Annotated in this window: 49 protein-coding genes, 2 tRNA genes and 1 pseudogene (1 of these 52 running past the window's edge); 19 read left to right on the top strand and 33 right to left on the bottom strand. The window is 60.2% G+C overall.

Annotation, left to right across the window (positions count from 1 at the left end):
• The 5 genes from ACH2DG_RS05875 to ACH2DG_RS05855 all read left to right on the top strand — a co-directional run.
• Nucleotides 1-547, top strand: partial view of a hypothetical protein gene (locus tag ACH2DG_RS05875; protein WP_395024778.1) — the 3' portion only. It extends 332 nt beyond the left edge of the window; only the last 547 of its 879 coding nucleotides appear in the window; its start codon lies off the left edge, out of view; its stop codon occupies nt 545-547.
• Nucleotides 548-735: 188 nt separating this feature from the next.
• Nucleotides 736-921: a helix-turn-helix transcriptional regulator gene (locus ACH2DG_RS05870; RefSeq protein ID WP_395024777.1), complete on the top strand. Its 186-nt coding sequence runs from the start codon at nt 736-738 to the stop codon at nt 919-921.
• 82 nt (nt 922-1,003) lie between these two features.
• A complete protein-coding gene (locus ACH2DG_RS05865) occupies nt 1,004-1,843 on the top strand; it encodes a hypothetical protein (RefSeq protein WP_395024776.1) in 840 nt (279 codons plus the stop codon).
• Complete coding sequence (locus tag ACH2DG_RS05860) at nt 1,840-3,420, top strand: YfjI family protein (RefSeq protein ID WP_395024775.1); 1,581 nt, start codon at nt 1,840-1,842, stop codon at nt 3,418-3,420. Before ACH2DG_RS05865 ends, ACH2DG_RS05860 begins: the two co-directional genes overlap by 4 nt.
• The gene (locus ACH2DG_RS05855; protein ID WP_395024774.1) at nt 3,417-3,803 is read left to right on the top strand and encodes a hypothetical protein; all 387 of its coding nucleotides are present in this window, start codon (nt 3,417-3,419) and stop codon (nt 3,801-3,803) included. The genes ACH2DG_RS05860 and ACH2DG_RS05855 overlap by 4 nt, the downstream gene beginning before the upstream one ends.
• Before the next feature lie 187 nt (nt 3,804-3,990).
• Here ACH2DG_RS05855 and ACH2DG_RS05850 read toward each other — a convergent pair whose 3' ends face one another.
• From ACH2DG_RS05850 to ACH2DG_RS05830, 5 genes are all read right to left on the bottom strand, one after another.
• Nucleotides 3,991-4,527: a hypothetical protein gene (locus tag ACH2DG_RS05850; protein ID WP_395024773.1), complete on the bottom strand. Its 537-nt coding sequence runs from the start codon at nt 4,525-4,527 to the stop codon at nt 3,991-3,993.
• The gene (locus tag ACH2DG_RS05845; RefSeq protein WP_395024771.1) at nt 4,524-8,966 is read right to left on the bottom strand and encodes an RHS repeat-associated core domain-containing protein; all 4,443 of its coding nucleotides are present in this window, start codon (nt 8,964-8,966) and stop codon (nt 4,524-4,526) included. The genes ACH2DG_RS05850 and ACH2DG_RS05845 overlap by 4 nt, the downstream gene beginning before the upstream one ends.
• A gap of 51 nt (nt 8,967-9,017) precedes the next feature.
• Nucleotides 9,018-9,692 (bottom strand): hypothetical protein, encoded by a 675-nt coding sequence (locus ACH2DG_RS05840; RefSeq protein WP_395024770.1) that lies wholly within the window; start codon nt 9,690-9,692, stop codon nt 9,018-9,020.
• Nucleotides 9,693-9,940: 248 nt separating this feature from the next.
• A complete protein-coding gene (locus ACH2DG_RS05835; protein ID WP_395024768.1) occupies nt 9,941-10,651 on the bottom strand; it encodes a hypothetical protein in 711 nt (236 codons plus the stop codon).
• 8 nt (nt 10,652-10,659) lie between these two features.
• A complete protein-coding gene (locus tag ACH2DG_RS05830) occupies nt 10,660-11,391 on the bottom strand; it encodes a hypothetical protein (RefSeq protein WP_395024767.1) in 732 nt (243 codons plus the stop codon).
• A gap of 2,057 nt (nt 11,392-13,448) precedes the next feature.
• Between ACH2DG_RS05830 and ACH2DG_RS05825 the strand changes: the two genes are divergently transcribed.
• Complete coding sequence (locus ACH2DG_RS05825) at nt 13,449-13,880, top strand: GNAT family N-acetyltransferase (RefSeq protein WP_395024766.1); 432 nt, start codon at nt 13,449-13,451, stop codon at nt 13,878-13,880.
• A 289-nt stretch (nt 13,881-14,169) separates the two neighbouring features.
• On the opposite strand, the gene ACH2DG_RS05820 is transcribed toward ACH2DG_RS05825, so the two are convergent.
• On the bottom strand, nt 14,170-14,520 hold the full coding sequence (locus ACH2DG_RS05820; RefSeq protein ID WP_395024765.1) for a hypothetical protein: 351 nt from the start codon (nt 14,518-14,520) through the stop codon (nt 14,170-14,172).
• A gap of 353 nt (nt 14,521-14,873) precedes the next feature.
• On the opposite strand from ACH2DG_RS05820, the pseudogene ACH2DG_RS05815 reads away from it, so the two are divergent.
• A pseudogene (locus ACH2DG_RS05815) lies at nt 14,874-15,504 on the top strand (response regulator).
• Between the two features lie 77 nt (nt 15,505-15,581).
• Nucleotides 15,582-15,884, top strand: coding sequence for a VOC family protein (locus ACH2DG_RS05810; RefSeq protein WP_395024764.1), 303 nt, complete (start codon nt 15,582-15,584; stop codon nt 15,882-15,884).
• A 136-nt stretch (nt 15,885-16,020) separates the two neighbouring features.
• Here ACH2DG_RS05810 and ACH2DG_RS05805 read toward each other — a convergent pair whose 3' ends face one another.
• From ACH2DG_RS05805 to ACH2DG_RS05795, 3 genes are read right to left on the bottom strand one after another with little or no spacing between them, the layout of a single operon-like run.
• Nucleotides 16,021-16,566 carry a hypothetical protein gene (locus ACH2DG_RS05805; RefSeq protein ID WP_395024762.1) on the bottom strand — a complete coding sequence of 182 codons (546 nt, stop codon included), beginning with the start codon at nt 16,564-16,566 and terminating at the stop codon, nt 16,021-16,023.
• Nucleotides 16,563-16,931: a lysozyme gene (locus tag ACH2DG_RS05800; RefSeq protein WP_395024760.1), complete on the bottom strand. Its 369-nt coding sequence runs from the start codon at nt 16,929-16,931 to the stop codon at nt 16,563-16,565. The genes ACH2DG_RS05805 and ACH2DG_RS05800 overlap by 4 nt, the downstream gene beginning before the upstream one ends.
• 6 nt (nt 16,932-16,937) lie before the next feature.
• Nucleotides 16,938-18,077: an ABC transporter substrate-binding protein gene (locus ACH2DG_RS05795; protein WP_395024759.1), complete on the bottom strand. Its 1,140-nt coding sequence runs from the start codon at nt 18,075-18,077 to the stop codon at nt 16,938-16,940.
• 313 nt (nt 18,078-18,390) lie between these two features.
• Between ACH2DG_RS05795 and ACH2DG_RS05790 the strand changes: the two genes are divergently transcribed.
• Nucleotides 18,391-18,609, top strand: coding sequence for a hypothetical protein (locus ACH2DG_RS05790; RefSeq protein ID WP_395024758.1), 219 nt, complete (start codon nt 18,391-18,393; stop codon nt 18,607-18,609).
• Between the two features lie 98 nt (nt 18,610-18,707).
• On the opposite strand, the gene arsC is transcribed toward ACH2DG_RS05790, so the two are convergent.
• The 4 genes from arsC to ACH2DG_RS05770 all read right to left on the bottom strand — a co-directional run bounded on the left by arsC (nt 18,708) and on the right by ACH2DG_RS05770 (nt 22,787).
• Nucleotides 18,708-19,064 carry an arsenate reductase (glutaredoxin) gene (gene arsC, locus ACH2DG_RS05785; protein WP_395024756.1) on the bottom strand — a complete coding sequence of 119 codons (357 nt, stop codon included), beginning with the start codon at nt 19,062-19,064 and terminating at the stop codon, nt 18,708-18,710.
• Nucleotides 19,065-19,076: 12 nt separating this feature from the next.
• Nucleotides 19,077-19,505, bottom strand: coding sequence for a hypothetical protein (locus ACH2DG_RS05780; RefSeq protein ID WP_395024755.1), 429 nt, complete (start codon nt 19,503-19,505; stop codon nt 19,077-19,079).
• Between the two features lie 52 nt (nt 19,506-19,557).
• Nucleotides 19,558-20,940 carry an ATP-binding cassette domain-containing protein gene (locus tag ACH2DG_RS05775; protein WP_395024753.1) on the bottom strand — a complete coding sequence of 461 codons (1,383 nt, stop codon included), beginning with the start codon at nt 20,938-20,940 and terminating at the stop codon, nt 19,558-19,560.
• Between the two features lie 212 nt (nt 20,941-21,152).
• Nucleotides 21,153-22,787: an ABC transporter permease gene (locus ACH2DG_RS05770; protein ID WP_395024752.1), complete on the bottom strand. Its 1,635-nt coding sequence runs from the start codon at nt 22,785-22,787 to the stop codon at nt 21,153-21,155.
• Between the two features lie 80 nt (nt 22,788-22,867).
• Between ACH2DG_RS05770 and ACH2DG_RS05765 the strand changes: the two genes are divergently transcribed.
• The gene (locus tag ACH2DG_RS05765; RefSeq protein ID WP_395024751.1) at nt 22,868-23,920 is read left to right on the top strand and encodes an ABC transporter ATP-binding protein; all 1,053 of its coding nucleotides are present in this window, start codon (nt 22,868-22,870) and stop codon (nt 23,918-23,920) included.
• 98 nt (nt 23,921-24,018) lie between these two features.
• Here the strand turns inward: ACH2DG_RS05765 and ACH2DG_RS05760 are convergent, their stop codons facing one another.
• The 8 genes from ACH2DG_RS05760 to ACH2DG_RS05725 all read right to left on the bottom strand — a co-directional run bounded on the left by ACH2DG_RS05760 (nt 24,019) and on the right by ACH2DG_RS05725 (nt 35,710).
• A complete protein-coding gene (locus ACH2DG_RS05760; protein WP_395024749.1) occupies nt 24,019-24,780 on the bottom strand; it encodes a lysophospholipid acyltransferase family protein in 762 nt (253 codons plus the stop codon).
• Between the two features lie 14 nt (nt 24,781-24,794).
• Nucleotides 24,795-25,250 (bottom strand): Holliday junction resolvase RuvX, encoded by a 456-nt coding sequence (gene ruvX / locus ACH2DG_RS05755; protein WP_395024748.1) that lies wholly within the window; start codon nt 25,248-25,250, stop codon nt 24,795-24,797.
• Nucleotides 25,247-25,855, bottom strand: a complete 609-nt coding sequence (locus ACH2DG_RS05750; RefSeq protein ID WP_395024747.1) for a YqgE/AlgH family protein — start codon at nt 25,853-25,855, stop codon at nt 25,247-25,249. The genes ruvX and ACH2DG_RS05750 overlap by 4 nt, the downstream gene beginning before the upstream one ends.
• A 187-nt stretch (nt 25,856-26,042) precedes the next feature.
• On the bottom strand, nt 26,043-32,006 hold the full coding sequence (locus ACH2DG_RS05745; RefSeq protein ID WP_395024746.1) for an Hpt domain-containing protein: 5,964 nt from the start codon (nt 32,004-32,006) through the stop codon (nt 26,043-26,045).
• A 110-nt stretch (nt 32,007-32,116) separates the two neighbouring features.
• Nucleotides 32,117-34,378: a methyl-accepting chemotaxis protein gene (locus ACH2DG_RS05740; RefSeq protein WP_395024745.1), complete on the bottom strand. Its 2,262-nt coding sequence runs from the start codon at nt 34,376-34,378 to the stop codon at nt 32,117-32,119.
• Between the two features lie 39 nt (nt 34,379-34,417).
• Entirely contained in the window at nt 34,418-34,945 is a 528-nt protein-coding gene (locus ACH2DG_RS05735; protein WP_395024744.1) for a chemotaxis protein CheW, read from the bottom strand.
• A gap of 3 nt (nt 34,946-34,948) precedes the next feature.
• Nucleotides 34,949-35,314, bottom strand: a complete 366-nt coding sequence (locus ACH2DG_RS05730) for a PleD family two-component system response regulator (RefSeq protein WP_263434665.1) — start codon at nt 35,312-35,314, stop codon at nt 34,949-34,951.
• Between the two features lie 9 nt (nt 35,315-35,323).
• Nucleotides 35,324-35,710, bottom strand: coding sequence for a PleD family two-component system response regulator (locus ACH2DG_RS05725; protein WP_184706139.1), 387 nt, complete (start codon nt 35,708-35,710; stop codon nt 35,324-35,326).
• Nucleotides 35,711-35,999: 289 nt separating this feature from the next.
• Between ACH2DG_RS05725 and ACH2DG_RS05720 the strand changes: the two genes are divergently transcribed.
• Nucleotides 36,000-36,905, top strand: coding sequence for a hydroxymethylpyrimidine/phosphomethylpyrimidine kinase (locus ACH2DG_RS05720; RefSeq protein WP_395024743.1), 906 nt, complete (start codon nt 36,000-36,002; stop codon nt 36,903-36,905).
• Nucleotides 36,906-37,069: 164 nt separating this feature from the next.
• Entirely contained in the window at nt 37,070-38,368 is a 1,299-nt protein-coding gene (gene hemL, locus ACH2DG_RS05715) for a glutamate-1-semialdehyde 2,1-aminomutase (protein ID WP_395024741.1), read from the top strand.
• 106 nt (nt 38,369-38,474) lie between these two features.
• Here the strand turns inward: hemL and ACH2DG_RS05710 are convergent, their stop codons facing one another.
• The 5 genes from ACH2DG_RS05710 to dusB all read right to left on the bottom strand — a co-directional run bounded on the left by ACH2DG_RS05710 (nt 38,475) and on the right by dusB (nt 42,889).
• Entirely contained in the window at nt 38,475-39,185 is a 711-nt protein-coding gene (locus ACH2DG_RS05710; protein ID WP_395024740.1) for a Bax inhibitor-1 family protein, read from the bottom strand.
• Between the two features lie 191 nt (nt 39,186-39,376).
• Nucleotides 39,377-39,841, bottom strand: a complete 465-nt coding sequence (locus ACH2DG_RS05705) for a c-type cytochrome (protein ID WP_395024738.1) — start codon at nt 39,839-39,841, stop codon at nt 39,377-39,379.
• 76 nt (nt 39,842-39,917) lie between these two features.
• Nucleotides 39,918-41,516, bottom strand: coding sequence for a bifunctional phosphoribosylaminoimidazolecarboxamide formyltransferase/IMP cyclohydrolase (purH, locus tag ACH2DG_RS05700; protein ID WP_395024737.1), 1,599 nt, complete (start codon nt 41,514-41,516; stop codon nt 39,918-39,920).
• A 75-nt stretch (nt 41,517-41,591) separates the two neighbouring features.
• On the bottom strand, nt 41,592-41,825 hold the full coding sequence (locus tag ACH2DG_RS05695) for a Fis family transcriptional regulator (protein ID WP_184706151.1): 234 nt from the start codon (nt 41,823-41,825) through the stop codon (nt 41,592-41,594).
• Entirely contained in the window at nt 41,822-42,889 is a 1,068-nt protein-coding gene (dusB, locus tag ACH2DG_RS05690; protein WP_395024736.1) for a tRNA dihydrouridine synthase DusB, read from the bottom strand. Before dusB ends, ACH2DG_RS05695 begins: the two co-directional genes overlap by 4 nt.
• Nucleotides 42,890-43,105: 216 nt before the next feature.
• Here dusB and ACH2DG_RS05685 point away from each other — a divergent pair, with 216 nt between their 5' ends.
• Nucleotides 43,106-43,645, top strand: coding sequence for a YqaA family protein (locus ACH2DG_RS05685; protein WP_395024735.1), 540 nt, complete (start codon nt 43,106-43,108; stop codon nt 43,643-43,645).
• Here ACH2DG_RS05685 and ACH2DG_RS05680 read toward each other — a convergent pair whose 3' ends face one another.
• The 6 genes from ACH2DG_RS05680 to ACH2DG_RS05655 all read right to left on the bottom strand — a co-directional run bounded on the left by ACH2DG_RS05680 (nt 43,646) and on the right by ACH2DG_RS05655 (nt 50,210).
• A complete protein-coding gene (locus ACH2DG_RS05680) occupies nt 43,646-44,347 on the bottom strand; it encodes a hypothetical protein (RefSeq protein WP_395024734.1) in 702 nt (233 codons plus the stop codon).
• Between the two features lie 301 nt (nt 44,348-44,648).
• The gene (locus ACH2DG_RS05675) at nt 44,649-45,641 is read right to left on the bottom strand and encodes a tripartite tricarboxylate transporter substrate binding protein (protein WP_395024733.1); all 993 of its coding nucleotides are present in this window, start codon (nt 45,639-45,641) and stop codon (nt 44,649-44,651) included.
• Nucleotides 45,642-45,679: 38 nt separating this feature from the next.
• The gene (gene nadC / locus ACH2DG_RS05670) at nt 45,680-46,549 is read right to left on the bottom strand and encodes a carboxylating nicotinate-nucleotide diphosphorylase (RefSeq protein ID WP_395024732.1); all 870 of its coding nucleotides are present in this window, start codon (nt 46,547-46,549) and stop codon (nt 45,680-45,682) included.
• 275 nt (nt 46,550-46,824) lie between these two features.
• Entirely contained in the window at nt 46,825-47,790 is a 966-nt protein-coding gene (locus ACH2DG_RS05665; protein ID WP_395024981.1) for a hypothetical protein, read from the bottom strand.
• A 258-nt stretch (nt 47,791-48,048) separates the two neighbouring features.
• Nucleotides 48,049-49,143: a redox-regulated ATPase YchF gene (ychF, locus tag ACH2DG_RS05660; protein ID WP_395024731.1), complete on the bottom strand. Its 1,095-nt coding sequence runs from the start codon at nt 49,141-49,143 to the stop codon at nt 48,049-48,051.
• A gap of 185 nt (nt 49,144-49,328) precedes the next feature.
• Nucleotides 49,329-50,210, bottom strand: coding sequence for an MOSC domain-containing protein (locus ACH2DG_RS05655; RefSeq protein ID WP_395024729.1), 882 nt, complete (start codon nt 50,208-50,210; stop codon nt 49,329-49,331).
• Nucleotides 50,211-50,294: 84 nt separating this feature from the next.
• On the opposite strand from ACH2DG_RS05655, the gene ACH2DG_RS05650 reads away from it, so the two are divergent.
• From ACH2DG_RS05650 to ACH2DG_RS05635, 4 genes are all read left to right on the top strand, one after another.
• On the top strand, nt 50,295-51,446 hold the full coding sequence (locus tag ACH2DG_RS05650) for an FAD-dependent monooxygenase (RefSeq protein ID WP_377779376.1): 1,152 nt from the start codon (nt 50,295-50,297) through the stop codon (nt 51,444-51,446).
• Between the two features lie 75 nt (nt 51,447-51,521).
• Nucleotides 51,522-52,235 carry a DsbC family protein gene (locus ACH2DG_RS05645; protein WP_395024728.1) on the top strand — a complete coding sequence of 238 codons (714 nt, stop codon included), beginning with the start codon at nt 51,522-51,524 and terminating at the stop codon, nt 52,233-52,235.
• A 174-nt stretch (nt 52,236-52,409) separates the two neighbouring features.
• The gene (locus tag ACH2DG_RS05640; protein ID WP_395024727.1) at nt 52,410-54,272 is read left to right on the top strand and encodes a M61 family metallopeptidase; all 1,863 of its coding nucleotides are present in this window, start codon (nt 52,410-52,412) and stop codon (nt 54,270-54,272) included.
• 147 nt (nt 54,273-54,419) lie between these two features.
• On the top strand, nt 54,420-55,199 hold the full coding sequence (locus ACH2DG_RS05635) for an enoyl-CoA hydratase (RefSeq protein ID WP_395024726.1): 780 nt from the start codon (nt 54,420-54,422) through the stop codon (nt 55,197-55,199).
• 106 nt (nt 55,200-55,305) lie between these two features.
• Here the strand turns inward: ACH2DG_RS05635 and ACH2DG_RS05630 are convergent, their stop codons facing one another.
• On the bottom strand, nt 55,306-56,466 hold the full coding sequence (locus tag ACH2DG_RS05630; RefSeq protein ID WP_395024724.1) for an ABC transporter substrate-binding protein: 1,161 nt from the start codon (nt 56,464-56,466) through the stop codon (nt 55,306-55,308).
• Nucleotides 56,467-56,732: 266 nt separating this feature from the next.
• On the opposite strand from ACH2DG_RS05630, the gene ACH2DG_RS05625 reads away from it, so the two are divergent.
• Both ACH2DG_RS05625 and ACH2DG_RS05620 read left to right on the top strand, forming a co-directional pair.
• A tRNA-Met gene (locus ACH2DG_RS05625) sits at nt 56,733-56,809 on the top strand.
• A gap of 176 nt (nt 56,810-56,985) precedes the next feature.
• Nucleotides 56,986-57,062, top strand: a tRNA-Met gene (locus ACH2DG_RS05620).
• The last annotated feature ends 117 nt before the right edge of the window (nt 57,063-57,179 follow it).

The raw sequence follows: 57,179 nt of genomic DNA, 5'->3' as shown, positions 1-57,179 counted from the left end.
CAATGATTTCACTCGATCAAGATGCACTGCTGAAGGCTACGCTCTCCATGAGGGGTGGTCCTATGCCATTTACAATAAACAAGGGGAGTTGAATCGCCACTTACTTTATCAAGCAATGTCTGAGAGGTATGGGCTAGAAAACAAGCCTTCCGATCACCGAGTCTTGTTGGCATTGGAGTTACATTGGTTGTGGCTGGCAAGTGATCCAAGTCTTGATCGTGATAAATTCCTTGAATACCTGTACGAAGCTGGTGAAGCGAGTGCGCTATCCAGCGGACTGCATATGTGGGATGAAGGCTTTAAATGTTCTATTGAGGAAATGGAGTCGGATCCAAATAGCAAAGCTGCACTATCGGCGCGTAGGTTGTTGGCGAAGACTGCAGCAGAAGCAAGGCATGCACCTAATCAGGCAATTCGTGAAAAAGTGGTGGCCAGATACAAAGATGAGAGAGAAGAATACTCCAGCAAAGACAGTGCCGCTATCGCATTTACGAAAGAATTTCCATTTGAATTTTCAACCATCAGAGATTGGTTGAAGGGCGCGTAAGGTGCTTGGGTTCTGCTAGCAAACCACATGGTATGCATGCATATCCCGAGCTCTGCTTGCATCTTGTTATAGGCTGCAAGCACGGGGCGGGATTTGCTCGCAAACCGTCTTCTCTGAAGATTTCATAAAAGCGAAAGTCACCCCATACCGCAGCACATGATGCAACGCGGGTTCAAATGGAGTGATACATGGCATCAATTCAGTCTTACCGCCCAAAGCAAGCAGCCGAGCTGCTGGGCATTGGTACTGCAACCCTCTGGCGCTGGATCAAGAGCCGCCCTGATTTCCCCCAACCAATCCGGTTATCCGCCCGCTGCACGGTCATTCCCGCCGACAAGCTGATTGCCTGGCGTGATGCCCAGGCCGGAAAGTGAGGCGTGCAGTGTTCTATGCAGCTTCAATTGCAGCCCAATGTCATTGGCGCTATTGCCATTTCACCCAAGGAGGCAGTGCGCAATGACCCACAGCATTCTTTGGGGCGAATACCCCATCGGCGACCACAGAATCCTGTGCCCCGCCTGCGGCACCAGCCCACGCAAAAAGGACATGGGCGTTACCATCCTCTCGCCCGAGCACGGCATTGCCCATTGCTTCAAGTGCGGACTGATTGCCAGCAAGCGAGACCAACGCGAGCTGTCAGAAGTTGAGCGCCGGGCTTACAAGCGCCGCATGGATGCTTTGCGCAAACAGCACGACGCAGAGCAGCGCGAGAGGCAGGCACGAGCAGCGGCCGGGGCATCCCAGCGCTGGCTTGCATCTGTACCTGCCCTTGACCATCCCTACCTGAGCGCGAAGGGCATCAAACCCCACGGCATCCGGGTAGAGGCCGGGCATACGCTGCTGATCCCCCTGCGCGATGGCAAAGGCCACATACACAGCCTGCAATCCATCGCCCCCGATGGCAGCAAGCACTTCATGCCTGGGGGCCGTACCAAGGGTTGTTATCACGCCATTGGACAGGCATCTGGGCGGTTGCTGATTGCCGAGGGCTACGCCACTGCTGCGACCCTTCACGAGCAGACCGGGTACGCGGTGGCAGTTGCATTCAACTGCGGCAATTTACTGCCTGTTGCGCAAATGCTCAGAGCGAAATATCCGTGCCTGACGTTGGTGCTGTGCGCTGATGACGACTGGACAACCGAGGGCAATCCCGGCCTGACTGCGGCATCGGCTGCTGCGCATGCTGTCGGTGGTCTGCTGGCCGTGCCTGACTTCTCGGGCCTAGATCGCCAAGGCGGTGACACCTACTTCAACGATTTGCAGCGCCTTGCCGGGCGCGTGGAGGTGATGGAATGAACCTCGTAGAGAATGCTATCAATAACGCAGCCCCGGCCTTTGCTGTTCTGGAGGGGGTAACCGACTCCGAAACCGGTAACAAACATTGGCCCGACCCGCTGCCCATCAAGAGCGATTTGCCCCCGGCACCGGCGTTTGAGGCAGATGTACTGCTGCCCAAGGCGCTGGCTGAGTTCGTTAAGGATGAGGCCGACCGCATGTGCGCTGCGCCTGACTTTGTGGCCGCGGCCTTGATCGTTGCCATTGGCGCAGTGATTGGCACCAAGTGCGCCATCAAGCCCAAGCGCCGTGACGACTGGATCGTGACGCCCAATCTTTACGGCGGTGTTGTTGGAGACCCCAGCGCGAAGAAGTCGCCCACCATCGGCACGGTCATGCGCTTTCTGGATCGCCTGGAGGTGAGGGAGGCTGAACTTCTGGAGGAAAAGCTCAAAACCTACCAGGCGGAAATAGCAGCGTTTGAAGCGCACGAATCGGCTATCAAGGCCAATATGAAAAAGGCCGCTACCGGCAAACCCGACCACGACAAGATGCGTGCCGCCCAGCACGATCTGGAATCACTGGACAAACCCGAAGAGCCGCATGCGCGCCGCTTCAAGTCAAACGACGCCACCGTTGAGAAGCTGGGCGACATTCTTGCCAAAAATCCTGTAGGCCTGCTGGTGTTCCGTGATGAGTTGATGGGTCTTTTAGCGAGCTGGGAGCGTGAAGGCAGGGAAGGCGACAAGGCGTTCTATCTGGAAGGCTGGAATGGTACGGGCAGCTTCACGATTGACCGCATTGGGCGAGGCAGCCAATTCATCAAGTCGCTGTGCCTGTCGGTGTTTGGCGGTATCCAGCCCGATCTGCTGGAGCGCTATCTCGCAAGCATCGTCAACAGCATGGATAACGATGGCCGTATCCAACGGTTTCAAGTGCTGGTGTATCCCGAGCAGCCTACCTGGGCCTGGACGGATCGCTACCCCGTCAAAGGGGCGCGGGAGGCCGTACGGGATATGTTTGATCGCCTGGCGGAATTCGACCCCATGCAGGACGGTGCAATGCCTGCCGACGACTTCGTAAAGCTGCCGCACTTTTGCTTTGATGACGAAGCCCAGCAAGTCTTTATCGAGTGGGCGACTGAGCTGAATGTGCAGCGCATTCCGGGTGAGACCAACCCCATGGTGAAGCAGCACCTGGGTAAGTTTGAGAAGTTGTTTTGTGCGCTGGCGCTGATCCTGCACTTGGCAGAGGGCAAGCTCGGGCCGGTGGGCGAGTCATGCGCCATCCGGGCTGCCGCCTGGTGCGAATACCTGGAGGGCCACGCTAAGCGTATTTACGGCTTGGTCGAGACCGCCAAGACCACGACCGCCAAGATGCTCTCTCGCCGTCTGGGCGAGGGCAAGCTCCCGAGCGGTTTCACTGCCCGTGAGGTTTGGAAAAAAGGTTGGGGCGGAATCAAGACGACCGCCGACGCCGAGGCCGCTCTCTCCATCTTGGAAGAGCATGCATGGCTCATCAGCATGGATGACATGCCTGAGGTTGGCCGCCCCACCACGCGCTACATCATCAACCCCAAAGTGAGGGGGGCAAAATGACCTCATGGCTGGCAAAAGCGAAATCACATTTTTTGCAAAACAGCGAAGCGCACACCCCCAAAACGCCCAAAACCCTCCTTTTGGGGGTTACGGGGGCCTGCTCCGCTCTCGTTTATGAAAAACAACAAGAGGTTTCGGGGGTTTTGGGGGGCTGCTCAGGGCGCATTTGTGCAAACGATGAAATCTCCGATCCACTGCTCATTGCCTTGATGGCAGCGGCAATGAATGCCTGCGACTTCTGGGGAGACAGCCCTAAGGCCCGGGAGCAGATGCGCCTGGAGATTTTAGAGACCAGGCCAGAGCACCGAGAGGAGCTGCTGCGCATGTTCAAGGCCGACTACCCGGCACCTGGAGCGCAAAACGATTCTGTTGGTGAAGGGTAGGAACACGCCACGACAGTGCCCGGTTTTGAGACCAGTACGCGCGCGCGAGGTCGTCCTCACTTCAATATACCAACACACTCCAGAAATGCCCTCGAAACCAAAAACCTTCCAGAAGTCAATGAGACACTCGGAAGGTTTTTTCTATTGATTACTCCTTTGACAATAGTACAGCAATAAAAACAAACGACTACAAGGTTTTCTCCAATTCTTCTTTCATGTTCTCTTTCGGGGATGATAAGAGTCTCAAACAAATAAATGCCAACTTCTTGAAAAGACTTTGCGAGGAACCAAATGCGCCTTGCCGTCCGCCAAAAAATCTAATTATCTCAGGTAGATCTAAGTATTCTTGAGCAGAATCACGAGCCCCAATCAAAATTGAATCCCTATATTCATTGCCAATATATGATTCAATTGTATCAATGGAATTCGCAAGAGCAGAAGAAACATCGTCATTCATCAGATCCAAAGAGTCGCACAATTCGATTTTCGGATTAAATGATTTCTCACCCAAAGTCGTAACACCCAGCATTCCATAAGAAAATTTCCCTCCTAAAGGCACTAAGAGCTCCACAACAATAGTATTATGAATGCATATTAATGACCCTCTACATTCCGCTTCAATAAAATGATTGCTTGTTATTTTTGGAGAGTCCTTTTTAGAGATGGGCCATTCGTTAACCCAAACTCTTGCAATCCTTTCTTTGGATAGCTTAAATTCTTTCATTTAATTCCCCAGTAGCTTCTCCATGCGTTGTTAAATTCGCTAGGGAAATTTTGAATAACTTCGGGATGATAGATGGAGAAATTCGATACGCCATATTTATTCAAAGCAGCAGCATGAGCTTCATCATATCCGAGCCCTTTTAATCGGCCTGTATTTTCTGCAATTTCGTGCAGATAGAAATTTGCGTCGGCACCAGTTAGTCTCTCTCCGGCCTGAAGGCTATCTCTCAGTCGTTGCACCATAGCCGCATTGGGTTCCCATAGGTCAAAGCGAGAAAGATTTTGTTCGACCAAATTCAAGCCCTTTGACGTGATTTTGATCCCTTCAGGAACACAGGTAGCTCCCGCTTCAGCCGTCACCGGAGCCATCCGTGTCACAACAGGCGCCACCACAATCGGTGGCACTCTAAAACCTACAACCGTCAGAGCCTGCTCACCCAACATAGCGCCAAACAGCAGCCCTGCCTGACCGTAGTTGCCATTCTCCCAGGCAGTCATGCCATGATCAAACGTCACCTGGCCTGGAACAAAGGCGCGCAGCCATGGCGAGCTTTCGTACAGACCTAGTCGATCCGTGCCGTTGAGCGGGTTGCCTCCTACATATCCTCGGCGATTCCATCCCCCCGCAAGCCCAATGGGGTCCATTTGGGTGTATCCACCAATAGCGCCATCGTAGTACCTGTAAACGTTATAGCTCAGCTGCGTCTCTTCGTCCCACTGCTGGCCCGGATAGCGCAGGTTGAACGTCACCTCTGGCGCGTAGCTGGGCAGGCTGCCAGCGACTGCGCTGTCCGCTTGCACATAGCCTTTCGCACCCGTGGTCGGGCTTACTTCGCCAAACCCGGTGAGCAGCCACTGCCAGGCCACTTGGCCCTGCTGGTTGGTCAGGCGCCTGGGGGTGCTCAGGTGGTCGGCGTGGATGGCGTAGAGCCGCCCGTTGATCTGGGCCGCCACCGGCACCATGCCTTGGGCGGTGGGCAGGTAGATGACTTCGGTGCTGTCCATTTCGCCCGCAGGCGCTGCCGAGTTTGCGCTGCGCTGGTTGCTGTAGGTGCCCAGCAGTTGCGCGCTGTCTTCTTCGCTGTAGAGGGTGTGCTCGGTGCGCGGGGCCGTGGTGCTTTGCCGTGCATCGGTTTTGAGCAGGCGCTGGCTCGCGCTGTTGTAGAGGTAGCTGACGGCACTGGGGTCGGTGCTGCTGGCGGTGCCGGTGACTTTGGCGACGCGGCCATTGGCGCCGTAGTGCAGGTATTGGGCTCCGCTGGTAGTGCCACTGGTGGTGGCAGATGTGATGGCCCCTGCTGCGTCGTACTGGTAGGTTTTGGTGCTCGCTGCGTTGCCCGGAGTGGTGGTGCTGGCAATGCTGGCCAGCACATTGGTGCCAGCGGTCAGGCTGTAGGTGCGGGTGGTGGTAGCACTACTACCCGATGCAGGCGTCTTGACGATGGAGGCCGAGAGGCGGTTGCCGTTGGCGTCGTACGCATAGCCCATGGAGTTGTAGCCAGCAACATCAAGAAGGTTCGTGGCCAAGGTGCCTACTCGGGGCCAGTTGACCGTGGGCGTGCTTTGGAGGCTGTGGCCGCTGGCGGTCATGCGCCCGGCTGCGTCGTAGGTGTAGGCGCTGGCGATGCGGGCCTGTACGGTGGTGGTGGCTGCGCCCCCGGCGCTTGCAGCGGCGGGCACCATCTGGCTTTGCTCGATGGCAGACACGCGCCCTGCCGCGTCCCAGGTCAGATCAAGGATGCCGGTGTGGGTGAGCTGGCCTGCCGTGTTGTAGCTGCGCGCTTCTGCCAGCGTGCTGCTGGCCCCTGCCGCAGCCAGGATGCCCGGCCAGCTCCAGCCCGTAGGCATGCCCAGTGGGCTCCAAGTCAGGCCTGAGAGGAGTGCCGTGCCGTTCCACTGCATGCCGGTGATGAGGCCCGTGCTGTCGTACTGATAGGTGAGCTGTTTGCCCGAGGGGTAGGTGATGCTTTGCACGCTGCCTGCCCCGCCCTGGCCTGCTGGCACGTAGCTGTAAGCCATGGAGCGGGTCTCGCCCCCTGCCAGGATCTGGGTCTTGCGCAGCACGCGGCCCAGGGCGTCGCGCTGGTACTGGGTGGTGACGCCCGGGTCCTGCACTTCGCTCAAGTGCCCGATGCTGGCATTGGGCGCAGCAGCGGTGTTGTAGGTGGTGCCGGTGAGGTCGTAGCGCAGCACAGATGATGTGCCGTTGTTGTAGTTGATCTTGGTGATGCGGCCCAGGGCGTCGCGCTCCACACCAATGGTGCGGCCTGTGGCGTCGGTGGTCGATGCCAGGAGGCCGCGCACGTCGTAGGTGGCATTGCCGGTGCCTGCATCGGGGGTGACCTCTTGCTTGGCGTTGCCCAGTGCATCGCGGGTGTAGCTGGTGGTGACGCCTTTGAAGTCTTTGGCAGAGGTGATGGCGTCCAGCTGGTTGTAGGTGAGCGTGGCTGCGTTGTTCAGCGGGTCGGTCACTTTGTTCAGGCGGCGCAGCCCGTCCACTGCAAGCGTGGTGGTTTGAGACAGGCCATTGCGGGCCGTGGCCAGGTCGCCATTGGCGTCATAGCTCAGGCTTGTGCTTTGGTTGGCACCTCGGGTCTCGCTCGCCACCTTGTTAAGACTGTTGATCGTGCGCTGTACCTGCAAGGCGGTAATGGCCGCGCTGTCCTTGACGGTGGCGCTGGTGGCGTTGTCTTGCGCGTCGAGGGTGTACTGGCCGGAGTTGCCCCGGTTGTCGCTCCAGTTGCTGGTGCGCAGGGCGCCGTCGTACTGGTAGGTGATGGCGTAGCCGTTGGCGAATGTGACGGTGCCCAGCTTGTCATTGGGCAGGTAGCTGAGCGTGGTGAGCAAGCCCCCTGCGCTGAAGCTGGTGAGCTGGCCCTTGGGGTTGTAGCTGTAGACACGCACAAGGCCTGAGGGTTCGGTGGCGGTGAGGATGCGGCCTGCGCCATCGTGGGTGTACTGGCTGATGCGCCCCTGGGGGTCGGTGACCTTGCTCAGGTTACCCTTGGTGTCGTAACCAAACACGGTCTGGCCACCGGCATCGGTGTAGGAGTACGGCAGGCCGTTGGGGTTGTAGGCCCAGGCGCTGGAGTAGGCTTTGCCGCTGGCCGTGTCCGTGACCAGGGTGCCCACGAGGTTGCCGCCATCGTCGTAGCTCAGTTGGGTGATGCGCCCCGCCTCGGTGATCTTGGTGGGCAGTGACATGGCGTCATGCCACTCGATCTGGGCCGTTTGGGCTTCTGGGCGGTTGGAGGCAGCCACCACCTGGGTGATCAGTTGGCGGTTGGTGTTCCACTGGTAGGTGGTTTTGTTGCCCTTGAAGTCCTCCTTGGAGGCAGGCAGCAAGTCGGCATTGAGCTCTTCCTTGAATTTGTCCCAGAAACGCGCATTGCTTTGCCCAACCAGGCGCACACCAGAGGCCGTACCCTGGTACTGGCGGGTGGTGCTGTTGCCATTGGGGTCGGTGGTGGTGACCGAGGCTTTGTACCAGTTGGGATCATCAGTACCTGCGGCCACCAGCATGCCAGCGGAGCCGACGCTGGCAGCGCCCGCATAGGAGACGCGGTAGGCACCGGTGACCCCTGCCCGCGTGGTTTCTTTGAGCGAGCCATCAGGGTTATAGCTAAAGCCCAGTATCTGGTTGCCCTGGGCATCACCCACGGCAGTGACCAGGCCCGGGAAGGTGGTGTTGCCATAGCTGTAGGCGTGGGTCTGGTAGCTGTTGACCTTGACGGAGCTTAGGCTTCCCTTGGCGTTGTAGTCGTAGTTGACGGCGTTGCCGTCGGGCAAGGTGACGGAGCCCAGCCTGCCATCGGTCCGGTAGCTAAAGTTCAGCCCGCGCCCAAAGGAGTTGGCAACAGACAGGACCTTGCCGTTGGTTTGCAAGATGCTGTAGTTCCAGCCATTGCGCAAGGTGATCTTGGTGAGCCAGCCTTTGTTGTCGAACTTCCAAATACTGTCGTCACTGGCGCGGTGGTATTGCCAGGCACCTCCCACCGAGCCCTGAATCCAGTCCGCCCCAGTTGCCGCCAGCCACGGGGACTGCTCTCCCATTTCTTTGAGAAATAGCGCTGAGGTGCCATCGGGCAGTATCACTGCAAGGCTGGAGGGGTAGCGCGCGTCGTAGTACTTGGGCAGCTTGATGCGGCCCGACCAAGAGTGCATCCAGCCCTTGCCCATGCCGATGTCCGCATCTTCATCGGGGTCGCCAAAGCTGCGGTAGATGTGGCCCAGGGTGAGGGGGCTGGGGCTTTGGTCAACCCAGTCAGTCTGCGCCTGGAAGTTCTCGGGGCCGTTGGGGATGCTCTGGGCCTGGGCCGGGCCAGACATGAAGGTGAAGGTGCCTAGAGTGGTTAGAGCACCAAAAGCGACCAGGGCGCGCAAGGCGGGCTTGAGAGAGGAAGGCAGCAGCTTGCGCCGGATGAGCAGATCAATGGTCATGGTACGGGCTGGTATTCGTTAATGGTGAGAAGACAATAAGGCAATAGGGGATCAGCGGCGGCACATTTGCGGCTCTTCTAGCTGATTCAGATCAGTAGGCAATACCGTGATAGTTTTGCTAGCAGTGTTTTCGCAATGTAAACAACTTGCAGATATTTCAATCATTGCAGCCACCAAATCTGAAGGGACAACAATAAAAGAAACTTCCCCGTCATCATCTGTATATCCAGCGACAGTTTGCCCAATCCTTGTTCTCAAAACAACGTGGACATTTTTCTCAACCCCATCAACAGATGTAATCTTTATGGACTGCGTTATCGGTCCATTTTTCGACGGCAGTGCATTGGTAACATTTGGACCAGATATATTAATATTAAACATTTTGCAATATCTTATTCCATCCGAGAAATATGATGTTACCCATCTGGGATCAGTAGGACAGGTAGCCTGCTCAACCAATGCATAAACACCTACTTGAGGGTAATTATTAGGATTGAATAAATTGCAATAATATCCAGTGGAGTCCTTTATCTTGGCAATACTGGCATATGACCATTCCGATCCGGCATTGCTTGCCACAGCTTTGCAAGTGCTCTCTGGAGATTCAAACTCCTGCCCCTTAGCCCCATTGCTAACCCATCCTGGTACTAGATAATTTGCATTTGAAACCCTACAAAGAAGCAAGACAGTAGAAAATATAAAATACCTGAAAGAAATATTATTCATCATTTAAATTGGATTTTTTTTGAAAATAGGCATTAATTTTGGCATTGACACGCTTGCGGCTCTTGTGACTCCTAGCTTCATATATCAATAGTTTCAGATACGGAAGTGCCATTCCAGCCATTTTTCAAACAATAAAATCTGCTTCATAAGCGTGAGTGTTCAAGGAGAGCAGACAGGCTACTAAAAATAAGATTATCAATCTCATTCATAACCTTTAGATAAGATAAACTCCATTTAACGATGCCAGATTAGCGGCGGCACATTTGCGGCTCTTCTGATTGGTTCACATCAGTAGGCAACACCGTGATGGATTTGCTAGCAGTGTTTTCACAATAAACACATGAAGTAGTTAGATCAACGGTTAATCCGTAAAAATAAGGCGGAGTATAAGTTATTACGGATTTTCCATTTTGATCTGTGATTTGAGGGCTGGCACCAGCAATTACACCGTTCACGCGCATTTCAACCGAAAACACCTCTGATGCAACTGGACCATCCTCAGATGTGATTGTTACCACTTGATCAATTGGCCCGACTTGGGATGGCAATGCACTTGTACTTGACGGACCACTAACCCCAATAGTGTATCTATTGCATGAGAGCAATCCACTTGGTTCTATTTTCATTACATAAGCTGGAATTGTGGGGCACTCTTTTTGACTAACGACTGTATAAATATATATATTAACCATGTCGTTATTTCTGTATGCCCGGCAATACCTAGATCTTTCTGAATTGTAATATGTAGCATCCTTGAATCGCCATGTTGAAGTAGGATCTGTATTCATGGATATTGCATACTGACACACTTCCTCCGGCGTTCCAAACTCCGGGGACTGATTCCATATCCACCCCGGTATGAGCTTTTCAGCCTGTGCGGACTGACTCAAAAACACAAGCACTAAAGGTACAGCAAAGATTTTTCTTATGCACATATGAATATCTGCAGGGAAGTGCATGAAATTAATTAGCGACTACACATTTGAGGCTCTTCGCCTGAAGTGGGTAGTGGTAAGCCTTGAACAGATATCTCCTGTAATGCATCGTTTGTGCATTCGCTACAAGTTGCTTTAATTTCTATTTTCGCATCAAGAAAATATGGTGGAACATAGTTTAAAAATGCTCCCCCATTAGAATCAGTCTTTATAGTTTCTTGAAATATTATTTTTCCATCTTCAATGAGTTCATAAGAAAAGGCATTATCTGCCAATGGTCGATATCCGCCAGTAAGAATAGATATCTTTTGTGGAAGGCTTGGGCCTTGGGGGAGTGCAGTTGTTAAGGAAGGGCCATTTATGGATATCTCGCTCCCTCCGCATGCGATAGCCTCATCCACTCCAGCGTTGTATCTGCGCCCCTTCTCTATAGGTGGGCAATATGCAAAAATATTACCAGATACATCGTACTTAACCCAGACATTGTACCCTTCATTTAAATATCTTCCGTTCCTATACCAATTTACGGGATTTGCACCTTTGTAGTCTTGAATAGCAAGCGACGAAGTAAATTCAAATGTAGGAATATTAGGTTTTCGCAGCTCCGAAAAATATTCAGCAGCCTCTTGTCTTGAATTAAAGTACTGATCACAGCCATTGGCATAGGTATTGCCAATTTTCAAATCACACCATTGAGGTGGCTGGGCAGCATAGATACCAGAAGAGGTAATAACTACTGCTGCGAATATTATTTTATTTCTCATAGCCGTCTAAAAACAATCCCTATTAAATACTCATGCATATAGAAATAATTATCCAGATTGCCAGGAGCAACTTGAATTAAGTTTACTCCTGCCGTACAAAGTGAATGCTTATTTCAAATCCATTTTGACTATCAGGAATTCTTTTCCAATTGCCTGTCAGTGGGATACTGGTAGTAACCCAAGGAGAGCAGCCGGACGGGGTGAATCGAGGCAGGCAGGAGCACGACTATGTTGTTTTTAGAGCACTTCGTTAGCTATGCCCACGAGCGCATTCTTGATGCTGCTACGCAGTGATCGCGTCACCTGCGCTGCTTGACCTATCCTGGCGGAATCAAAAGGTGGGGGGGGGGAGATAGACAACCTAGTAGAGCGCGTTGGTGAAACCGACCTGCTCATCGCATTTATACGCCCGCGAAATATGAAGTTAAGCCTAAATGCATGCTGGGCCACTCACAGGTTATCTCGCAAGCGAGGATGGGCGCTCAGACCTTAGCAAAACTTAACATCGCCAGCGATACGACTCCACCCCAACCCCGACCGTGTGCTCACGCTTTGCGGTCCAGACGAGCCAGGAAAAATGACTGCGGAGTGTGCAGGAGGGAGGGGGGCCTAAAAGGCCTATAGGCCTCTTCCCTGGACACCGCACTGTTCCTCACGCGCAGAAATTTTCCCCGTATGAATTCGTTAAATCAAACAATCAGCAAATCAATCGCCCGCTAGCCCGCATGGATGCTGGCTCTGAGGGCTCTTTGAATTCGTTTGATTTGTTGATTCCCGTTTGATTGCTGTTAAAGCTTTAACATCCATCCTGCCGGGTCTGACGAAGAAGCCACACTGGATGCTTTAGGAGTCAAGGCAGGGGAGCGCTGGCAAGCTGCAACACAGCGTTTGTATTTGACCACCAAGGGCATCTATCCGTATGCCATGTGCAAGGAAGGGAGCCACCTCTCTATCTCTGGCCGCTGGTGACTGCGGTGGTCACAGCTCCGATGGTTATGATATCCATCATGGCGCGTCTCCCTGGAGTCGTGCCAAATACCCATTTTGGAGATGTACGCGCGCGTGAGCGCCATTGTTTCTCTGTTTGACGGGACCCGTAGGTACGCAACGTGTGGTACGCAGCAAGGTACGCGCACAAAGTCTGCCATGGTCATCATTTAGCCGAAGTGCTTAACCAGGGCTATACAGGCGAAGGTGAACGCCGACAAGGCCGAGGGTGTACCAAAAGTCCACCTAATCCTGGCCAGAACCGACACTGGAACCAAACTTTTGCGCTGCCAAGTTAGAAAATTCATTTCGGGATTGGTACAGCACAACCATACGCCTAGTGCGCCGACAGCATCCTCGAGACTCAAAAGGTCTTCACGAATGTTGAGAACCGAGGGACCCGCGCGAGGTGCTTGCTCATTGCATAGGTACTTTTTATTTTGTTGGTATTTTTGTTGGTACATCACCAATCTATAAATCAAGAACCACTACAAACATAAGAGCTCTAGCCACTTTTCGATTCCTGTCGGGGACTTCTTAATGAAATCAAGCACATAAGCAGTGCAAAAACACAAACGGGACAAGAACGGGACAAAACCAGACTATTTAGACTTATTTCTACAGGTCGCTTCTGGTATGTTTTTCCCGCTTCTTTCGCCGTGAACTGCCGCCAACAATCACTTGTACGCGGCCCCCAAGCAACACAACAGCCTCTCTGGAGCGGCGCCAGCGTCAGCACAATGCTGCACTCACGCGGCTCGCGGCAGAAGCGGCGCCGCTATTGCCGCTCTGTGGCGGCGCCAGCGCTAAGGTACTGTCGCTCTCGCACGGCTGGAGAGCGAGGTAACTGCCGCCCTAACCCGGCGAGACCCCCTATCCTTCGCCGGTATTGGCTGGCCATACCGGGCAACGCCCCCACCCTTTGCGGGGATTGACCTGCATCTCTGGTGGAGTGATGACAGCTATCGGCCAATGTCGCCTTCTCACGCCATTCAGGCCGGTCATTTGATGGGAGAGAAAATAGGCGACTATGTGCAAAAATTACACCTCTACTCAAACTTAACTAATTCATGAATACGAGTTCCAGCGCCGCTATCGTCATTCGACGTCTTTCCTCCGTTGACTGGCCGCAAGCCTTCTGTGTGATCTCGGAGTTGCGCAAACTTGAAGAAGCTGAGTTTCTCCGACGAACCCTCAGACAATCGTATTCCGGGTATGAGTTGGTCGGAGCCTTCAGGGGCAGCGAACTTATCGGCGTCTTGGGAATGCGACCAGTCCACACCTTGGCACGCGGTGCGTATCTACATATCGATGATTTAGTGGTCGCGGCCGAAGCACGAGGAAGTGGTGCAGGGCACGCGCTGATGGAGTACGCCGAAGCTGATGCACGCGCACGCGAAATGAGTACTGTATTTCTCGACGCAAGACCAGAAGCCGTCGCGTTCTATGAGAGTCGAAATTTCGTGCTTCATCCTGCGCCGTCGATGAAAAAGGTCCTCTAGCCACACACCCTGCGCACGGCGTGTATCAATTTGAAGAAATCTGCCCTTCAATTGCTCATAGCAGGATGCTCCCAATGTTGATTCCCTTGAGCACCGTTGTAGGCATGAAAAATCAACATTTGGGTGTCGAGTGGTGCTCGACAGTGCCGGTTTGCGATTCGGTGCAAACTGCCGGTTTTGGCCAACCTTGCAAAAAGCGCGATTTGTCAACCAACGAATCTTGCAAATCCCGCGTTTTGTCAACCTAACGGCGGCGCTTCATCAACCATAGCCGGGGTATTGTCAACCTTCAGCCCCAAAACTGCCCATGCAAGAGCTTTAGCTTAGATGCCAGCGTCTCCGGTTCGTTCTGCATGTGCTGGATGGGGGTTGTTCCGACGCTCACATGCTCATACCAGATGTGAAATGCTTTGGCCTTGGGGAGCATGCGGGCGGCGTCTCGGATCGCGCCCGCAATGGTGCCGGATGTGAAGCTCAAGGCTTCTGAGTGTTCATTCATGACCCGGGCCAGATACTGACCGGGCGCGCTTTTTTCAATGTGCAGGCTCTGGATCATTTTTTCACTTCGGGGACGAATTGAATGGTGCCTATTATCTCTGCCGCGATGCTGCTGGGTGTAGGCCGAATCCAATGGTTCCATAGCCCTTTCATCCAGGCCAGGGCTTAGAGCACGCTCACGGAAAATATGCCCCACTGCTCAGCCTTCCAAGAGGCATAAAACCAGAACGGCTGACTGAGCATGCCGAAGATACAAGTCCACCGTATGAAAGCCTACAAGCGCGCCTGAGACAGCAAGGCAGCAGCCCCCGAGTATGGCAATGGCGATCTGATCTATCTGGATAAGAGCATCCCGAAATACATTTAAATGTTGAGATTTTCTTGACGGATTGAAGGAGTGGACTGACAAACTTATGAGGCATCTGGAATGTCATCAAGTGTGAATTCACTAGCATCATTACGCCTCAATCTTTGAAAACTGACCCGGGGATACGCATGATCAAGGTGGGCATTGTTGATGACCACGCAATCGTTCGAACTAGTCTGACCCGTTCCTTAGTGAGAACGTCGATATGCGAGTGGTGGGAGTGGCAGCAAACGGAATAGAAGCGCAGGAATTGGTTCGCAACAACCAAATGACGTTTTGATCAAGGATATTTCAATGCCGGGACATAGTGGCATCGATGCCATGGCAGACCTGCGGGATCAAGCGCCTAATGTTGGCATCATAGTTCTGAGTGGCTATCCAGCTGAACATTACGTAGTAAACGTTTTTAAGCAAGGCGCTAGCGGGTATCTTGGCAATGACTGTGATCCTAGTGAAATCATGGAAGCAATCCGCGTGATCTCTATGGGTAACCGGTACGTCACACCACAAGTTGCCGAGCTACTAGCACATCAAGTAAAGAGAAAGAGTGACATTTCGCCACATGAACAGCTATCAGAGCGAGAGTTTCAGGTCTTCTTGAAACTCTCCCGGGGGGAGACTGCAACCACTGTGGCCGAACAGCTAGCCATCAGCGTGAAGACCGTTAGCACTTACCGTACACGGCTAATGGAAAAGATGGTGCTTGCTTCCAACTGCGACTTAACTTATTACGCAATCAAGAACGGACTAATCAGCTGAAAATAAAACCATCTTGAACTAGAAGCCGGGCGTTCTCAAGAAGGTTGCCTTTTCAAGCACCAATCAGGATCTAGATAATGGCACCCCTCCGAATTGGATCAATTGTTTTTCTGTGCCAAGAGTTCGATCAGATGGTTTCATTTTGGCAAGCTGCACTTGACTATGTCGCAAGAGAACCTGCTAGCGATGGCTGGGTTGTCTTGTGTGACCCCGCAAAAAAAGGGCCCAATTTGTCGTTCAACGCCCGTAAAGGCATCCCCAAAACCAGAGGATGGTTACATTTAGATCTTTATGCAAAAGATCAAGGGAAGGAAATTTCTCGTTTAATTGGACTAGGCGCACGAGTCTACCCCTGGGTGTATGAGCCGGATGCAGATTAAATTGTTCTTGAGGACCCCGATGGAAACCTTTTCTGTGTGGTAGCTCAATAGGCAACGCATGCGAAGAGCTTATTAGCTTGTAAAGCTGTCCCAAAAATATTCTAAGGCGCCGCATATGGCACTGGGGAGGCTTTTTCTATTTGGAGCTGCACGCCTGATCACCCGCATCACCGTTCAATCTGCGCTCGGTGTTCACCTGGTCGCACAGCGCTGCTACTTCGGCGTCTCGCTGTTTAAGAGCGCCTCCGAGTTCCGCGACCACTCCGACGCCTTCTGCAAGCTGGCGGTCGAGGGCTGAGGCAATATCCGCAAGAGCGCTGCGGGCAGTGGTGTCGGCTTCGGCTTGCGCGCGATAAGTGGCGGCTCGGCTGTCGGCGCTGAGCTGCAGGCGGTGAGCGCGCTCAAGCTCAGAGCGCACATCAACAGCAATGCCAGTTTTGAGGCTGGCCAACTTGTCAGCGTTGTAGATCGTGCTTTGTGCATGTTTGCTTTCCAGTTGGGCAGTTTGGGTTTCGTCAGCTCGGGCTGCTTCTGCTCGGGAGGCTTTACCCTCGGCTTCGCTGGTCTGCACTTGAGCAACCTTGGCCCCAAAGCGCCAGGCCTGCACCTGCCAGGAAGCCACGCCACCGATGAATAGGCCAACCAGAAGCGCAGCCACATAGGGATAGATTCGCACCGTCATAGACCTGCCTCGCACAGTTCGCCGTTCGCGTCGCCTCGGGTCCTGAGACCAGGCAGAACAGTTTTCACGCCATTGACCGTGCCCACGTTCCAGCGCACGTTTTCCCGGCATGCGGCCACCACATCACCGGCATTGGCCTTGCGCAGCAGCGAAGATCCAGCCAGCGCGGCCTCCCCCTTGTTGTGGATGAAGTCGATGAAGACGGCCTGCTGCCAGACCGTGTAGCTGCCCCAGAATCGGAAAAGCCGCTTTGCAGCGGCTTCGGATTTGAGGTAGCGGGACTTTTCAAGCCGGTAGCAGTCCCCAGGCGAGTGGTACCGCCCAGCGACCACTGCAGGCCCGGTGATTCCGTCGCAGACGGTCACCCCAGGCTACCGCATGAACTGCCCGCTGGCATCAATGATGGACAGGTCCACAAAACTCAGGCCGGTGCGGTCATTGGGTCCATAGCCAACTTCGAGGCCCCCCAGATCGAAGTATTCCATGCCGGCAAGCGCGGCAACCAGTTTCTCGCGCGTAGGCTTGGGGCCCGCACGGCGCAGGCCTTCCACAAGCACTTTTGCCGATGCAAAGCCCTCCATCACCGAGGGAGAGAGCGCAACATCTCCATTGGCTTTGGCCAGTGCAGCAGCCTCTCGGTTGATCGCATAGCCCATGGCCCTTTCACTGGGAAAAACCTGCGTCACGATCACCCCGCGCCTTGCGTCGCCCAACTGCTTGATGAAGCCCGAAGACGCGTTGTTGGAGACTGTCACCACCTGCATGTGCTTGGCAGAATCCGTTTTGCGCAGCGCCTTGACGCCATCACTCACGGCCACACTGGAGCCGATCCAGATGACGGCTTGAATGTTTGCCTTCACAAGTTGAGGCACGATGGCTTCGTAATCGGGCTTGTTGCGGTCGGCCTTGATGACGATTGCCGGTTCCCAGTTGGTCTTTTTGAATCCCTGCATCGCTCCCGCTAGACAGTCTTCACCAAAGCTGTCGTCCACATGCACCATGGCAACGCGCAGGTAGCCCATCGTATGGAGTGCCTCTACCGCCTTTTTTGTCTCTGCCTGGTAACTGGACCGCACATTGAATACCAACGGATTCACAGGCTGATGAAACACCATTGCCCCGGTGGATGGGGCGACCAGGGCAACACCGTGCTTTGCCAGGTGAGGGAGGATGGTCTGCGTGTGGGGCGTGGCACGACTCATGAATAGCGCAATCACGTTGTCGCGCTCAATCAGCCGCTGTGCGTTCTCTCCTGCCAGCTTTGGCTCAAACTTGTCGTCCAGCGTGATCAGTTTGATCTTTTCGCCATTGACTCCACCTTTTTCATTGACGCTGTTCAGGTACAGGTTCACGCCTTGGAGTGTCTCGCCCACGCTGGCCGCTACAGGCCCGGTGACGGCCGTGGTCTGTCCGATCAATATGTCGGCTTGGACAGACGAGGTACCCAGCACGGCGAACAACGCCCCCAAGACAAAGCAGGCACGTCCGCGCCAGGAAGAACTACTAGCCATCATTGCACCTTTACGAGGGAAAGCAGCCGGAACATCAAAATCGATTGCCGGCGCAGAAGCATATACTCACACTCAAATACATTTGGTAGGGTTTACACGGGACCGGCAATAAATTTTGATCCACCCGCAGCAGAGCCTTCTCGCAGACAGTCCGTTCGATCGACTGGCTTAGAATCAGGCTCGCCCTGCTGTGAACCTGTCTTTCTTTGGCCATCTCAGGCGGAGCGCCGCAGGTGTGAGATAGGCTTATGGCAGACCTTCCGCTCCCTGTCCGGGGCTACCAACGGCCAAGTTCTCTTGCTGGAAAATCGCTGTGAAATCCTCAAACCGTTGGCTATTGCGCCTGGTCGTACTGCTCGTAGTAGCCGTGGTGGCCGGCTCGTTCTTCCGTTATGAATACACCAGCGACAAATCAGTGCGCGTGGATCGGCTTACGGGCGCCCAAGAGGTGTTCTGCCAGGCTCAACAAAGTTGGACCAGCGTGTCGGCATGCTATGCCTCGGTCACGCCTCAACCAGCGCCTGAGCGCTGATCCAAAGTCTCGGCAAGTGCAGCGAGTACGATCACGACCACCGATTCCGGTGTAATCGATGAATCTACCTTTGGCGATTATTGATAGGGCGCGTATTGCTACAGCAGTTCCAGCACCAGCTCCGGCGGGCGGCACAGGCGCGCGCCCTTGTCAGTCACCACGATGGGGCGGTTGAGCAAGATCGGGTGCGCAGCGATGTGGTCAATGAGCTGCGCGTCGCTCCATGTGGGATCGTCCAGGCCCAGCTCCTGGTAGATGGCCTCCTTGCTGCGCATGACATCGCGCACGGGCACGCCCAGTTGCGCAATCAATTGCGCCAATTGCAGTACATCCAGAGGTTGCTGGAGGTAATCCACCACGTGCGGCGTGATGCCGCGTTCTTGCAAAAGGGTGAGCGCGCCGCGCGAATTGCTGCAGCGCGCATTGTGATAGATGGTGGCGGTAATTGGGGGCATGGCCCCATCTTATTACAAGGAGGCTTCCAGCTCCGGCATGATGATGCGCGCCTTGGTGAGCGCCATGCCCAGGTTGGCCGTACGGCGGCACACAAAGACGGCCACATACTCTTCGTTGGTCTTGCCACGGATGAAGATGTGCAGCAGGTTGTCGCTGTTGACGATGATTTCCTGGAAGTAGTGGTGGCCGTCATCGGGCAGACCGCGCGACTTCTTGAACATGCGCTCAATCATCGAGACATTGGGGCCATTGAACAGATCTGCCGTTGCAGCGGCAACCAGATCGATGACCTCACGTGGGTGGGAATCCACGGTCCGGATGGCCAGCAGCATGCCACTGGCCACGTCCACATAGCCTGCGGCCAGGCACTCCGGTACAAACGATGCGACCTTCTGTAGAACTGCATCCATCGACATATAGCTTTCCTTCTCGTAAAACATGGCGCGCGCATGCCGCCAGCCCCTGCCAGCGCTGCACCCTCGCCTCTGTGCGTTAACCCATTTTTTCCAGCAGCATGGCTTCGTAGGCGAACAGGATGTTCTCCTGCGGCTCAGACTGCACGAACTGCGATTCAACGGAGCGCACGCGGCGCAAAGACTCCTCTGCAGTAATGCCTTCGAACACCAGCCAGGCCGCCAGCACCGTGCCTGTGCGGCCCAGGCCCGCCAGGCAATGCACCGCAAGCACCTCGCCACCCAGCAGCAGGCGCTTCATCTTGAGCATCAGCATCTGCAGTTGCGCAACCGTGGGCGGCTCGCGGTCGTACACGGGCAGATGGATGTTTCGCAGCCCATTGCGCGCAAGCGCGACCTGGTCCACATCCTTTTCAGTGAGCGAAACCAGCACGGTCACGCCACAGCGCTTGAGTGCCTGCAGGTCGATGTCGATGGCATTGACAACGCCCGGCAACGGTGTGCCTGCCAGCTTGCCGGGCACCAGCCAGGCAAATCCGCGCGGGCCGCGCGACACCGGAACAAAGGTTTCGGCAGCCAAAACAGGGTTGGCCAATGCCAGGTCGGGCAGTACAGCGCGCTGGCTCAGGCGCGCAGCCTGCTCCGCCGTTGCGGCTGCTGGCACCGGGGGCGCCTGCACCGCTTCAGCCTGCATGGCCTGCTCCACGGTGATCTCCGGCACCAGCACCGAGCAACTGCCGCTGCGCACAAACTGCTGGCCGGCTGGCGAATACGGTGCGGCAAAAAAGGCCTCGGCCGCGTTCGATTCCTGCACCGTTCCGCCAGCCAGCAGCAGCACCCGGTCCGCCACGGCTGCGGCGTGGCGCTGGTTGTGGGTGACGAACAGGACCGCCCGCTCCTGCCTTATGCGTTTGAGCAGTTCCAGCAGCAGGTAGGCGTCGTACTCGTCCAGATCGGCTGTGGGCTCATCTACCATCAGCAAATCAGGGTCTGCGGCCACCTCGCGCAAAATGGCGATGGCGCGCTGCTGTACTGCAGGCAGCTCCACGGCGGGAAGGGCCAAGTGGGCTTTCAGCTCCGAAAACCCCATGCCATCCAAAAAATCATTGCACCACTGGCGGCGCTCCTGCACCGATTGCGAACCCGCGCGCCGGAACTCGGTGAGCGAATCCTGCACGCTCGCCAGCATCAGCCGTGCGTGCTGGCGCACCATGCGCGGGCGATGCGCTTCTGTGAGGGGCTGGCCCGCATAGCGCACACCGCCCCACTGGCGAAAACGCGGATTGTCGTCATTCACCCCCGCCAGGCTGCGCAACAGGCTCGATTTGCCGCCGCCCACAGGCCCCATCAATGCCGTGATCGAGCGTGGCGCCATCTGCAGGTTCAACGCCGAGAGGATGACCTTGTCTCCATAGGCCACGCCCCAGTTGTCTGTTTCCAGAACAGGTATTTGTTCAGACACGCGTGCTATGCCGCAGGGCGGCGCTTTCTTGGTCCACCGGGCACACAGCATGAAAACCGGTACCGCCCGCCGAGCACCAGCCGCTGAATTTCCCCGGATTATAGAAAGCGGAAACGACACAAAGAGTATTTTGATACTCTTTTAAAAAGTAAATAGTTACAAAACAAACAAATGGAGATTTTTTATAAACAGCACTTGATATACATCAAGCTTCATCCTCTTTTTTCGGTACGGATCGTGCGGATCAGCAGTACCACCGGCACCAGCCCCACCAGGACCAGTGCGAGCGACGGCAAGGCTGCCTCGCCCAGCCGCTCATCGCGTGCCAGCTGGTAGGCCACCACGGCCAGGGTGTCGCTGTTGAAGGGCCGCAGCACCATGGTGGCGGGCAGCTCCTTCATCACATCGACAAACACCAGAAGCGCGGCCGTGAAGGCCGAGCGGCGCAGCAGCGGCCAGTGCACCCGTGTGAGCAGGCCCAGGCTGCCGGTTCCCAGCATGCGCGCCGATTCGTCCAGGCTGCTGGGGATACGGGTGTAACCGCTTTGCAGCGACTGCAGCGCAATCGCCGTGAATCGCACCAGGTAGGCCCAGACGATGCCCGCAGCGGTGGCCGTGATCCAGGCTGGAAAGCCCCACTGCGGCGCCCATTGCTGCACCCATCCAACGGGCAGCAGCAAACCCACCACGATGACGGCGCCCGGCACCGCGTAGCCCAGGCTGACGAGTGCAACCAGTGCACGCGTGAACCAATCGCGGCTGCGCCGTGCCGAAAATGCCGCCAGCAGCGCAATCGCCACAGCCAGTACCGCAGTGATGGCACCAAAGCGGATGCTGTTGCCCGCCCATTGCAGGAAGCGGTCAAACGGGATGACCGACCAGTCGGCCGCCAGCGGCCGCAGCATGAAAAGCACCGGCGCCACAAAACCCAGCAGTACCGGCAGCCCGCACACCAGCCATGCAAGCGCACTGCGCATGCCCGTCAGCTTCTGGGGCTGCGCCTCTGCTGACGATGCCCGCCCCACACCGCTTGTCACAAAGCGCATGCGGCGCTGGGCGCGCAACTCCATCTGCAACACCACCAGCACGAGCACCAGCAGCATGGTGGCCAGTTGCGCGGCAGCTGTGCGGTTTTCCATCGACAGCCAGGCCTTGTAGATGCCCGTGGTAAAGGTTTGGATACCGAAATAGCTGACCACGCCAAAATCGGCCAGTGTTTCCATCACCACCAGCGCAACCCCTGCCACCACTGCAGGCCGCGCCATCGGCAAGGCCACGGTGCGGATGCGCCTGCCCATGGGGGCGCCCAGCAGGCGCGCCGCCTCCATCAGGTGCGCGGCGCGCTCGGACAATGCGGTGCGCGCCAGCAGATACACATAGGGGTAGAGCGCCACCACGAACACCAGCACCGCACCGCCCAGCGAACGAATTTCAGGCAGAAGGCGCCCTTCGAGCCCAAAGCTGGTGCGCAGACCACTTTGCAACGGCCCGCTGAACTGCAAAAAGTCGGTATAGGCGTAGGCGGTAACATACGCCGGCATGGCCAGCGGCAGCAGCAGCAGCCATTCAAAGGTCTTGCGGCCCCGAAAATCAAACAGGGTGACGACTGCCGCGCACACTGTACCCACCAGTGCCGCGCCCACCGCCACCATCAGGCCCAAGGCTACTGTGGTCTGCAGATAGCCCGGCAATACCGTGGCAAACATCTCGCGCACGATGGCAAAGGCATCGGCGTCATTGCCGATTCCGGGCAGCCACGCACTGAAAACGGTGACGACCGGCAGCACCAGCGCAAATGCGATGACGAGCAGCAGACACTGGCGGCGGATGCGGGCGAGGTTTTGCAAATGCGAATCAACCTGAATAAAAGCTGGCGATTCTACCCGCCGGCAATCGCCCATGGTGGCCGCCCCCTACAATGCAAACCATGTTTCTAGAGGTCTCTCAACTCGATGTGCGTTATGCCGGCCGCGCGCAGGCCGCTGTCAATCAGGTGTCGCTACAGCTGCAGGCTGGCGACATTGGTGTGTTGATCGGGCCCTCGGGCTGCGGCAAGACCACCTTGTTGCGAGCGGTGGCAGGGCTGGAGCCCATCAGCCACGGCGAGATCCGGCTGAATGGCGCCATCGTCAGCTCCAGTGCGGGCAGCCTGCCGCCTGAAAAGCGCCGCATCGGCATGGTGTTCCAGGATTACGCCCTCTTTCCGCACCTGAGCGTGGGCAAGAACGTGGCGTTTGGCATTCACCACCTGTCCAAGGCAGAACAATTGCAGCGCGTGCATGAAGTGCTGACCCTGGTAGGCCTGGAAGGCAGCGCCGTGCGTTACCCGCACGAGCTCTCGGGCGGCCAGCAGCAGCGCGTCGCACTGGCGCGTGCCCTGGCTCCGCGCCCACAGCTGATGCTGCTCGACGAGCCGTTCTCCAACTTGGACGTCGATCTGCGTGAACGCCTGGCGTATGAGCTGCGCGACATTCTGAAGGCGGCAGGCGCCACCGCACTGTTCGTGACGCACGACCAGCTGGAAGCCTTTGCCATTGGAGACCAGATTGGCGTCATGGAGCATGGCCACCTGCACCAATGGGCCAGCGCCTCCACCTTGTACCGGCAACCCACCAGCCGTTTTGTGGCCGACTTCATCGGCCTTGGTGCGTTTGTACCTGCCTCGCCGGTGCAGGGGCCGCAAGGCTGGCACCTGCAAACGCCGCTGGGGCCCATTGCCACCGGGCAGACGGCGCAACCCGAGGCACCCTGCGATGTGCTGCTGCGCGCCAGCGAAGTGGTGCTGGATGCCAGTTCACCCTACCAGGGCACGTTGCTGCGCAAATCCTTTCGCGGTTCGCAGTACCTGTACACCCTGGCGCTGACGGACGAGCTGCAGGTGTATGCCCAGGTGTCCAGCCAGATCGACCACCCCATTGGCACACGCGTTGGCTTGCAGGCGCGGCCCATCAATCTGGTGCGCTTTCCCGGCAACACTTAGAAGGCACCTGGAAGGTATCCGAGAGGTATCTGGAAATCACCTGAAAAATGCTTGCAATGCATAACTGGTGCGCACCAGGCATTCAAAATAGAGAGCATTCAGCGCTGCACCTGTACCTGTCGAAGCCGGTCGACCTCGCCATGCAGGGCGTCTGACCAGTCGCGGCGATTGCGGCCTTGCGCATCCTGCGGCACGCCGTAGTGCAGTTGCGCCACCAGCGGCGGCGCAGTCACGGTGCGCCAGATCGAGCCCAGCAGGCTTTCATCGCCCACGTAGCTCGGCGCACGGCTCCTCTGACCGGTGCGCTTGTCGTAGAAGCACAGACCCAGGGGCTGAACGGCTGATTCGGCAGCAATGGCTGCCTGCAGCAGATTGGCGTGAAACGGCAGCAACTCCGAACCATCGCCCGTGGTGCCTTCAGGAAAGATCGCCACCATGTCGCCACTGCGAATGGCCTCTTCCATGCGGGTCACGGTGCGCATGGCATCGCGGCGCGAAGTGCGTTCAATGAACAGAGTGCCCGCCGCGCTTGCCAGGCTGCCGATGACAGGCCAGGCCTTGACATCCGACTTGGACACAAAGCGGCAATGCTTGCTGGCATGGATGGCCGGAATATCCAGCCACGACAGATGGTTGGCCACCAGCAGCAGCGGCCCCTGGCTGGGCACCGGGCCCAGCACCTGCAACTCCACCCCCGCATGCCGCAACATCTGTCCGGCCCAGCGCTCCACCTCCCGGTTGCGCTCTGCATGGCTCAGCCGGCCAAAGCGGCTCCAGATGGTAAAGACCCCTGAAACAATGTGTACGCCCAATCGACCCAGGCGAACCACCCCAACCACCTTGCGACGCCAACCTGCCATGCCTGTCCGTCCCGTCAATCGTTAGAGGTATCTGATGCAGGCAGTGCTGCAGCCGTATCGAGGCTACGCATGAACTGCTCCAGAATGATGCATGCCGAGGCAGCGTCGGCATCGCGTGCGCCATTGGCCAGGGCCTCGGTGGTGCTGTAGCGCTCGTCCACCTCGAACACCTGCAGCCCAAAGCGGCCACGCAGTTGGCGGGCAAAACGCAGGGCGTTGACGGTGTTTTCATGCGCCGCACCATCCGGGTGGTAAGGCACACCCACCACCAGCGCATCGGGCTGCCACTGGCGGATCAGACCTTCCATGGGGGTAAAACGCGCCTTGCCTTCCGCCTGGATGGTAGGCAGCGGTCGCGCCGTGCCAAGCATGCGGGTACCGTAAGCAGCCCCCGTGCGCTTCATTCCGTAGTCAAAGGCGATAAAGCTCTGCATCTGCCGGGCTGCAGCCAGGCTGGTGGCGTCGCTCATGCGCGCCCCGCCGCAGCCGACAGCGCCCAGGGCTGAACGCCCAGCAGACCCAGCGCCGTGTCATAGCGCTGGTCAATCGGTGTGTCGAAGATGACCTGGGTATCGGCATTCACCGTCAACCAGGCGTTTTCGGTGATCTCGGACTCCAGCTGGCCCTCACCCCATGACGAATAGCCCAGCGACACGAGCACGCGCCGGGGGCCGGCTCCCGTGGACAGGGCTTCGAGCACGTCACGCGAAGTGGTCATCTCCAGTCCGCCGGGGATCGTCAGGGTGGAAGCGTACGCCGACTCATCACCCGCGCTGGCGTCGAGCACGATACGGTCGTGCAGCACAAAACCGCGCTCGGTATGCACCGGCCCGCCCTGGAACACCGGCTCCTGGTGCAGATCATCACGGCGCAGCAGCAGATCCACCTTGTCGAATAATTTTCCCATGGTGATATCCGAGGGCTTGTTGATGATGATGCCCAGTGCCCCCTTGTCGCTGTGCTCGCAGACATAGACTACGCTGCGGTTGAACATCTCGTCCTGCATGCCAGGCATGGCAATCAGGAAATGGTGTGTCAGGTTCAGGGTCTCGGAAGTCTCGGTCTCGGCGCTCATGCAGCCATTGTACGGGCAGCCCGTCCGCCCTGAGGCGGCAAGCCCTCTGTCCGTCCACGGGCCAATCTGCCCGAACGGGCCTACTGCCACTGACAAAGCACCTCCTGCTCATGCCCAGGAGCGGGGGCGCAAAAAAGGGCCGCATTGCTGCGGCCCCTGTGGATGGCATCAGCGCCCGGAGGCAATGTCAGGCCCCATGGTGGGCCGAGCCTTCCGCAGCATCGGCGGCCTTGATTTCGCTGTCGAGCACATACTGGCGTACCAACGACAGCAGCACTTCGTCGGCGTAGGGCTTGCCCAGGTAGTGGTCAACGCCCAGGCTGGCCGCGTGCTCACGGTGCTTGTCGGCAATGCGCGATGTAATCATCACCACGGGCAGGTCCTTGAGCGCATCATCGCCGCGAATCTCGCGCACCAGCTCGAAGCCATCCATGCGCGGCATTTCGATGTCGGACAGCACCATGACAGGCCGCTCTTCCCGCAGCCGATCCAGAGCCTGCAGGCCATCGGCAGCCAGGGCCACCCGGTAGCCTTCGCGCTGCAGCAGGCGCTGCGTCACGCGGCGCACGGTGATCGAGTCGTCCACCACCAGCACCAGAGGCGTCTGCACCACCTGCTCTGCCAACGCCCGCACTGGCGCCTTGGCCACTTCAGGATGGACTGCCGCCTTGGCGATGCGCTCAGCCACCTGGTCGCCATACACGGTGTACAGCGCCACGGGATTGTAGATCAGCACGATCGCGCCCGATGCCAGTACCGACATGCCCGCCAGACCCGGCAGGCGCGCCAGTTGCGGCCCGAGGTTCTTGACCACCACTTCCTGGTTGCCCAGCACTTCGTCCACATGCACCGCCACGCGCTTGGCGGCCGAGCGCAGGATGACCACCGCACTGGTCTTTTCCGGCACTTCGTTGCTGCGCAGATCGCCTTGCAGCAGTGCGCCGGCATAGTAGAACGGCAGCGCGTCTTCGTTGTCCTGGTAGACGCCGCTGGAATGGCCCTGGTCTATCGTGTCCTGCGATACCCGGCGGACATACTCCACCAGGTTGGCCGGCACGCCAAACTTGATGCTGCCAGCACGCATCATCACCACCTGCGTGACCGCCGTGGTCAAAGGCATCACCATCTGGAAGGTGGTGCCACGGCCCTGGTCCGATGTGGTGACGATATGGCCGCCCAGCGATTGGATCTCGGTGCGCACCACATCCATGCCGATGCCTCGGCCCGAAATGTCGGACACCGATGCCGCCGTGGAGAAACCAGGCGCGAAGATCAGCTGCGCCGCCTTTTGCACATCGACCGCTTCTTCCACCGTGACCAGACCCTGCTGTACGGCCTTCTGGCGGATTTTTTCGAGTTGCAGGCCCGCGCCGTCATCCTTGAAGGAGACCGCAATGTCGTTGCCTTCCTGCTTCACATCGACCGTAATGGTGCCGATGGCCGGCTTGCCCTGGCGCTTGCGCAGCTCGGGCGACTCGATGCCGTGGGCCACGCTGTTGCGCAGCAAGTGTTCGAAGGCAGGCGTCACGCGATCGAGCACGCCGCGGTCGATTTCAATCGCACCACCGGCAATGTCCAGCTTGACCTGCTTGCCCAGTTCCTTGGAAATCTGCCGCACGATGGCATACAGCCGCTCGGAAATCGAATCGAACTCCACCATGCGCGTGCGCAGCAGATCGCGCTGCAACTCGCGGGCCTGACGCCCCTGGGCGATCAGGTCGTCTTCTGCCCCTTCGGCAGTGCGCTGCAGGTTGCGCTGCACGGTACCCACGTCATTGACCGATTCGGCCATCATGCGGGTGAGTTCCTGCACGCGGGTGAAGCGGTCAAACTCGAGCGGATCAAAGCCCGAGTCCGTATCCTTGGCCTGCGCCATGCGCGACTGCATCTGCGACTCGGCCTGCACCTCCACGTCACGCAGCAGGCTGCGCAAGCGCTCCAGATTGGCCGACATGTCCTTGATCGACGAGCGGATGTTGGACAGGCGCATGTCCAGGCGGGAGCGGGCAATCAGCACCTCCCCGGCCTCGTTCACCAATCGATCCAACAGCTGGGAGCGTACGCGTACCGACTGCCCGGCCGCCACGCGCACAGGGGCCATCCGCAATACCAGCGGCTTGTGGTGCACGCCCTGACCCGCATTTGCAGACGGCTCGCTCGCCACGGCTTCGGACTCTTCGTCCTGCGGTGCAGGCGCGCTGGCGACGACTTCCGCCACCACGGCGCTCATGTCGGAGGCAGGCGCAGCGTGCTGCGGCAAGGTGCCTTCGGCCAGCACTTGGTTGCCGCGCTGCTGCAGGCCGACAAACTCATGCTGCAGGCCGTCGTAGCGAGCCAGCAAGGCTTCAATGTCCTGCGTGGTCAGATTCTCCGTACCGATGTCTTCGACCTCGGATTCCATGCGGTGCGACATTTCGCCCAGACGCATGGCCCCGGCAAGGCGCGCGCTGCCCTTGAGCGTGTGCAGGTGACGCAGCACCTCTCCCCGTGGAGGCAGATAGTTCGGATCTGCGGACCACTCGCGCAATGCCGTACCCAGCCTGGGCAGCAGCTCCTGCGCTTCTTCTTCAAATATCAGGAACAGGTCGGGATCGATGACGTCATGAACGTCCATCGAGTCGTCCATGACCAGGCCTACAACAGGACGCACTTCGCCAATCAGCGGCGCTGGCGCATGGACGGTGGGCTCCACCGCCGACAGCGCGGCCAGATCGCTGGCCGGGCTGTCCTGCATCTCATAGGGTGGATGCAACGCGGAATCGATCTCCTGGTTGGCGATGCCGTGCAGGTCCTTGAGCACGATGTCGTTGGCAGGTTTGACAAAACCGGCGGCCACCTGGTGCAGCAGCTTGCGGATTTCGGAGCCTGCTGCCTGGAAGGTATTGAGCCAGGCGACTTCGGGCTGCGACGCATTTTGCACGTGCGCCAATGCATGCTCCAGCGCACGCCCCAGCTCCGACAGCGAATGGAAGCCCACGGTGGACGAACTGCCAGCCAGCGAATGGGCATAGGCGATGGCATCGTCGGGGAAATGCCGGCTGGGATTCTGCGCCCAGGTGTACAGCACTTTCTCCAGGCTGTGCGACCACTCCTCTGCTTCTGCGAGGTATACATTGAAGAGCGCCGTGCTGACACCCAGCGCGTTCACCGTTTCTTCGTTGGATTCAACGACTGCGTTGCTCTGCGGTTCCGCAGCAACGGCGGCCTCTTCGATGGCCGCAGCAGGCTCTGCGGTCGGAGCCGTGAGCGCGGCAAAACTGCCCAGCTCCAGCGATGGCAGATCCAGGGGCAGCTTTTCCGGGGCAGCAACCACGGGCGGCGCATCGACAAACTCGATGCTCTCGTCCATGGACACAAAACCGACGCCAGGGTCCTGCAAATCCTGCGGCTCTTGCGGGGCTGCAGCCGCCGGCGGTGCCTGCTCTGCTGCCATGGCCTGTGCAAACTCAGCGAAATCAACCTCTTCGGCACTTTCAGGGGCCGATGCAGACACCACCTCTTGGGGTACTGCAAGATCCGCAGCATCGACTGCAGGCTCCAGATTCAAGTCAAGGCCTTCCAGCGGCCACTCCAGAGGCGAAGCGGGCTCCAGGGGTTTCGTCCCGGCGGCATCCAGCGCTTCCCGATCGAAAGCTGCCTGGGCATCCTGCACGGCTTCGCTCGCGCCCTCTGCCACTACCTCTGCGTCGAGTTCCTGGCTGGCTTCGAAAGCGCTGTCCAATGACAGTTCAGGCAACTCCAGCGGCAGCACCATGGTCTGCTCCGGATCGGCAGCAGCCGTGTCGGAACGAAGCACTTGCGGCTGCGAATCCTCGGCCTCGGCCACAGTTGCATCACCGGCCTGCGCTGGCGTGACCAATGGGATATGGGTACCGTCCAGACGCATGGCATCGGCAGAGATGCGGAAGATGTCGGGGTTCCAGGTAGAGTTGCGCTCGGCGCCGATGTCTTCCGCCCAACGGCCAAATCCATGCAGCGCCTCGGTGCTCAGCGCGAGCAACGCGCCATTCACAGGCCGGTGTTCCGCCAGCCAGGTGTTGAGCACCTGCTCCATGGACCAGGCGGCTTCGCCAAACTGCATCAGCCCCACCATGCGGGAGCTGCCCTTGAGCGTGTGGAAGGCCCGGCGCAATGTGGTCAGCGCTTCCGTATCGGTGGAATCGCGGCGCAGCGCCTGCAAGGCCTGCCCGCCTGTCTGCACCACGGTCTGCGCCTCTTCCAGGAAGATGCCAAGCAGCTCGTCATCCAGTTCCTCCTGCTGCACCGGGGCAGCAGGGATGGCCTGCACCGCTGGTGCAAACATCTGCAGATCCGGTGCCAGAACGGCAGGTGCAGTGGGCGGCGCAGGGGTCAGGTCAAACAGCGGCGCTGGAATGGTCGGCGCAAAATGCACCGAATCGTCGTCTCTCGCAGCGGAGACTGCAGGCACCGATGGTTGTGCGACGTGGCCGGCCTTCTGGGAGCCCATGACGATGCGCAATTCGCCGCTTGCAGCATCAAACAGGAACAGCTTGCGGGCCAAGGTGCGCTGGTAACCCAGCATGTCGAGCAGGAAGCCCAGCGCGCCCAGGCTGTTGCCCAGCTTTTCAAAAACAGCGGGCTTGTCTTCGTCGGCAATCTGGCCCACGGCAAGTTGCTCAACCACAGAGCGGAAATGCTGGGTGGCAGCGGCGGCCTGATCGAGGCCCAGCACCGACAAAACCCCACGCATCTGCGACATGGAGCCCGTGACCGAGCCCAACATCGACACATCCTCCGGATTGCGGAAATACTGGTCAAGGTGCTTTTCGACTTCGGCCAGGGTCGAGCGCAGCTCATCGACCACACTGCCCATCGTCTGGTGGTCGCTGACCTTGCGGTACAGCTCTTCCACCCAGGGCTCCAGCGGCTCGGGCGCCGCACCGGAGAGCACGTGGTCCAGGCGCTGCGCCAGGCGGCTCGCCCGCTCACGCATCAGCACCGGCTTGACGTCCAGCGATTCCAGATTGGCCTGCAGGTACAGGATGGAGGTTGCCACCTCCATGGACAGCGGCGCCGAAGGCACCGTGCTTGTTGCCTGCAAGCGCTCGGCAACGCGGCCCAACGCCGCGCCCAGCTCATCAGCGCCGACATGCAGCTTGTGCAGGGATTCGCGGATCAGGTGGAACTGGTCCGCCACGGGCTTGATCTTGTAACGATCGCCATCTGCCAGTGAAGACCACAGCTCGGCTGCCGACTCGATGCGCTTGCGCGCCTGCGCCAGCACCGCCGGGTCAAACAGCCCAAAGCGCTCCTGCGTGTAGTTGACACCCTGCAGATCGCTGCCTTGCAGGCCTGCGCGCACCGCCTGCAGGATTCTGGCCTGGGACTCGTCAGCGCCCTGCGCTACCGCACAGAAGAAATTGAGTTCATGCAGCAAGGCCTGATCTACATCAGAACTGCCTTTGGCCTGCAGGGCAAACTGCATGATGACGCGCGATGCCGAGCGCTTGACATACAGGTCAGGCACCAGCAGCTTGTGTGCCAAGCCATCAAAAAAGCCCGATGCAACCTTCCAGAACAGACGCAGTGGCGCTTTCGCCTGCCCTTGCGCAATGCCCAGGCACACCGCCGTCAGATCGCGGGCAGCGTTGCTGTCCGCCGATTTGATGATGTGGAGCATGCCGGCATCCAGGCGTTCACGGGCACCGCGATCCAGGGCCAGTGGCGCGACGGCCTCGGTCTGCGGCTCCTGCTGGTTCGCATCTCCATGCCACAGGTCAGCAGGGTGCACACGGTCCTGCCCCACCAGCTCCTGCATTTCCTTGTACTGAGGAAACAGGGCCACAAACGGCACGGCACGGCCTTTGAGCACATGGCCCAGGTATTCCAGCAGTGCAAACGAAGAGCGCTCCATCAGCGCAACCGCTTTTTCGGTGCAAAGGTGTGGCTTTTGCGCGAAACGTTGGGCAGCGGTCTCCATCAGACCGACCAGCTGCGCCGGTTGCTCCACACCCACCATCTGCAGCGCTCCCTGCACCTGGTGCAGGTTCTGCCGGGCAATACGGATGCCTGTGGAGTCAATGGCCTCCAGATCGGAGGCCTTGGCGACCTCTGCATCACGAACATAGCGATTGAGCGCCTTGACCATGGATTCCAGCGAGCGGCGAACCTCATCACTGATCCACGCCAATGGCCCAAGATCCCTCTCTTCTGTTGGCACTGCGTTTTCCGCTTTATTTTCGATAGCCATAGACATGCAACAGTCCCCGATTTCGGGTCAAAAATGAACAACAGGCGCGGTCAAGCAATCTTGAATCGCGCCACGGACTGACGCAGCTCCTCAGCCATCTGCGACAGTTCGCGCACCTGCTGCGCCGTAGTGCGGGTGCCATCACTGGTCTGCTCCGTCACTGCAAAAATGTGCTGGATATTCTCGGCCACTTCGTTGGCCTGCACGGCTTCGTCCGATGCCGAGCGGGAAATCTGCAAGATCAGCTCCGCCAGGCGGCGCGACACGCGGTCAATCTCGGCCAGTGCCGTACCCGCGCTGTCGGACAGGCGCGCACCTTCCACCACACCCTGGGTGGAGCGTTCCATAGCGGCGACGGCGTCCTGCGTGTCGGTCTGAATCGCCTTCACCAGCACCGAGATCTGGCGCGTTGCATCGGCAGAACGCTCCGCCAGACGCTGCACTTCTTCGGCCACCACCGAGAAGCCGCGGCCCGCTTCACCAGCCGATGCGGCCTGAATGGCGGCATTGAGCGCCAGAACGTTGGTCTGCTCGGTAATGTCCGAAATCAGGTCCGTGATTTCGCCAATTTCCTGTGAAGACTCACCCAGGCGCTTGATGCGCTTGGAAGTATCCTGAATCTGGTCGCGGATGGAGTTCATGCCGCCGATGGAGTTCTCCACCGCCTTCAAACCCGATTCCGCAGCCAGCAGCGATTGGCGCGCCACCGCAGCCGATTCCTGCGCCTGCGACGACACCTGGTTAATACGCGTTGCCATGTCCAGAATGGACTTGCCGGTTTCACGAATCTCGCGCAGCTGCTCGGTCGAGGCAGCCAGCAGCTCGGTCGAGGTGGAATCCACGGTCGAGGTGGTCTGCGCCACACGGGTCGCCGTGTTCTGCACGCTGCCCACCAGCATGCGCAACTCTTCCACGGTGTAGTTCACGGAGTCGGCGATGGCGCCGGTGATGTCTTCCGTCACGGTGGCTTCCTGCGTCAGGTCACCTTCAGCCACCGATTGCAGCTCGTTCATCAAACGCAGAATGGCCGCCTGGTTGGCATCGTTCAGACGCTTGGCTTCCTGTTCCTGGCGGGTCGCGTCCTGCTGCAGGATTTCCGCAGCGCGGCGGCGGTTGGCAGAATCAATCAGCTGCAGGCGCACGAGGCCCCAGCCGCCCAGGCCCACCAGCAAGGCGGCCAGCACGATGCCGACCAGGTACAGCCAGACCCGGTTGGAGCCGCTGTTCAGATCGGCCTGCAAGGTATTGAGGCGCTGGCGCATCGGCTCGCTGGCCGACTGGATCGACACTTCGGCTTCGCGGGCTTCCGAAATGCCCTTGAGGTTGCCCAGAACAGCCGAGCCGTCCTTCAGGGTTGTCTCGTACTGGGTGCTGAGTGCCTGCAGCTTTTCGCGCACCGCACCATCACGGGCAGCGCCCAGGCGCAGTTCGCTGCTGCCATTGAGCAAGCCGCCCACCAGTTCCTTGAAGGTGTTCAAATCCTTGCCCAGCAGGAAAACGGCCTCCGCACTGGCACCGGCGCCAGACTGGAAATCGCTGGAAGACTTGGCGATACGCTGGGTCAGCATGGTCAGCTGGCTGGCTGCAGCGATTTCTGCAGTGGGCGCCCCCTGTTGCAGCTTCAAGCTGACGACAGCCTCGCTCAGCTCCAGCAGGTTCTGCGTGTTTCTGTGAATGGCCTGCAAGGCCTTGCTCATCGAGATGAGCGCATCCTTTTGCTTGATGATCACATCGCTCTTGGCAGCCGTGCGGTTGGCATCTTCCACCAGGGGATCGAGCGTTTCGGCATATGAATCCGACAGGGCCTTGATGCCCAGTTCGTCATCACCGGACTTCAGGCCCAGCACGTTTTGCTTGAGAACGGTCGAGCTCTCGGCCACATCGGCAAACGATTGCTCATGGCCATTGAGTGCCTGGCCCACGGCCTTGGCCAGGCGTTGTGACTGGGTCAGCGCCTGGCCGGTGGCAGACAACTGCCCCGTCACCGTGCGCGACTGGAGAATCGCCCACACTGCCAGCGCAAAGAACACCACTAGGCCGCCGATCACGATCGCCAGCAGGGTTTTCTGGTGCTTGGACGCCGGAGCAGTTCCCAGTACGGGCAGGGTGATCGGATCATCACCGCTCACATTGCCCTCGACCAATTGCTCCATGTATGCATTGCTAGAGGCCAATGTCGACTCGGAGGGAGCCACAACGGCATCGCCGGTGGAGCCTTCGGACAGCATGACCTGGTCGCCATCCGGGAAAATGCTGACACCGGGTTCTGGCGCTGCCGCATCTTCTTTGCGTTTGAATAGTTTGCTAAACATACAGAGTGGTTATGGTCAGAGGGTGGCAGGCGGTCTGCGCTATGCCGTGATATCGAGAAAATCGGGGGCATTGGCCAACAGCTGCAGATTCAATTCCTGCCATTGTTCGCCGGTGGTCGTCGTATAGAGCGCGCCAAAGAACTCGGGCGCATCGGGAGCCGCATCGCTGGAGTGCTGGAAATCGGCAATGCCCCGCAGCCCCCCCAGGTCCTCCACGAACAGCGCCGCATTGACACCCATCATGGGATTGAGCGCCACGACCGAGGCCTCTGCAAATACCTGTTCGCTGCGCGCAACGGGCAGGCCCAGCATGCGCGCGAGGTCGACCACGGTCAATAAAATGCCCCGGATGCTGGTGACTCCCAGCATCCAGGGCTTGGTGTAGGGAACCGGCTCGACGCCGCTCCAGCCCACCACTTCGCCAGACTGGCTCAGGGGCAGCAGGAAATTCCTGTCGCTGATCTTGACGGCCAGCCACGACGCTCCCACAGCGGTCTGTGTACGCGCCTGGCTCAGGCGGTCGGCCAGGCGGGCCTGCAAATCCCGTAGGTCTTCGCGTTGTGTCATGCCTTAACCCAATGCCTCGATCTTGGCCTTGAGCTCGGCCGGGTCTACCGGTTTGGTCACGTAGCCGCGTGCGCCCTGGCGCATGCCCCAGACGCGGTCGGTTTCCTGGTTCTTGCTGGTGCACATGATGATCGGAATGTCTGCGTAATCCGGGTTGCGCGTGATCGAGCGCGTGAGCTGGAAACCATTTTGCCCAGGCATGACCACGTCCATCAGAATCAGGTCAGGGCGCTCTTCTGCCAGACGCTGCATCGCCTCATCCGAATTCTGGGCCGTGCGCACCACCATGCCGTGGCGCATCAACAGGTCGCTCAGGAACATCAACTCGGTTTTGGAGTCGTCGACGATTAAAACTTTTTGAATAGGCACAGCCCCTCCTTACCGCACAGCGACGAAGCGCCCGACGGTTTCCAGCAATTGGTCTTTGGTAAATGGTTTGGTGAGATAGTCTTCGCAACCCACCATGCGGCCCCGGGCCTTGTCGAACACGCCGTCCTTGGACGACAGCATGACCACAGGCGTGGACGCAAAGGATTCATTGCGCTTGACGATGGCGCAGGTCTGGTAGCCATCCAGCTTGGGCATCAGGATGTCGCAAAACACCATGTCCGGCTTGAAATCGTTGATCTTGGAGAGTGCATCAAAGCCGTCTTCCGCCAGCAGCACTTCATAGCCACCCTGCTTGAGGAAGATCTCGGCACTGCGGCGAATGGTGTTGCTGTCGTCAACCACCAGGACCTTGAAATTTTCTGCGGATGCTGTCACCGGCCACTCTCCTCACCTAAAGTGTGAAATGCAAATGCACACGGCAGCGAAGGCTGACAACACCCCTCCCACCCGGCTCGCATAGATCTGAATCGCATGGATGCGATTTTCTTTCGACGGAACGGCGCCCGTTTTGGCGCATTTTGCACCACAACGCGTACACTGGACCCGTCGCCCCTGCTCTTAATCTTGAAAAGCTTACATAGCCTTTAAATAGAATGCAACGATTGTAGCTTTTCAACACGGTTGGTTGTGGTTCTTGCGGCACTGTGCCATACCCTATTGACCTATGACATCTCCTTTGACATCTGTGCCCGAATCCAGCGCCAGTGACAGCACCCTCGCCGCCTCCATCGACACCGTCAGCATCCTGTGCATCAACGCCAACGACCCGATTGGCGCCGGCGGCATCAACGGCGACAGCCTCGCCGTAGCCTCCATGGGAGGGCACCCCTGCACCGTGGCGACGGGCACCCTGGTGCGCGACACCCTCGATACCCTCGATTTCTACGCCCTGCCCGATGATGCAGTGCAACACCAGGCCCAGACGGTTCTGCAGGACGTCCCCATCCGCGCCATCAAGATCGGCTTTCTGGGATCGATAGGCAATGTGCGGGTTTGCGCGGAAGTGACCAATGACTATCCGGATATTCCTGTGGTTGCCTATGTCTCCAGCATGGCCTGGTGGGATGGCGCGCTGATCGAGGATTACCTGGATGCCTACGAAGAACTGCTGCTGCCCCAGGTAACCGTGCTGGTGGGCGCCTATGGCCTGCTGTGGCGCTGGCTGCTGCCGGAGCGCACTTCCGAGCACCCGCCCACGCCGCGCGACATTGCCCGGGCTGCTGCCGAGCACGGCGTGCCCTTTGTGCTGGTTACCGGCATTCCCCGCAAGGACCAGCATGTGGAAAACGTGCTGGCCTCCTCCGACACCATCTATGGCAGCGGCGAATTCGAGCTGTTTGAAACCGAGTACCTGGGCGCTGGCGACACCCTGAGCGCCGCACTGACCGCCCTCCTGGCCACCGAAGTCCCATTGAGCGACGCCACGGCAGAAGCAATGACCTACCTCGACAAATGCCTGGAAGGGGGCCTGCGCCCCGGCATGGGCAAGACGATTCCGGATCGCCTGTTCTGGGTACATGCCGATGATGAAGAAGACGCAGACACGGACGAGGCAGCCAGTGCGCCCTGATTGTCTGATTGTTGCCACCTGATGCCATCTGTTGGAATCTGGTGGCATGTGTGCCGTCACCCCGCCGGGGGTAAAACAATGCATCCCGCTGCGGTACCTCCGGTTTGACAGCCCCTCTGCGCTGGTTGGCCGACAATCAGCGGCGAACTCTCCTTTGACCCGCTATGACCATCGATAAAAACGCCCAATTGTTCGAACGCGCACGCCAGGTGATTCCCGGCGGCGTCAACTCGCCTGTGCGCGCCTTCAATGCCGTGGGCGGCACCCCGCCCTTCATTGCACGCGCCCAAGGCGCCTACCTGTGGGACGCCAACGGCAAACAGTATGTGGACTACATCGGCTCCTGGGGGCCGATGATCCTGGGCCATGGCCAGGCCGATGTGGTGCAGGCCGTGCAGGCCGCCCTGCTGGATGGTTTCTCCTTCGGCGCCCCGACCGAGCGCGAAGTGGCGCTGTCCGAGGCCATTCTCAAGCTCATCCCGTCGATGGACATGGTGCGCCTGGTCAGCTCCGGCACCGAAGCCGGCATGAGCGCCATTCGCCTGGCGCGCGGTTACACCGGCCGCAACAAGCTCATCAAGTTCAACGGCTGCTACCACGGCCACGCCGATGCACTGCTGGTCAAGGCGGGTTCGGGCCTGGCCACCTTTGGCGCATCCTCGTCCGCAGGTGTGCCCGCCGAAGTGGTGCAGGACACCGTCGTTCTGGAATACAACGACATCGCCCAGCTCGAAGAAGCCTTTGCCAAGTACGACGGCCAGATCGCCTGCGTGATGATGGAGCCGATCGCCGGCAACATGAATTTCGTGCGCGCCACGCCCGAATTCACCCTGCGCATCCGCCAGTTGTGCGACGCACACGGCGCGCTGATGATCTACGACGAGGTGATGACGGGTTTCCGCGTGGCCCTGGGCGGCGCGCAAAGCATCTACGCGCAGCAGATCCCCGGCTTCCGGCCTGATATCACGGTCATGGGCAAGGTGATCGGCGGCGGCATGCCGATGGCCGCCTTCGGCGCGCGCCGCGAAATCATGGAAAAACTCTCGCCCCTGGGCCCGGTTTACCAGGCAGGTACCCTGTCGGGCAACCCGATTGCCACGTCCTGCGGCCTCAAGACGCTGGAGCTGATCAGCCAGCCGGGCTTTCATGACCGCCTGCACGCCCAGACCGGCAAGCTGATGGCCGGTATCAAGGCCGAAGCCGATGCCGCCGGCATTCCTTTCTGTGTGGACCACCAGGGCGGCCTGTTCGGCTTCTTCCTGCTGCCCGAGCTGCCCGGCAACTACGACGCCGTGATGAAGAGCGACAAACCGCTGTTCAACAAGTTCTTCCACGGCATGCTCACGCGCGGCCACTACTTTGCGCCCGCACTGTATGAGGCAGGTTTTGTCAGCAGCGCGCACACCGATGCGGACATCGCATCGACGGTGGAAGCCGCCCGCGAAGTGTTCAAGACACTGTAAAAAATTCCGCCTTGGCGCTTTTCTGGCAAGCGCCAATAGCTCTTAAAACAAGAGCAAAACAAAAGCCCCGGCATGCCGGGGCTTTGTTCATGGAGAAAAACGCCGCTCAGTCGTCGTTGCCGGTGAGGGACATGATCAGGCGCAGCACGTACCAGAACAGCAGCGCCACCGATGCGAACAGGTGCAATGCCGCGCCTGCAGGACGGTCTGCGGGGTAGTGGTGGATGATCTGCGAGGTGTCATACAGCACGCAGGCGCCTGCGAACAGGATCATGGCGCCGGAGAACCACACGCCCAGCTTGAAGCCGAACAGCACGCCAGCGATGATGACGCCGATGGCCACCAGGCCGCCAATCTTCAGAAAGCCGCCCAGGAAGGAGAAATCGGTCTTGCTGGTGAAAGCGGTGAAGGTCAGGCCCGCCACCAAGGCCAGGGTGGCAATGGCTGCTGCCTGAATGGCACCGGGAGCGATGATGCTTGCCATGGCCAGCATGGGTGCAAAAATCAGCGACTCTGCGACCACATAGCCGCCCAGCGCCAGCATCTGCACGCTGTTGCTCTCGGAATTGTCAGCCGCATTGGTGGCAAGCCAGCCCACCACCATGAACGCACCCATCACACCCAGCCAGGCCCACTTGCTGGCGCCCAGCATCTTGAGCATGGCAAACGATGCGCCGCTCGCATACAGGCCGAACGACAGTACGGCAAACAGCAGCACGGCAACCGCCAGGTAGCTGTAGGCAGCCTTGATAAATTGGCCGCGGGTCTGCGCCTCGGGCACTCCACCGCCGTGGCCGGCGTATTCGGGAAAGTTCATGCGTCCTCCTTCGGTTTCTCTGCGTTGCAGGAGGGGCACCGATCGTTGCCCCCTTGTGCGCCGCAGTATCGCAGATTTGCTTTACAAAAGTACAGGCTTTTCAGCCATGCCGTACGGGCATTGCTGCCTGCATGGACCGGCACGCAGAAAAAAGCCCGCATCTTGCGGGCCTGTGGGCGGGATCGGGGGTCTCAAGGCTTGCCAGCCTCCGGCTTGGCTGATGGCTTGAGCGCCATCAACCAGCCGGCCATCAGCTCAGCCTGCTCCTGCGTGATCTGCGGGTGGCGGGGCATCACCACACGGCCCCACTCCCCCACGCTGCCCTCGCGGATCTTGCCCGCCAGGTACTGAACCCCGTCGGGCCGGTCGCCGTAGCGCTTGGCAATGGTCATGAAACCGGGGCCCACCACATCCAGATCCATGGTGTGGCAGCGCATGCAGTCGCTGCTTTTCGTCACCAGATCGCGCCCCCGCTGCAGAGCAGGGCTGGCCGCAATGGTTTGCTCGACCGCCACCACCTCCGGCTTGGGCCGCAGGATCAGGCGCCCGATGTTGAACATCCCCAGCCCCACCACCAGCGCAAAACCCACAATCACCACGCCCCACCAGCGCGAGCGGCGGGGCTGTTCGTCTCTCTCTTCTCGTGTATCGCTCATGGCTTCCTCAATTGATACGCCGAACCGCCACGAGGCAGCCCTCCTCCAGGAAGACCGCCCAGCGGCGCACGATCAATCAATGCCGGAAGTGGCGCACGCCGGTGAACACCATGGCCACGCCGCGCTCGTTGGCGGCGTCGATCACTTCCTGGTCGCGCATGGAGCCGCCGGGCTGGGCCACGCAGGTTGCGCCCGCATCCACCACCACGTCCAGGCCGTCGCGGAACGGGAAGAAGGCGTCACTCGCCACCACGGTGTTCTGCAGCGACAGCTTGGCGGCATCGGCCTTGATGGAGGCGATGCGTGCCGAATCCAGGCGCGACATCTGGCCCGCGCCCACGCCCATGGTCATGCCGTTCTTGCAGAACACGATGGCGTTGGACTTGACGTACTTGGCCACCTTCCAGGCGAACAGCAGGTCGTTCAGCTCCTCGGGGGTGGGCTGCTTGACGGTGACGACCTTCAGTTCGGCCAGTTGCAGCTCGTGGTTGTCTGCGGTCTGCAGCAGCAGGCCCGAGCCCACGCGCTTGGATTCGACGGCGTTGCGGCCCTGGTCCCAGGCGCGCTCGCCGCCCGCTGGCAAGGCGATCTTCATCAGACGCACATTGACCTTGGCCTTGAAGATTTCCAGCGCCTCGGCGCTGAAATCAGGCGCCATCAGCACTTCAACGAACTGCTTGGAGACGGCTTCGGCCGCAGCCTTGTCCACAGTGCGGTTGAAGGCGATGATGCCGCCAAACGCGCTGGTGGGATCGGTCTGGAAGGCCTTGGCATAGGCTTCGTGCGCATCCTTGCCGATGGCCACGCCGCAGGGGTTGGCATGCTTGACGATCACGCAGGCGGGCACGTCAAAGCTCTTGACGCATTCCCAGGCCGCATCGGCGTCGGCGATGTTGTTGTAAGAGAGCTCCTTGCCCTGCAGCTGCACGCCGGTCACCAGCGAGCCGGGGGCGGGGTACAGATCGCGGTACAGCGCCGCCTGCTGGTGGCTGTTTTCGCCATAGCGCAGATCCTGCACCTTGATGAAGTGGCCATTGCTCTGGCCTGCGAACAGCGCGCGCTCGGGCACATACGCTTCGCTCAGCTTCTCTTCTTCAAACTTGACGCTCGACAAGTAATCGCTGATCGCACCATCGTACTGGGCGATGCGGTTGAAGGCAGCCACAGACAGCGCAAAGCGCAGCTTGTCGGACAGCTTGCCCGCGCCCTTGAGTTCAGCCAGCACGGCGTCGTACTGGTCGGCAGCCGTGACCACGCCCACGTCCTTCCAGTTCTTGGCGGCAGAGCGCACCATGGCCGGGCCGCCAATGTCGATGTTCTCGATGGCATCGGCCAGCGTGCAACCCGCCTTGGCCACAGTGGCCTCGAACGGATAGAGGTTCACCACCAGCAGATCGATGGTCTCGATGCCGTGTTCCTTGAGCGCCGCCATGTGCTCGGGCAACTCGCGGCGCGCCAGCAAGCCGCCATGCACCTTGGGGTGCAGGGTCTTGACGCGACCGTCCAGCATTTCGGGGAACTGGGTCACCTCAGCCACCTCGGTCACCGGCAGGCCCACGCCCGCCAGCAGCTTGGCCGTGCCGCCGGTGGACAGCAGTTGCACGCCCAGGCCGTGCAGCGCCTGGGCAAACTCCACAATGCCGGTCTTGTCAGAAACGGAAATCAGTGCTTTCATGGCAATCACTCTATAAATAAAAACAGGCTCTAGCGCTCGCACTGATTGCGCAAGCCGCTATAAATTTGATAGATTTCAAAGCATCTTGTGCTCAACCAGCTTCTTGCGCAGGGTGTTGCGGTTCAGGCCCAGCCATTCGGCTGCGCGCGACTGGTTGTTGTCGGCGTGGTTCATCACCACTTCCAGCATGGGGCGCTCCACCATGCGCACCACCATCTCATACACACGGTCCGGCACTTCACCCTCCAGATCCTGAAAATACGTCTGCAGGCTTTCGCGCACGGACTGCTCAATCGTCGTCTTGCTCATACACAATCACTCGTTGTTGCTGGGGCATCGGCTCCCTCGCCGGCCACTGGCACTGCCGCACTGGCGGGCAGGCGATCCATCTGCTGCCCCAGGACATCCAGATAATCGGCCACGGCCTGCCATTGCGCAGCGCTGTTCTCTATTAGATTCATCTCGCGTCGAAACGCGTCCCCTCCGGGCAGATCGCGCACATACCATGCGATGTGCTTGCGCGCAGAGCGCACGCCCGTGCTCTCTCCGTACAGCGCATAGTGGTGCTGCAGATGCGCCAGCAGGTGCCTGCGCAGCTCGGCCACCAGTGGCGGCGCCAGGTGTTCGCCGGTCTGCAGAAAATGCACGATTTCCCGAAAAATCCAGGGCCGCCCCTGGGCAGCCCGCCCCACCATCACGGCATCCGCACCGGTGTAGGCAAGCACATCGCGCGCCTTCTCCGGGGTGGTGATGTCGCCATTGGCCACCACGGGCACGCCCACGGCCGCCTTGACGGCGCGGATCGTGTCGTACTCGGCAAAACCTTTGTAGCCCTGCTCGCGCGTGCGGCCATGCACGGTCAGCATCTGGATGCCGACCTGCTCGAACTGCCGCGCCAGCGTGATGGCGTTCCGGTGCTCATCGCTCCAGCCGGTGCGCATCTTGAGCGTGACAGGCACCTTGTACGGCGCTGCCGCCTCCACCACCGCTGCAGCGATCTCCACCGCCAGCGGCTCGTTCTGCATCAGCGCAGAGCCCGCCCATTTGTTGCACACCTTCTTGGCCGGGCAACCCATGTTGATGTCGATGATCTGCGCGCCGCGCTCGATGTTGTAGACGGCCGCCTCGGCCATCATGAGCGCATCGGTGCCAGCGATCTGCACCGAGATCGGCCCGGGCTCGCCCGCGTGGTTGGCGCGGCGGCTGGTCTTCAAGCTGTCCCACAGGTCCTTGCGGCTCGTCACCATCTCGCTGACCGCATAGCCTGCCCCCAGCGCCTTGCACAGCTGGCGGAAGGGCCGGTCCGTCACACCCGCCATGGGTGCCACAAACACGTTGTTGGCCAATTGATAGGAACCGATGCGCACGGACATGGGGAAAAGACAAAAGCGCGCTCCAAAAAACAGGGGCGCCATAGCTTGGATGGTTTGGGGAAGAGAGCGATTGTACCTGCTCAAAAAATCAGCAAACACCAAATCAACCCGGTTGACACCGTATTCATCCTGTTATTTTTTCGTTGCAGGGCCGCCGCACCATGAAAAGCCCCCACACCAGGGCGGCGGGCTACACTGGCCTGCATGGAAGTGTGGATGCATCAACTGCTGCAATGGCTGGCCCTGCCCCAGTTCGGGCTCAGCACCGTCTTTATCGTGGCGCTGGTATCGGCAACGCTGCTGCCGCTGGGGTCCGAGCCTGCAGTGGCGGGCTTGCTGCAGCTCAATCCCGATCTGTTCTGGCAGGCCATTCTGGTGGCCACTGCGGGCAACACCCTGGGTGGCGCCATCAGCTGGTGGACCGGCATGCTTGCGCACAAGGCATGGCGCAAGGCACGCAGCCTGCGCCATGCGAATGACCCCGTGCAAGAGAGTGGCGCCACGCCCGCCCAGGCCCCGCACCAGCGCAGCCGCCACCAGCGCATCGCCCGCGTCTGGCTGCGCAAGTTTGGCGCCAAGGCCTGCCTGCTGAGCTGGCTGCCGGTGGTGGGCGATCCGATCTGCGCCGTTGCAGGCTGGCTGCGCCTGCCGTTCTGGCCCTGCGTCTTCTATATGGCCATCGGCAAATTCATGCGCTACCTCGTCATGACCGCCACCATCCTGCACTTCTGGCCCGCAGGCTCGCTCGCGGGCTGATCAGGGCAGAAACTTCGGCGAAAGCAGGCGCAGGCCGATGGAAACCCAGTGGCCGCCCTCGCCGCCAAAGCGGTTGCCGTAGGTGGCGTCCACCTGGACCCGGTCGGGCACCAGCCAGTGGCGCAGGCCCACCTGGTAATACGGCTTGCCCACGCCTTGGCGGTAGGTCTCTGCCACCAGCCAGTTGGTGTCCGACAGCTGTGTCTCGGAGCCCAGGCCCCAGGTGAGGCGGTTGTTGTGCGTGCCCTGCTCCCGCAACCAGCCCACATTGGTGTGCAGCACCAGCCGGTCGTCCGCAAATGAAAAACTGGCGGGCACATAGGCATAGGTATCGTGGCCGCCGCCCGAACCGGGGCGCGGGTCGCGCGACACACCAACGGCCAAGCTATAGCCCCAGCCATTGGTTTCCAGCGGTTTGAACAGCGTCTTGCCCTGAATCAATTGCGCACTGCGCCGCGTGCCACCGTCCTCGCGCGTCCACGCCCCGCCCAGCGTCACCTCCAGGTTGCCAGTGAAGTTGCAGGCAGGCTGCGCCCACAGCTCGGTATGGCCATCGGTGCGCTTGGCCCAACTCTCCAACTGGCACGACTTGTCATCCACCACCCGCGCGTCGTCCGTGTTCATCGGGCGGGCCGCATGGGCCATCAACGGGGCGGCGCATACCACGGCAACCAGGCCATGCACCCAGGGGGTCCAACGCATAAAAACTCCTTCGCGCATCCGCAGCCAGCGCACCCGGCCCGTCCGTCCGTCACGCACAGCGCCACGCGCCTGCGCGTGGCTCCTTGATTAATGTGCCGCGGATTATAGAAAGCACGGGCCGCGCATTCGGGCTCGCGGCGCACACGCCAAGGCATTGCGGCCAAACAGCAACAGCTTCAGCACCCCGCCCGGGTGCCATACGGTTGACACACTGCAGGCGTATGACGGAGGTGTGGCGAGGTGTGGCGATAAAGTGCCGATCCACAACCGCCACGAAGGCCACCTGCGCCAGCCCTACCCCCTAATCCACTCGCAGGCCCAGCTGCTGTGCCACGGCGCCATAGCGGTCGATATCGGCCGCGATGAGCTGGCCAAACTGCGCCGCGCTTTGCTGCACCGGCGTATAGCCTTGCTCCCGCAGCGATTGCTGCATGGCAGGCTCGGCCAGAATCTGCGCGAGCACGGCATGCATGCGCTGCACCAGGGCGTCGCCGGTCGCGGCAGGCGCGAGCAGGCCATGCCACTGCTCCACGGCAAAACCGGCCACGCCTTGCTCGGCCACCGTGGGCACCAGCGGCCACTGTGCGAGGCGCTGGGGCGCGGTGATGGCAATGGCCCGCACGCGGCCCGCCTCGATCAGCGGCGCGGCGCTGCTGGCAGTCACCACACCCAGGGGCACCTGGCCTGCCGCAACCGCTGTGATGGCGGGCCCGCAGCCCTTGTAGGGCACATGCTGCAAATGCATCTGCGCGGCCTGCGCCAGCATTTCGCCAGCCATGTGCTGCGGCGTGCCGTTGCCGCACGATGCAAACGGCAGATCCTGCACTTGCGCAGCGGCCCGCGCATCGGCCAGGCTGTGCAGCGCGCTTGCCTGCGGCACCACCAGCACCGAGGCAATCGTGCCCACGTTGAAGACCGCCTTGAAATCCTGTCGCGGGTCAAAATCGAGCTGCCGGTAGACCGCCGGGTTGATGGCGAACGAGCTGTTCACCATCAACAACGTGGCGCCGTCGCCCGCCGCTTCGGCCACATGGCGCGCGCCGATGTTGCCGCTGGCCCCGGGCCGGTTCTCCACCACCACGCTCTGGCCAATGCGCTGCTGCAAGGCAGCGCCCAGCTTGCGTGCCAGCAGATCGGTGCCCCCGCCGGGCGGAAAGGTCACGACGATGGTGATCGGCTGGTCAAAACGGGCCGCCGCCATGGTGCTGCCGCCCAGCCACAGGCCTGCGGCCATGCAGGCCACGGTGGCGGCTGCGGCCAACCACCAGGAAATGCGTTTGGGAAATCGGGGCATGGTGCGCCTCCTTGCAAGGTTGGTGTGCTGCGGCAGGTTCAGGCGTCGAGGCCGATATCCAGCACCTTGGCGCTGTGCGTCAGCCAGCCCACGGCAATCTGGTCCACCCCGGTTGCGGCCACGTGCGGCGCGGTCTCAGGCGTGATGCGGCCCGAGGCCTCGGTCACCGCCTTGCCTTTGCACATGGCCACGGCCGTGCGCAACGTCTCCAGGTCCATGTTGTCCAGCAGCACCACGTCAACGCCCAGTTGCAGGGCGGATTCCAGCTGCGCGAGCGTGTCCACTTCCAGCTCGATCTTCACCATGTGGCCCACGCCCGCCCGGGCGCGTCCCACGGCGGTGGCCACATCGCCTGCCAGGGCAATGTGGTTGTCCTTGATGAGCACGGCATCGTCCAGACCAAAGCGGTGGTTGCTGCCGCCACCCACGCGTACCGCGTATTTCTGCAGCGCGCGCAGGCCCGGCATGGTCTTGCGCGTGCAGGTGACCCGCGTGCCGTAGGGCCGGATGGCCTGGGCCATCGAATAGGTGGCGCTGGCCACGCCGCTCAGGTGGCACAGATAGTTCAGCGCCGTGCGCTCGGCCGTCAGAATGGCACGGCTCTTGCCGCTGATGCGGGCGATCTCCATGCCCGGCGCCAGCACCGTGCCATCACTGCACAGCGGCTCGAATACCAGGCCACTGTCGAGCAGATGAAAGGCCAGCCGCGCCAAGTCCAGCCCCGCCAATACACCCTCCTGACGCGCCACGAGGCGCAGGCTGTCCTTGGCGTCGGCGGGCACGATGGTGTCGGTCGTCAGATCGCCCGCGCGGCCCAGGTCTTCGAGCAGAGTCATGCGCACCAGCGGCTCCAGCATCACATCGGGCAAGGGGGGCACGGGCAGTGCGGTTGTCATATTAATGCTCATTTTGAGTATTTGAAGGGTAAAAAAAGGGGCGCGACGAGCCTTGTTCGTTGCGCATTCACTTATGCTAAATATGAGCATAAATATTGTCAAGGCTTGACCCTTTGAGCGCATCGGAACCAACGCCCTGCGGAAGACCGCTTATAGCAGCGACAGGCGCGCGTCTACCGTCTACCGTCTACCGCATCGGCCTGCAGTGCCGGTAAAAAAGCAGTGAAATATGGTTTCAGAAGCCACCCAGCATGCGCCAGCAGCTATCTTTTTTGAGCAAACAGTGATCAGCTGCGCGCCAGGGGCAGCTTGTTGCCGGCAATGGCCCGCTCCATCAGCACATTGCGGCGAAAGCGGAACAGCTTGGCGGGCCGGCCCGCGCCTGCCGTGCTCATGTGGCCGGTGTCTTCCACCAGGGCCTGCTGCTCGATCAGGCGGCGAAAGTTCTGCTTGTGCAGGCTGCGCCCGGCCAGGGCCTCCACGGTCTGCTGCAGTTGCAGCAGCGAAAAGCTGTCCGCCATCAGCTCATAAACCACGGGGCGGTACTTGATCTTGGCCCGCAGGCGCGCCATGCCGGTGGCCAGAATGCGGCGGTGGTCGTTGCGCATGGCTGCACCCAGCAGTTGGTGGCCTGCGGGGGCGGCCACGCCGTCGCGCCAGGCTTCGGCCACCAGGCCAGCTTCAAACAGCAGTTCGTAGCGCTGCAGCACCAGCTCTTCGTTCCAATCGCTGCCTTCAAGGCCAAAAGTGACGCTGGCGCGCTCCCATCGCGCGCTTTTAGCTATATTTTCAGGAGCATCATCGCTCCATGCGCGCAAGCCGGGCGCAATGCACCGGCTGAGAATGTCGGGCGCGCCGCTGCGCCAGTCCTCCCAGGGGAAATAGCGGTACCAATCCTGCCAGCCCGGCTGGGCATCCCCCGCGTCATCCAGCTCGCGCGTCAGCGCCAGGTAGCTGATGGAGATGGCGCGCATGCCCACCTCCTGCGAGCGGTCGCGGTCGGCAAAGGTGTAGAGCTGCTCGACAAAGCCCAGCGGGTGGTGGGTCTGCGTCTCCACCCAGGCCCGCAGGCTGGCCTGCAGCGAGCGGTGGTTGGCGGTGAACGGCCCCGCAGGCAGGGTGTCACCGCCTTGCGTGGTCAGGATGCGCGGCTGGCCGCCTGTCACCGCCACCAGCACCGCCACCAGATCGGCCTGTACCGAATGCTGCTCGCGCTCGGCGGCGCTCGGCGCAGTGGGGGCAACGGCATTCATGGCGGCGGCGGATGGGGTCACCAGGCAGGACTTTCTCGGAAATTCGTTGGAATGGCTCGGACCGCGCAAGGGCGCAGGGGTCGCCAGGGACGGCAAAGAGGCGCTCCGCGCGGTCAAAGGCTATCTTATAACGGCTTGCAGCGGCATTGCACCACGCCCGCCCGCCAACAAAAAGCCCGCTGGCAATGCAGCGGGCTTTGCAGGGGGCTGTAGCACCAGCGCAGAGGCCATGCGCTGGCAGTTCAATGGCAGGTTCAATCAGACGTTGAACAGGAAGTTCAGCACATCGCCGTCCTTGACGATGTATTCCTTGCCTTCGGCGCGCATCTTGCCCGCTTCCTTGGCGCCTTGCTCACCCTTGTACTGGATGTAGTCATCGAACGAGATGGTCTGCGCACGGATGAAGCCGCGCTCGAAGTCGCCGTGGATCACGCCGGCAGCCTGCGGGGCGGTGGCGCCCACGGGCACGGTCCAGGCGCGCACTTCCTTCACACCGGCGGTGAAGTAGGTCTGCAGCCCCAGCAGCTTGAAGCCAGCGCGGATCAGGCGGTTGAGGCCAGGCTCTTCCAGGCCCATTTCTTCGAGGAACATGTCGCGGTCTTCGTCGCTCATCTCCGACATTTCGGCCTCGATCTTGGCGCAGATGGCCACCACGGGCGCGCCCTGGGCTTCGGCGTAGGCCTTGAGGCTGTCGAGCAGCGGGTTGTTCTCAAAACCGTCTTCGCTGACGTTGCCCACAAACATGGCAGGCTTGGCGGTGATCAGGCAGAACTGCTTGAGCAGGGGCGCATCTTCCTTGGACACGGGCACGATGCGGGCAGGCTTGCCTTCGTCGAGTGCCGCCTGGATGGGCGTGAGCAGCGAGACCAGCTTGGCCGCTTCCTTGTCGTTGCCCGACTTGGCAGCCTTGCTGTAGCGGTTGAGCGCTTTTTCGACGGTGGCGAGGTCGGCCAGGCACAGCTCGGTCTGGATGACTTCGATATCGGCAATCGGGTCGACCTTGTTGGCCACGTGGATCACGTTGGGGTCTTCGAAGCAGCGCACCACGTTCACGATGGCGTCGGTTTCGCGGATGTGGGCCAGGAACTGGTTGCCCAGGCCTTCACCCTTGGAGGCGCCAGCCACGAGGCCTGCAATGTCCACAAACTCGACGATGGCGGGAACGACACGCTCGGGCTCGACGATCTTGGACAGATCATCCAGGCGCGGGTCGGGCACTTCCACCACGCCGGTATTGGGTTCGATGGTACAGAAAGGATAGTTCTCGGCGGCAATTCCAGCCTTGGTCAACGCATTAAAAAGGGTGGACTTGCCAACGTTTGGCAAACCGACGATGCCGCATTTGAGGCTCATGGCAGTGCTTTCTCTATTCTTTCGGACAAACCCGGCATTTTAAGCCGAAGCGGTTTTGCGGGCGGCACTGGGGCATATTCAGACGACGCATCGCTTCTCGCAGCCCAGGCGGCATCGATTCAAAAACAATAGCAACAGGTGCTCACCCTTTGGCAACTGCTGCTGTTTTTTTCCCAAATCGGTGCTCAATCAAACTGCAGCGCGCCGCCCACCCGGTCGCCCACCCGCAGCAGGCCGCCCGCGCCTGCTGGCACGATGGCATTCATGCCGAAGGTCACGGCGCCATCGAGCCGGTCGTCGTGGCGGTAGGTCTGCAGGGTGTCGGTCACGCTCGTGCCGCTTTGCGATGTGGCCGGGTCGATATCCGGGATGGGGCAGCGCGCGCAGGGCTTGACCAGCGGCAAATCCAGCCACTGGCGGCTGTCTGCATTGCCCTGGTGCACCGCCAGCGCCTCAATGCGGTCTTCATCGTGCGACTGAAAGCCCTGCACCACGATGTTGGCGCGAAAGCGGTGTGCCACCACCGCGCTGTGGCCGCCCTGCGTCAACCGGTCATTGAGCTCATCCACCGAGGCCTGGCTGACCACCAGAATCGGATAACCATCGGCAAACTGCGTGGGCGCATCGGCGCCGCGTGTCCACTTCTTGCTGGCCAGGCGCTGCGCCTGCGGCGCCATGCGCACCAGTGCGCATTCCTTCTGCAGAAACTGGCTGAACCAGGCGTTGATGGCGTCTGGCGCCTGCAGCGCGGGCACGTGGTCGTCCCACACGCGCACACTGCGCTCGGGGCCGGTAAACACCATGTCCACGGTCAAGGGTGCCATGCCGGGGGCCGTCACCGTCATCACGCCGCCCTCGATCGCAGGCTGCACCAGCACCATGCGCGCGATCTCGCGCTGCGTGATGAATTCGCCACACCCATCCACCAACATGAAGGCGCGGTCATGCTCCAGGCCTGTAGGCAGCAGGCGCGCACTTTGCACTGCAATGCCCGCGCAGGACTTGATCGGGAAGATCCACAACTGGCCAATCTGGCCGGTCACGTCGAAGAAATCGGTGTCTACCATGGTCGTACTCTTGTTTGATTCTTGGCAAACCACACTGTAACGAGTAAATGGCCCGCGCTCCACGCCTACTACAATAGTCCGCCTATGGCTTCTGAATTCGATGTTTGTATTCGCGGCGCCGGCATTGTGGGTCGCACTCTGGCCTTGCTGCTGGCGCGCGAGCGCATGCGTGTGGCGCTGGTCGATACCGCCCCCTCCCCCGGCAACAGCGGCCATGGCGATGTGCGGGCCTATGCGCTCAACCAGCTCTCGCGCGAAGTGCTGCAGTCGGTGCGCAGCTGGCCCGAAAACGCCTACGCCACCCCCGTCACCCGCATGGATGTGTATGGCGACGCGGGCGGTGAAGTGCATTTCGAAGCCGAGCGCCAGGGTGTCGATGCCCTCAACTGGATCGTGGACGTACCCGCGCTGGAAGCCCAGCTCGCCGCCGCCGTGCGCTACCAGCCCATGGTGGAAGTGGTGGCCAGCCCGGTGAACGCCAGCCTCACGGTGGTGTGCGAAGGCAGGCATAGCCGCACCCGCGAAGAGTTTGGCGTCGAATTTGCCACCATGCCCTACCACCAGACGGCCATTGCCACCCGTGTTCAGTGCGAAGTGCCGCACGGCCAGGCCGCGCGCCAGTGGTTCTCGCCAGCAGGCGACATTCTCGCCTTCCTGCCGCTGGGCGGTGTGGGCGCCAGCGAAGTCGCTGTGGTCTGGTCGCTGCCCGAAAAGCAGGTGCCCGCCCTCAAGGCGCTGGCCGATGCCGAATTTGCCGATGCGCTGCAGTCTGCCAGCCAGGGGGCGCTGGGGCGCCTGACGGTGGTGGCCGAGCGCGCCGCGTGGCCCTTGCAGCAATCGGTGGCGCGCCAATGGTGCGGCCCCATGCCCGGCAGCGATGCCCTGCGCGAACCCGCCAGCTGGGTGCTGGCCGGAGACAGCGCCCATGCCGTGCACCCGCTGGCAGGCCAGGGCCTGAACCTGGGCATGGCCGATGTGGCAGCGCTTGCCCGGCTGCTAACCGGTGAAGACGCCCGCTGGCGCCACCTGGGCGATCTGCGCCTGCTGCGCCGCTACGAGCGTGAGCGCAAGGCGCGCCTCGCCCCCATTGGCCTGGCCATGGACGGTATCCAACAATTGTTTACACGGGCCGAACTGCCACTGGCGAACCTGCGCAACTGGGGCATGAGCGGCTTTGAGCGCAGTGGCCCGCTCAAAGCCTGGGTGACCCGCCAGGCCATGGGTGTGAACTTTTAGCGCCCTTGCGGTACAAACCTGGGTTGGCCCGCTCATCCGGGCCTTTGGATTGTTTGAACTTACAGAAAGACTCTCATGCGATTTCTCTCTACCGTGTTGGCCAGTGCTGCCATGGCGGCCAGTTTCAGCGCCAGCGCGCAAGAAGACGTGATCCGCAAGACCCTGGCAGAACGCATTCCCCAGTTGCAGAAGATCGAGGAAGTCAGCGCCACCCCCATGCAGGGCCTGTACGAAGTGCGCATCGGCACCGATGTGTTCTACAGCGATGCCAAGGGCAACTACCTGATCCAGGGCGAGCTGATCGACACCCAGGCCCACCGCAACCTCACCGAAGACCGCATCAACAAGCTCACGGCGGTGGATTTCAACAGCCTGAACCTGAAGGACGCGATCAAGACCGTCAAGGGCAATGGCTCGCGCAAGATTGCGGTGTTCGAAGACCCGAACTGCGGCTACTGCAAGCGCTTTGAAAAGGACCTGCAGAACGTCAAGGACGTGACGGTCTACACCTTCCTCTACCCGATCCTGAGCCCCGATTCGGTCGAGAAGTCGCGCAACATCTGGTGCGCCAAGGACCCGGCCAAGGAATGGGCCAGCCACATGCTCAAGGGCACGGATGCGCCCGCCGCTCCCTCGAGCTGCGACGTGACCGCCTTGCAGCGCAATATGGAATTTGGCCGCAAGTACAAGATCACCGGCACGCCCACGATCTTCTTTGCCGACGGCTCGCGCGTACCCGGCGCCATTGGTGCAGAAGACCTGGAAAAACGCCTGAAGACCATCAAGTAAGCACGCGCTCCGCCAGGCGAACATGCGACAACAAGGCCCTGCGGGGCCTTTTTTTATGGCCGCGCTGCCCCCAGATGAAAAGCGTCATCCCGGCAAGGGAAGGCGGCAGGCGCCCGTCGCCGACCAATACCCTGCCTATACTGCGCAAACACCCTCAGCCACCCGGCCCAGTCCATGAAAAAAAGCATTCCTCTTGCAGCCGCCAATGCCATCCAGTACACCATCACGCCGGTGGATCTGAACGCCCACCTGTACGAAGTGGTCGTCAATATCCCCGATCCCCAGGCGCAGCAGACCGTATCGCTGCCGGTGTGGATACCCGGCAGTTATCTGGTGCGCGAATTCTCCAGGAACCTGCAGGACATGACGGCCAGCCAGGGCGGGCAGATGGTCGATGCCGTGCAGCAGAACAAGAACAACTGGAAAATTGACGCCAGCGCAGGCGAGCCGCTCACGCTCAGCTATCAAATTTGCGCCTACGACAGCTCCGTGCGCACCGCGTGGCTGGATGCGAGCCGCGGCTTTTTCAACGGCACCAGCGTGTTTGTGCGCGTGCACGGGGCCGAGCAGCGGCTGCAGGTGCTGCACATCGAGGCCCCCGCCAGCCAGCCGCGCTGGCAGGTGGCCACCGGCTTGACCGCCATCAAAACCCAAAAGAACGGATTTGGCCGCTACCACGCTGCCAGCTACGACGAGCTGGTGGACTGCCCGGTAGAGATGGGCGCGTTCTGGAGCGCGGAGTTCACCGCCCACGGCGTGCCCCACCGCTTTGTGGTGGCGGGCGCAGCGGCCAGTTTTGATGGCGAGCGCCTGATAGCCGACACCAAGAAGATCTGCGAGACCGAGATCCGCCTGTGGCACCCCAAGGGCAAGCCGCCGTTCGAGCGCTATGTGTTCATGCTGAACGTGATGGACGACAACTATGGCGGGCTGGAGCATCGCAACTCCACAGCCCTCATCTGCGGCCGGCGCGACCTGCCGCGCAAGGGCCAGGCGTCCGATGGCAACAAGGCCGGCAGCGGCTACACCACCTTGCTCGGCCTGATCAGCCATGAATACTTCCACACCTGGAACGTCAAGCGCCTGCGCCCCATCGAGCTGGCCAGCTACGACTACGAGCGCGAGAACTACACCGAGCTGCTGTGGTTCTTTGAAGGCTTTACCAGCTACTACGACGACCTGATCCTGCGCCGCGCGGGCCTGCTGGACAATGCCGAATACCTGAAGCTTCTGAACAAGACCATCAACCAGGTGCTGCAGACCCCCGGCCGCCATGTGCAAAGCGTGGCCGATGCCAGCTACGACGCCTGGGTCAAGTACTACCGCCAGGACGAAAACACGCCCAACGCCACCGTCAGCTACTACACCAAGGGCTCGCTGGTGGCGCTGTGCCTCGACTTGAGCCTGCGCCGCGAAGGCCGCACCACGCTCGATCATGTGATGCGCTCGCTCTACAAGCAATGCAAGGGCGGCCCGATGCGCGAGCAGGACCTGCTGGACGTGCTGCACACCCTGACCGGCCGCAGTTGGACGGCCGATATCGCCGCCTGGGTGCATGGCAGGCTTGATTTGCCTGTTGCGGCACTGCTGCAGGCGCACGGCGTGCAGTGCAAGGGCGATACGCCGCAGATGGCCCAGCAACTGGGCCTGCGCGTGAGCGAAGGCGCAGCAGGCATCGGTATCAAGGTGGTGCTGCGCGGCGGCCCCGCCGAAGCCGCTGGCATGATGGCCGGAGACGAATGGATTGGCATCGAGCCCGTGCAGCCCACCGCCCAGGCGGCTGGCTGGCGGCTGAACAAGCTCGACGACCTGCTGCTGTACGCAGGAGACGCCAGCCAAGTGCTCGCCCTTGTCGCCCGCGACAAGCGCCTGCTGCGCCTGCCGCTGCAGCTGCCTGCCGCCACAGCTCCAAAAATGGCAGAAAAGGCAGCGACAAAAGGTCGCAAACCCACCACAAAAACCGCCACGCCTGCAGATACCGTCACACTCTCTGTCGCCGATGAGAAATCGGTCAACTGCTGGCTGGACGGGCGCTAGACAGCGACAGCTTTCACTGAACAGGTACCCTGATGTGCCAAGTTGCACCACCTTCTGCACCGCAGCAGCGGGCTTGGTGTAGGATGCCTGACGAACTATGCAGGTGCCAGCGGGCCGCTGGTACCAGACCAACCAAGGAGACAGACCGTGGCCTATGAAATGATCGAAGTGCGTGTCGAAGCCGAAAAGGTCGGCGTCATCACGCTCAACCGCCCCAAGGCACTGAATGCGCTGAACGACCAGTTGATGAACGAGCTGGGCGACGCGCTCAAGCAGTTTGACGCCGACAAGCGCATTGGCTGCATGATCATCACCGGCAGCGAAAAGGCATTTGCCGCAGGTGCCGACATCGGCGCCATGGCCAAGTACAGCTTTGCCGACGCCTATGGCGGCGACTACATCACCCGCAACTGGGAAACCATCCGCTCCATCCGCAAGCCGGTGATTGCAGCGGTGTCCGGCTACGCGCTGGGCGGCGGCTGCGAGCTGGCGATGATGTGCGATTTCATCATCGCAGCCGACAACGCCCGCTTTGGCCAGCCCGAAATCAAGCTGGGCGTGATTCCCGGCGCCGGTGGCACGCAGCGCCTGCCGCGTGCCGTGGGAAAGGCCAAGGCCATGGACATGGCCTTGACCGGCCGCATGATGAATGCCGAAGAAGCCGAACGCGCCAGCCTGGTCAGCCGCGTGGTGCCGCTGGACAAGCTGATGGAAGAAGCCCTGGGCGCGGCCATCATCATCAGCGGCTTCTCGCAGCTGGCCGTGATGGCCGCCAAGGAATCGGTCAACCGCGCCTTCGAAGGCAGCCTCAACGACGGCGTGATGTTTGAGCGGCGCCTGTTCCACGCGCTGTTTGCCACCAATGACCAGAAGGAAGGCATGGATGCCTTCGTGAACAAACGCGACGCCAAGTTCACGCACAGCTGATCAATGGCTGGCCGATAGCGGACCGATCGCCGCTCGGCGATCCCCAGCACCCAAGAAAAAACGCCGCATATCGCGGCGTTTTTTCTTCTCCTCACTCCCTCTCTCCTCAACTCAGAATCTGGCCGTTCTGCGCCACCGTCACGATATCGGTGTAGGTATTGCCTTCGCGTGCGTCCTTGCCGTAGCGGATGCGCAGGCCACCCAGGTCGAAATCGCTCATGCTCTCCAGACCTGCGGTCACGCTGTCGCGGTCGATCCTTGCGCCTGCGCGGCGAATGCCTTCGGCCAGCACGCGGGCATCGGCATAGCCTTCCAGGCTGACCAGCGAATCGCCGCTGAGGTTGGATGCACGCATGTCCGCGCGGTACCTGCGTGCCAGCTCGAACCGCTCCGCATTGGGCGGCGGCACGATCACCGAGAAAATCGGCCGCTCGGGCTGCTTGGCCATGGCTGCCAGATTGGGGGCGCTGCCGCCCAGGGACAGTGCAAACGAGATTGCCGTGCCGCCCGCTGCGCGGTAGGCCTCGTGAAAGGCAGGGAGCGTACCCACCAGACTCATGATCAGCACCTGCGCGGGCACGGCAGCCAGCGCCTTGGCAGCAGGGCCGACTTCGAGGCTGGCCGTGCCGGGCGTGCTGGCAATGCCCACCGCCTTGATGTTGCGCCGCGCAAGCGCCGCATTGAAGCCGTCGAGCACCGACAGGCCAAACGGATCGTTGGGGTAGACCAGGGCAATCTGCTTGAGGTTGAGGGTGTCGGCAAAGCGCACCAGACGCTCCAGCTCCACGTCGTAGTTGGTGCGCACCCAGAACACATTGTTCGCCCCGCGCTTGTGCAGCGCCGTGGTGCCTGAGTTGGGCCCCACGATGGGCACCGTGCGCACGGCGTTCATCACCTCGGCCGTCTGGCGCGTGCCCTGGGGGTGCAGCAATGCCACCACGCCCGCGTCCGAGGCAAACTTGACCGCGTTTTCCTTGGCCTTGGCGGGGTTGAACTCGTCGTCTGCCATCACCAGTTCGATCTGGCGGCCATTGATGCCGCCTGCGCGGTTGATGGCATTGAAGCAGGCCTGCGCGCCCTGGAACAGGCCCTGGCCGTTGGGCTTTTCCACGCCGCTGTTGGCAAAGGTGGCCGCCACGCGAATGGGTGCGGACTGCGAGCGCGCAATGTACGGCGCCCCGGCAATCAGCGCCCCGGATGTCTGGAGCCATTGGCGGCGCGACCATTGCCGCTGCCCGGCTGCCCTGTTCTTGTCTGGCGTCTGCATGGCGCCTTCTCCTTGAGTGGTTTCTTGCGGATCCGCCGGTTATTTCCGTCCCAACGGTCGATAAAGCAGGCGCCACTATTGGGAAAAGCCTACATATTGTCAACAAAAATTACATATGTGCGCATGATCTTTTACACACTCGGGTTTGTCGTTATTGATGAATGTCCCGGGCTATGCAAATCCGCACGGGTGATCCGTGCGGCTACCTGCAAAAGTGCCGCGAAATTTCTTCGGGCTGAAATTTCGATATATAATGGCGTTCTGCCGGTCGTATAGCTCAGTTGGTTAGAGCGCAGCATTCATAATGCTGATGTCGTAGGTTCAAGTCCCACTACGACCACCAGACAACAAACCGCAGTGTTCGCAAGGACACTGCGGTTTTTCTTTGCACAGGCGCATTCAGGCCTCAAGAATGCCGTTCGCTGGCGCCTTGCCGTGCGCGCACAACCTGCACCAGTGGCGAAAAAGAGCGCAATTGTGCTGCAGCGCGCCCACTTTGCCCCTACAATGCGCCCTCCTGGTCGTATAGCTCAGTTGGTTAGAGCGCAGCATTCATAATGCTGATGTCGTAGGTTCAAGTCCCACTACGACCACCAGACAACAAACCGCAGTGTTCGCAAGGACACTGCGGTTTTGCTTTTGCAAGGCAATGCCGCCTGCCGGACCGCCGGATCGCGGCAATTGCAGCGCAAGAATGTCGAGGCACGGAAAAA

The organism is Comamonas odontotermitis (genome assembly GCF_040396735.1).
Taxonomy (GTDB): domain Bacteria; phylum Pseudomonadota; class Gammaproteobacteria; order Burkholderiales; family Burkholderiaceae_C; genus Comamonas; species Comamonas odontotermitis_C.
This window is presented reverse-complemented; position numbering and strand designations above follow the sequence as displayed.

Excerpts from the sequence above, each read along its gene's own strand:
- ACH2DG_RS05630 (WP_395024724.1), bottom strand. The coding sequence starts at position 56,466 with ATGCAGACGCCAGACAAGAACAGGGCAGCCGGGCAGCGGCAATGGTCG.
- ACH2DG_RS05840 (WP_395024770.1), bottom strand. The coding sequence starts at position 9,692 with ATGAATAATATTTCTTTCAGGTATTTTATATTTTCTACTGTCTTGCTT.
- ACH2DG_RS05650 (WP_377779376.1), top strand. The coding sequence starts at position 50,295 with ATGGCTTCTGAATTCGATGTTTGTATTCGCGGCGCCGGCATTGTGGGT.
- ACH2DG_RS05845 (WP_395024771.1), bottom strand. The coding sequence starts at position 8,966 with ATGACCATTGATCTGCTCATCCGGCGCAAGCTGCTGCCTTCCTCTCTC.
- ACH2DG_RS05765 (WP_395024751.1), top strand. The coding sequence starts at position 22,868 with ATGTTTCTAGAGGTCTCTCAACTCGATGTGCGTTATGCCGGCCGCGCG.
- ruvX (WP_395024748.1), bottom strand. The coding sequence starts at position 25,250 with ATGAGCGACGCCACCAGCCTGGCTGCAGCCCGGCAGATGCAGAGCTTT.
- dusB (WP_395024736.1), bottom strand. The coding sequence starts at position 42,889 with ATGTCCGTGCGCATCGGTTCCTATCAATTGGCCAACAACGTGTTTGTG.
- ACH2DG_RS05695 (WP_184706151.1), bottom strand. The coding sequence starts at position 41,825 with ATGAGCAAGACGACGATTGAGCAGTCCGTGCGCGAAAGCCTGCAGACG.
- ACH2DG_RS05645 (WP_395024728.1), top strand. The coding sequence starts at position 51,522 with ATGCGATTTCTCTCTACCGTGTTGGCCAGTGCTGCCATGGCGGCCAGT.
- ACH2DG_RS05780 (WP_395024755.1), bottom strand. The coding sequence starts at position 19,505 with ATGTTTTACGAGAAGGAAAGCTATATGTCGATGGATGCAGTTCTACAG.
- ACH2DG_RS05860 (WP_395024775.1), top strand. The coding sequence starts at position 1,840 with ATGAACCTCGTAGAGAATGCTATCAATAACGCAGCCCCGGCCTTTGCT.
- ACH2DG_RS05680 (WP_395024734.1), bottom strand. The coding sequence starts at position 44,347 with ATGCGTTGGACCCCCTGGGTGCATGGCCTGGTTGCCGTGGTATGCGCC.
- ACH2DG_RS05685 (WP_395024735.1), top strand. The coding sequence starts at position 43,106 with ATGCATCAACTGCTGCAATGGCTGGCCCTGCCCCAGTTCGGGCTCAGC.
- arsC (WP_395024756.1), bottom strand. The coding sequence starts at position 19,064 with ATGCCCCCAATTACCGCCACCATCTATCACAATGCGCGCTGCAGCAAT.
- ACH2DG_RS05675 (WP_395024733.1), bottom strand. The coding sequence starts at position 45,641 with ATGCCCCGATTTCCCAAACGCATTTCCTGGTGGTTGGCCGCAGCCGCC.
- ACH2DG_RS05830 (WP_395024767.1), bottom strand. The coding sequence starts at position 11,391 with ATGAGAAATAAAATAATATTCGCAGCAGTAGTTATTACCTCTTCTGGT.
- ychF (WP_395024731.1), bottom strand. The coding sequence starts at position 49,143 with ATGAGCCTCAAATGCGGCATCGTCGGTTTGCCAAACGTTGGCAAGTCC.
- ACH2DG_RS05810 (WP_395024764.1), top strand. The coding sequence starts at position 15,582 with ATGGCACCCCTCCGAATTGGATCAATTGTTTTTCTGTGCCAAGAGTTC.
- ACH2DG_RS05705 (WP_395024738.1), bottom strand. The coding sequence starts at position 39,841 with ATGAGCGATACACGAGAAGAGAGAGACGAACAGCCCCGCCGCTCGCGC.
- ACH2DG_RS05855 (WP_395024774.1), top strand. The coding sequence starts at position 3,417 with ATGACCTCATGGCTGGCAAAAGCGAAATCACATTTTTTGCAAAACAGC.
- purH (WP_395024737.1), bottom strand. The coding sequence starts at position 41,516 with ATGAAAGCACTGATTTCCGTTTCTGACAAGACCGGCATTGTGGAGTTT.
- ACH2DG_RS05825 (WP_395024766.1), top strand. The coding sequence starts at position 13,449 with ATGAATACGAGTTCCAGCGCCGCTATCGTCATTCGACGTCTTTCCTCC.
- ACH2DG_RS05865 (WP_395024776.1), top strand. The coding sequence starts at position 1,004 with ATGACCCACAGCATTCTTTGGGGCGAATACCCCATCGGCGACCACAGA.
- ACH2DG_RS05795 (WP_395024759.1), bottom strand. The coding sequence starts at position 18,077 with ATGGCTAGTAGTTCTTCCTGGCGCGGACGTGCCTGCTTTGTCTTGGGG.
- ACH2DG_RS05740 (WP_395024745.1), bottom strand. The coding sequence starts at position 34,378 with ATGTTTAGCAAACTATTCAAACGCAAAGAAGATGCGGCAGCGCCAGAA.
- ACH2DG_RS05820 (WP_395024765.1), bottom strand. The coding sequence starts at position 14,520 with ATGGAACCATTGGATTCGGCCTACACCCAGCAGCATCGCGGCAGAGAT.
- ACH2DG_RS05760 (WP_395024749.1), bottom strand. The coding sequence starts at position 24,780 with ATGGCAGGTTGGCGTCGCAAGGTGGTTGGGGTGGTTCGCCTGGGTCGA.
- ACH2DG_RS05640 (WP_395024727.1), top strand. The coding sequence starts at position 52,410 with ATGAAAAAAAGCATTCCTCTTGCAGCCGCCAATGCCATCCAGTACACC.
- ACH2DG_RS05665 (WP_395024981.1), bottom strand. The coding sequence starts at position 47,790 with ATGAATGCCGTTGCCCCCACTGCGCCGAGCGCCGCCGAGCGCGAGCAG.
- ACH2DG_RS05850 (WP_395024773.1), bottom strand. The coding sequence starts at position 4,527 with ATGAAAGAATTTAAGCTATCCAAAGAAAGGATTGCAAGAGTTTGGGTT.
- nadC (WP_395024732.1), bottom strand. The coding sequence starts at position 46,549 with ATGAGCATTAATATGACAACCGCACTGCCCGTGCCCCCCTTGCCCGAT.
- ACH2DG_RS05750 (WP_395024747.1), bottom strand. The coding sequence starts at position 25,855 with ATGAGCGCCGAGACCGAGACTTCCGAGACCCTGAACCTGACACACCAT.
- ACH2DG_RS05870 (WP_395024777.1), top strand. The coding sequence starts at position 736 with ATGGCATCAATTCAGTCTTACCGCCCAAAGCAAGCAGCCGAGCTGCTG.
- ACH2DG_RS05655 (WP_395024729.1), bottom strand. The coding sequence starts at position 50,210 with ATGGTAGACACCGATTTCTTCGACGTGACCGGCCAGATTGGCCAGTTG.
- hemL (WP_395024741.1), top strand. The coding sequence starts at position 37,070 with ATGACCATCGATAAAAACGCCCAATTGTTCGAACGCGCACGCCAGGTG.
- ACH2DG_RS05710 (WP_395024740.1), bottom strand. The coding sequence starts at position 39,185 with ATGAACTTTCCCGAATACGCCGGCCACGGCGGTGGAGTGCCCGAGGCG.
- ACH2DG_RS05720 (WP_395024743.1), top strand. The coding sequence starts at position 36,000 with ATGACATCTCCTTTGACATCTGTGCCCGAATCCAGCGCCAGTGACAGC.
- ACH2DG_RS05805 (WP_395024762.1), bottom strand. The coding sequence starts at position 16,566 with ATGACGGTGCGAATCTATCCCTATGTGGCTGCGCTTCTGGTTGGCCTA.
- ACH2DG_RS05735 (WP_395024744.1), bottom strand. The coding sequence starts at position 34,945 with ATGACACAACGCGAAGACCTACGGGATTTGCAGGCCCGCCTGGCCGAC.
- ACH2DG_RS05835 (WP_395024768.1), bottom strand. The coding sequence starts at position 10,651 with ATGCACTTCCCTGCAGATATTCATATGTGCATAAGAAAAATCTTTGCT.